Source organism: Peribacillus sp. 05N428, from assembly GCF_056397085.1.
Window position 1 is genome coordinate 115,343 of sequence record NZ_JBFTMS010000004.1, and the last position, 57,671, is coordinate 173,013.

At 40.9% G+C, this 57,671-nt stretch carries 61 protein-coding genes (1 of these 61 cut by a window edge); 45 read left to right on the forward strand and 16 right to left on the reverse strand.

Translation table 11 applies throughout. The features are described 5' to 3' along the window. A protein-coding gene (locus tag AC1DIV_RS05530) for a peptidoglycan D,D-transpeptidase FtsI family protein (protein ID WP_477575932.1) crosses the window boundary here: on the forward strand, positions 1-877 show its 3' portion. Its footprint begins 875 nt before the window's first position; the window shows 877 of its 1,752 coding nt (coding positions 876-1,752); its start codon lies beyond the left edge, outside the window; the stop codon is at positions 875-877. Between the two features lie 88 nt (positions 878-965). Beyond that, on the forward strand, positions 966-1,673 hold the full coding sequence (locus AC1DIV_RS05535; protein ID WP_340876950.1) for a YrrS family protein: 708 nt from the start codon (positions 966-968) through the stop codon (positions 1,671-1,673). Between the two features lie 71 nt (positions 1,674-1,744). Here the strand turns inward: AC1DIV_RS05535 and AC1DIV_RS05540 are convergent, their stop codons facing one another. Continuing rightward, positions 1,745-1,957, reverse strand: a complete 213-nt coding sequence (locus AC1DIV_RS05540; RefSeq protein WP_323598439.1) for a DUF2536 family protein — start codon at positions 1,955-1,957, stop codon at positions 1,745-1,747. A 154-nt stretch (positions 1,958-2,111) separates the two neighbouring features. Between AC1DIV_RS05540 and AC1DIV_RS05545 the strand changes: the two genes are divergently transcribed. The 6 genes from AC1DIV_RS05545 (at position 2,112) to AC1DIV_RS05570 (ending at position 6,626) form a co-directional block, all read left to right on the forward strand. Beyond that, on the forward strand, positions 2,112-2,750 hold the full coding sequence (locus tag AC1DIV_RS05545) for a class I SAM-dependent DNA methyltransferase (RefSeq protein ID WP_048682774.1): 639 nt from the start codon (positions 2,112-2,114) through the stop codon (positions 2,748-2,750). A gap of 16 nt (positions 2,751-2,766) precedes the next feature. Continuing rightward, positions 2,767-3,462 (forward strand): 5'-methylthioadenosine/S-adenosylhomocysteine nucleosidase, encoded by a 696-nt coding sequence (mtnN, locus tag AC1DIV_RS05550; RefSeq protein WP_048682777.1) that lies wholly within the window; start codon positions 2,767-2,769, stop codon positions 3,460-3,462. 94 nt (positions 3,463-3,556) lie between these two features. Further along, the gene (locus tag AC1DIV_RS05555) at positions 3,557-4,480 is read left to right on the forward strand and encodes a PLP-dependent cysteine synthase family protein (protein WP_477575934.1); all 924 of its coding nucleotides are present in this window, start codon (positions 3,557-3,559) and stop codon (positions 4,478-4,480) included. Between the two features lies 1 nt (position 4,481). Next, positions 4,482-5,618, forward strand: coding sequence for a bifunctional cystathionine gamma-lyase/homocysteine desulfhydrase (locus tag AC1DIV_RS05560; protein ID WP_034308604.1), 1,137 nt, complete (start codon positions 4,482-4,484; stop codon positions 5,616-5,618). Between the two features lie 113 nt (positions 5,619-5,731). Further along, positions 5,732-5,998 (forward strand): YrhC family protein, encoded by a 267-nt coding sequence (locus AC1DIV_RS05565; RefSeq protein WP_034308601.1) that lies wholly within the window; start codon positions 5,732-5,734, stop codon positions 5,996-5,998. A gap of 487 nt (positions 5,999-6,485) precedes the next feature. After that, entirely contained in the window at positions 6,486-6,626 is a 141-nt protein-coding gene (locus AC1DIV_RS05570; protein ID WP_072273247.1) for a YrzI family small protein, read from the forward strand. Positions 6,627-6,910: 284 nt separating this feature from the next. Here the strand turns inward: AC1DIV_RS05570 and AC1DIV_RS05575 are convergent, their stop codons facing one another. After that, the gene (locus AC1DIV_RS05575; protein ID WP_048682791.1) at positions 6,911-7,099 is read right to left on the reverse strand and encodes a hypothetical protein; all 189 of its coding nucleotides are present in this window, start codon (positions 7,097-7,099) and stop codon (positions 6,911-6,913) included. Between the two features lie 191 nt (positions 7,100-7,290). Here AC1DIV_RS05575 and sigK point away from each other — a divergent pair, with 191 nt between their 5' ends. Then, positions 7,291-8,013: an RNA polymerase sporulation sigma factor SigK gene (gene sigK, locus AC1DIV_RS05580; protein WP_048682796.1), complete on the forward strand. Its 723-nt coding sequence runs from the start codon at positions 7,291-7,293 to the stop codon at positions 8,011-8,013. A 652-nt stretch (positions 8,014-8,665) separates the two neighbouring features. Beyond that, positions 8,666-10,456, forward strand: a complete 1,791-nt coding sequence (locus tag AC1DIV_RS05585) for a M3 family oligoendopeptidase (protein WP_477575935.1) — start codon at positions 8,666-8,668, stop codon at positions 10,454-10,456. 64 nt (positions 10,457-10,520) lie between these two features. Here the strand turns inward: AC1DIV_RS05585 and pssA are convergent, their stop codons facing one another. After that, on the reverse strand, positions 10,521-11,060 hold the full coding sequence (gene pssA / locus AC1DIV_RS05590; RefSeq protein ID WP_340876947.1) for a CDP-diacylglycerol--serine O-phosphatidyltransferase: 540 nt from the start codon (positions 11,058-11,060) through the stop codon (positions 10,521-10,523). A 145-nt stretch (positions 11,061-11,205) separates the two neighbouring features. On the opposite strand from pssA, the gene AC1DIV_RS05595 reads away from it, so the two are divergent. Further along, positions 11,206-11,991, forward strand: coding sequence for a phosphatidylserine decarboxylase (locus AC1DIV_RS05595; RefSeq protein ID WP_048682810.1), 786 nt, complete (start codon positions 11,206-11,208; stop codon positions 11,989-11,991). Positions 11,992-12,043: 52 nt separating this feature from the next. On the opposite strand, the gene AC1DIV_RS05600 is transcribed toward AC1DIV_RS05595, so the two are convergent. After that, complete coding sequence (locus AC1DIV_RS05600) at positions 12,044-12,184, reverse strand: sporulation histidine kinase inhibitor Sda (protein WP_285856448.1); 141 nt, start codon at positions 12,182-12,184, stop codon at positions 12,044-12,046. A gap of 466 nt (positions 12,185-12,650) precedes the next feature. Between AC1DIV_RS05600 and AC1DIV_RS05605 the strand changes: the two genes are divergently transcribed. Genes AC1DIV_RS05605 through AC1DIV_RS05640 form a run of 8 tightly spaced genes read left to right on the forward strand, consistent with a single transcriptional unit; the run spans position 12,651 to position 17,664 of the window. Then, complete coding sequence (locus AC1DIV_RS05605; protein ID WP_034308582.1) at positions 12,651-13,172, forward strand: YqeG family HAD IIIA-type phosphatase; 522 nt, start codon at positions 12,651-12,653, stop codon at positions 13,170-13,172. Then, positions 13,169-14,278, forward strand: coding sequence for a ribosome biogenesis GTPase YqeH (gene yqeH / locus AC1DIV_RS05610; protein WP_222619913.1), 1,110 nt, complete (start codon positions 13,169-13,171; stop codon positions 14,276-14,278). Before AC1DIV_RS05605 ends, yqeH begins: the two co-directional genes overlap by 4 nt. Before the next feature lie 20 nt (positions 14,279-14,298). Further along, complete coding sequence (gene aroE, locus AC1DIV_RS05615; protein WP_063590586.1) at positions 14,299-15,141, forward strand: shikimate dehydrogenase; 843 nt, start codon at positions 14,299-14,301, stop codon at positions 15,139-15,141. Further along, positions 15,135-15,425, forward strand: a complete 291-nt coding sequence (gene yhbY / locus AC1DIV_RS05620) for a ribosome assembly RNA-binding protein YhbY (protein WP_034308574.1) — start codon at positions 15,135-15,137, stop codon at positions 15,423-15,425. The genes aroE and yhbY overlap by 7 nt, the downstream gene beginning before the upstream one ends. Positions 15,426-15,436: 11 nt before the next feature. Beyond that, on the forward strand, positions 15,437-16,006 hold the full coding sequence (locus AC1DIV_RS05625) for a nicotinate-nucleotide adenylyltransferase (protein ID WP_048682820.1): 570 nt from the start codon (positions 15,437-15,439) through the stop codon (positions 16,004-16,006). Next, a complete protein-coding gene (yqeK, locus tag AC1DIV_RS05630) occupies positions 15,996-16,568 on the forward strand; it encodes a bis(5'-nucleosyl)-tetraphosphatase (symmetrical) YqeK (RefSeq protein WP_054400178.1) in 573 nt (190 codons plus the stop codon). Before AC1DIV_RS05625 ends, yqeK begins: the two co-directional genes overlap by 11 nt. Then, positions 16,568-16,924, forward strand: a complete 357-nt coding sequence (gene rsfS / locus AC1DIV_RS05635; RefSeq protein ID WP_034308569.1) for a ribosome silencing factor — start codon at positions 16,568-16,570, stop codon at positions 16,922-16,924. Before yqeK ends, rsfS begins: the two co-directional genes overlap by 1 nt. Beyond that, positions 16,921-17,664 carry a class I SAM-dependent DNA methyltransferase gene (locus AC1DIV_RS05640; protein ID WP_477575936.1) on the forward strand — a complete coding sequence of 248 codons (744 nt, stop codon included), beginning with the start codon at positions 16,921-16,923 and terminating at the stop codon, positions 17,662-17,664. Before rsfS ends, AC1DIV_RS05640 begins: the two co-directional genes overlap by 4 nt. Before the next feature lie 97 nt (positions 17,665-17,761). Here the strand turns inward: AC1DIV_RS05640 and comER are convergent, their stop codons facing one another. Beyond that, positions 17,762-18,592, reverse strand: coding sequence for a late competence protein ComER (gene comER / locus AC1DIV_RS05645; protein ID WP_323598444.1), 831 nt, complete (start codon positions 18,590-18,592; stop codon positions 17,762-17,764). 110 nt (positions 18,593-18,702) lie between these two features. Between comER and AC1DIV_RS05650 the strand changes: the two genes are divergently transcribed. The 3 genes from AC1DIV_RS05650 (at position 18,703) to AC1DIV_RS05660 (ending at position 22,292) form a co-directional block, all read left to right on the forward strand. Next, a complete protein-coding gene (locus tag AC1DIV_RS05650; RefSeq protein ID WP_340876945.1) occupies positions 18,703-19,338 on the forward strand; it encodes a helix-hairpin-helix domain-containing protein in 636 nt (211 codons plus the stop codon). Between the two features lie 68 nt (positions 19,339-19,406). Continuing rightward, positions 19,407-19,967, forward strand: a complete 561-nt coding sequence (locus AC1DIV_RS05655) for a ComE operon protein 2 (protein WP_340876944.1) — start codon at positions 19,407-19,409, stop codon at positions 19,965-19,967. A gap of 18 nt (positions 19,968-19,985) precedes the next feature. Further along, on the forward strand, positions 19,986-22,292 hold the full coding sequence (locus AC1DIV_RS05660) for a DNA internalization-related competence protein ComEC/Rec2 (protein ID WP_477575938.1): 2,307 nt from the start codon (positions 19,986-19,988) through the stop codon (positions 22,290-22,292). 75 nt (positions 22,293-22,367) lie between these two features. On the opposite strand, the gene AC1DIV_RS05665 is transcribed toward AC1DIV_RS05660, so the two are convergent. Then, positions 22,368-22,502 carry a YqzM family protein gene (locus AC1DIV_RS05665; protein ID WP_034308559.1) on the reverse strand — a complete coding sequence of 45 codons (135 nt, stop codon included), beginning with the start codon at positions 22,500-22,502 and terminating at the stop codon, positions 22,368-22,370. Positions 22,503-22,841: 339 nt separating this feature from the next. Between AC1DIV_RS05665 and holA the strand changes: the two genes are divergently transcribed. Then, entirely contained in the window at positions 22,842-23,855 is a 1,014-nt protein-coding gene (holA, locus tag AC1DIV_RS05670; protein ID WP_034308556.1) for a DNA polymerase III subunit delta, read from the forward strand. 90 nt (positions 23,856-23,945) lie between these two features. Here the strand turns inward: holA and rpsT are convergent, their stop codons facing one another. Beyond that, a complete protein-coding gene (gene rpsT / locus AC1DIV_RS05675; protein WP_034308554.1) occupies positions 23,946-24,212 on the reverse strand; it encodes a 30S ribosomal protein S20 in 267 nt (88 codons plus the stop codon). 274 nt (positions 24,213-24,486) lie between these two features. Here rpsT and gpr point away from each other — a divergent pair, with 274 nt between their 5' ends. The 13 genes from gpr to deoC all read left to right on the forward strand — a co-directional run bounded on the left by gpr (position 24,487) and on the right by deoC (position 39,652). Beyond that, positions 24,487-25,605 (forward strand): GPR endopeptidase, encoded by a 1,119-nt coding sequence (gpr, locus tag AC1DIV_RS05680; RefSeq protein WP_477575940.1) that lies wholly within the window; start codon positions 24,487-24,489, stop codon positions 25,603-25,605. A gap of 86 nt (positions 25,606-25,691) precedes the next feature. Then, on the forward strand, positions 25,692-26,891 hold the full coding sequence (gene spoIIP / locus AC1DIV_RS05685; protein ID WP_477575942.1) for a stage II sporulation protein P: 1,200 nt from the start codon (positions 25,692-25,694) through the stop codon (positions 26,889-26,891). Positions 26,892-26,912: 21 nt separating this feature from the next. After that, a complete protein-coding gene (locus AC1DIV_RS05690) occupies positions 26,913-27,236 on the forward strand; it encodes a YqxA family protein (RefSeq protein ID WP_340876939.1) in 324 nt (107 codons plus the stop codon). 175 nt (positions 27,237-27,411) lie between these two features. Continuing rightward, complete coding sequence (gene lepA, locus AC1DIV_RS05695; protein ID WP_034308543.1) at positions 27,412-29,247, forward strand: translation elongation factor 4; 1,836 nt, start codon at positions 27,412-27,414, stop codon at positions 29,245-29,247. Between the two features lie 89 nt (positions 29,248-29,336). Continuing rightward, entirely contained in the window at positions 29,337-30,488 is a 1,152-nt protein-coding gene (hemW, locus tag AC1DIV_RS05700) for a radical SAM family heme chaperone HemW (RefSeq protein ID WP_477575944.1), read from the forward strand. A gap of 124 nt (positions 30,489-30,612) precedes the next feature. Continuing rightward, on the forward strand, positions 30,613-31,641 hold the full coding sequence (hrcA, locus tag AC1DIV_RS05705) for a heat-inducible transcriptional repressor HrcA (protein WP_048682856.1): 1,029 nt from the start codon (positions 30,613-30,615) through the stop codon (positions 31,639-31,641). Positions 31,642-31,740: 99 nt separating this feature from the next. Next, positions 31,741-32,334 (forward strand): nucleotide exchange factor GrpE, encoded by a 594-nt coding sequence (grpE, locus tag AC1DIV_RS05710; protein ID WP_230136063.1) that lies wholly within the window; start codon positions 31,741-31,743, stop codon positions 32,332-32,334. Positions 32,335-32,371: 37 nt separating this feature from the next. Next, a complete protein-coding gene (gene dnaK, locus AC1DIV_RS05715; protein ID WP_034308533.1) occupies positions 32,372-34,204 on the forward strand; it encodes a molecular chaperone DnaK in 1,833 nt (610 codons plus the stop codon). 287 nt (positions 34,205-34,491) lie between these two features. After that, the gene (gene dnaJ, locus AC1DIV_RS05720; RefSeq protein WP_323598452.1) at positions 34,492-35,607 is read left to right on the forward strand and encodes a molecular chaperone DnaJ; all 1,116 of its coding nucleotides are present in this window, start codon (positions 34,492-34,494) and stop codon (positions 35,605-35,607) included. Positions 35,608-35,644: 37 nt separating this feature from the next. Continuing rightward, complete coding sequence (gene prmA, locus AC1DIV_RS05725) at positions 35,645-36,586, forward strand: 50S ribosomal protein L11 methyltransferase (RefSeq protein WP_034308530.1); 942 nt, start codon at positions 35,645-35,647, stop codon at positions 36,584-36,586. A gap of 138 nt (positions 36,587-36,724) precedes the next feature. Beyond that, positions 36,725-37,477 carry a 16S rRNA (uracil(1498)-N(3))-methyltransferase gene (locus AC1DIV_RS05730; RefSeq protein ID WP_034308528.1) on the forward strand — a complete coding sequence of 251 codons (753 nt, stop codon included), beginning with the start codon at positions 36,725-36,727 and terminating at the stop codon, positions 37,475-37,477. Between the two features lie 6 nt (positions 37,478-37,483). Then, positions 37,484-38,821, forward strand: a complete 1,338-nt coding sequence (mtaB, locus tag AC1DIV_RS05735) for a tRNA (N(6)-L-threonylcarbamoyladenosine(37)-C(2))-methylthiotransferase MtaB (RefSeq protein ID WP_340876937.1) — start codon at positions 37,484-37,486, stop codon at positions 38,819-38,821. A gap of 159 nt (positions 38,822-38,980) precedes the next feature. Continuing rightward, positions 38,981-39,652: a deoxyribose-phosphate aldolase gene (deoC, locus tag AC1DIV_RS05740; protein WP_048682875.1), complete on the forward strand. Its 672-nt coding sequence runs from the start codon at positions 38,981-38,983 to the stop codon at positions 39,650-39,652. Between the two features lie 544 nt (positions 39,653-40,196). On the opposite strand, the gene AC1DIV_RS05745 is transcribed toward deoC, so the two are convergent. Next, positions 40,197-41,129 (reverse strand): Na/Pi symporter, encoded by a 933-nt coding sequence (locus tag AC1DIV_RS05745; RefSeq protein WP_340876936.1) that lies wholly within the window; start codon positions 41,127-41,129, stop codon positions 40,197-40,199. 236 nt (positions 41,130-41,365) lie between these two features. On the opposite strand from AC1DIV_RS05745, the gene rpsU reads away from it, so the two are divergent. The 5 genes from rpsU (at position 41,366) to AC1DIV_RS05770 (ending at position 45,173) form a co-directional block, all read left to right on the forward strand. Further along, complete coding sequence (gene rpsU, locus AC1DIV_RS05750) at positions 41,366-41,539, forward strand: 30S ribosomal protein S21 (protein WP_028391853.1); 174 nt, start codon at positions 41,366-41,368, stop codon at positions 41,537-41,539. 14 nt (positions 41,540-41,553) lie between these two features. Then, positions 41,554-41,997 carry a GatB/YqeY domain-containing protein gene (locus AC1DIV_RS05755; RefSeq protein ID WP_034308521.1) on the forward strand — a complete coding sequence of 148 codons (444 nt, stop codon included), beginning with the start codon at positions 41,554-41,556 and terminating at the stop codon, positions 41,995-41,997. Positions 41,998-42,296: 299 nt separating this feature from the next. Further along, positions 42,297-43,616 carry an NfeD family protein gene (locus AC1DIV_RS05760; protein ID WP_445670169.1) on the forward strand — a complete coding sequence of 440 codons (1,320 nt, stop codon included), beginning with the start codon at positions 42,297-42,299 and terminating at the stop codon, positions 43,614-43,616. Positions 43,617-43,672: 56 nt separating this feature from the next. Then, on the forward strand, positions 43,673-44,656 hold the full coding sequence (floA, locus tag AC1DIV_RS05765) for a flotillin-like protein FloA (RefSeq protein ID WP_370023731.1): 984 nt from the start codon (positions 43,673-43,675) through the stop codon (positions 44,654-44,656). A gap of 22 nt (positions 44,657-44,678) precedes the next feature. Beyond that, a complete protein-coding gene (locus tag AC1DIV_RS05770) occupies positions 44,679-45,173 on the forward strand; it encodes a hypothetical protein (RefSeq protein ID WP_323598456.1) in 495 nt (164 codons plus the stop codon). Between the two features lie 157 nt (positions 45,174-45,330). On the opposite strand, the gene AC1DIV_RS05775 is transcribed toward AC1DIV_RS05770, so the two are convergent. The 5 genes from AC1DIV_RS05775 to AC1DIV_RS05795 form a co-directional block, all read right to left on the reverse strand. Then, complete coding sequence (locus tag AC1DIV_RS05775) at positions 45,331-45,504, reverse strand: hypothetical protein (RefSeq protein ID WP_331261875.1); 174 nt, start codon at positions 45,502-45,504, stop codon at positions 45,331-45,333. Positions 45,505-45,836: 332 nt separating this feature from the next. Continuing rightward, positions 45,837-46,304: a hypothetical protein gene (locus AC1DIV_RS05780; protein WP_477575946.1), complete on the reverse strand. Its 468-nt coding sequence runs from the start codon at positions 46,302-46,304 to the stop codon at positions 45,837-45,839. Continuing rightward, positions 46,301-46,813, reverse strand: coding sequence for a terminase small subunit (locus tag AC1DIV_RS05785; RefSeq protein ID WP_477575948.1), 513 nt, complete (start codon positions 46,811-46,813; stop codon positions 46,301-46,303). The genes AC1DIV_RS05780 and AC1DIV_RS05785 overlap by 4 nt, the downstream gene beginning before the upstream one ends. 61 nt (positions 46,814-46,874) lie before the next feature. Next, positions 46,875-47,570 carry a hypothetical protein gene (locus tag AC1DIV_RS05790; protein ID WP_477575950.1) on the reverse strand — a complete coding sequence of 232 codons (696 nt, stop codon included), beginning with the start codon at positions 47,568-47,570 and terminating at the stop codon, positions 46,875-46,877. Between the two features lie 26 nt (positions 47,571-47,596). Further along, positions 47,597-47,785 carry a hypothetical protein gene (locus tag AC1DIV_RS05795; protein ID WP_477575952.1) on the reverse strand — a complete coding sequence of 63 codons (189 nt, stop codon included), beginning with the start codon at positions 47,783-47,785 and terminating at the stop codon, positions 47,597-47,599. A gap of 1,387 nt (positions 47,786-49,172) precedes the next feature. Between AC1DIV_RS05795 and AC1DIV_RS05800 the strand changes: the two genes are divergently transcribed. Beyond that, entirely contained in the window at positions 49,173-49,865 is a 693-nt protein-coding gene (locus AC1DIV_RS05800) for an RNA polymerase sigma factor sigma-70 region 4 domain-containing protein (protein WP_370015838.1), read from the forward strand. A gap of 87 nt (positions 49,866-49,952) precedes the next feature. Here AC1DIV_RS05800 and AC1DIV_RS05805 read toward each other — a convergent pair whose 3' ends face one another. From AC1DIV_RS05805 to AC1DIV_RS05815, 3 genes are all read right to left on the reverse strand, one after another. After that, a complete protein-coding gene (locus AC1DIV_RS05805) occupies positions 49,953-51,671 on the reverse strand; it encodes a P-loop NTPase fold protein (RefSeq protein WP_477575954.1) in 1,719 nt (572 codons plus the stop codon). Positions 51,672-51,693: 22 nt separating this feature from the next. Further along, positions 51,694-52,530: a hypothetical protein gene (locus AC1DIV_RS05810; protein WP_370015835.1), complete on the reverse strand. Its 837-nt coding sequence runs from the start codon at positions 52,528-52,530 to the stop codon at positions 51,694-51,696. Positions 52,531-53,467: 937 nt separating this feature from the next. Then, a complete protein-coding gene (locus AC1DIV_RS05815) occupies positions 53,468-55,057 on the reverse strand; it encodes a recombinase family protein (RefSeq protein ID WP_370015834.1) in 1,590 nt (529 codons plus the stop codon). 107 nt (positions 55,058-55,164) lie between these two features. Here AC1DIV_RS05815 and yqfC point away from each other — a divergent pair, with 107 nt between their 5' ends. Genes yqfC through AC1DIV_RS05830 form a run of 3 tightly spaced genes read left to right on the forward strand, consistent with a single transcriptional unit; the run spans position 55,165 to position 57,618 of the window. Next, positions 55,165-55,449, forward strand: a complete 285-nt coding sequence (gene yqfC, locus AC1DIV_RS05820) for a sporulation protein YqfC (protein WP_034308511.1) — start codon at positions 55,165-55,167, stop codon at positions 55,447-55,449. A 15-nt stretch (positions 55,450-55,464) separates the two neighbouring features. Beyond that, positions 55,465-56,652, forward strand: coding sequence for a sporulation protein YqfD (yqfD, locus tag AC1DIV_RS05825; RefSeq protein WP_340876934.1), 1,188 nt, complete (start codon positions 55,465-55,467; stop codon positions 56,650-56,652). Positions 56,653-56,655: 3 nt separating this feature from the next. Next, entirely contained in the window at positions 56,656-57,618 is a 963-nt protein-coding gene (locus AC1DIV_RS05830) for a PhoH family protein (RefSeq protein ID WP_034308506.1), read from the forward strand. Positions 57,619-57,671: the final 53 nt, after the last annotated feature.

The following is a 57,671-nucleotide window of genomic DNA, read 5'->3' on the forward strand; positions in this document are numbered from 1 at the left end:
CGTCAATATGATGCTGACTCAAAAAACGCCGGGTTCCGTCTTTAAAACGGTCACGGCAGCAGCGGCCATCGATTATGAAGCGGCCAGCCCCACCCGGACATTTAATTGTAATTTGACGATAGACGGCAAAACGGATAAACAGAGGGAACTGGGCGTACTTAATTTTGAAAATAGCTTTGCCCAAAGCTGTAATAGGACGTTTGCCGAATTGTCACAGGAAATAGCCGAGAAGGATCCGGACTTTTTGGACAAATATGCAAAAATGTTAGGGCTGGTTGGTGAAACGGGCTGGCAAGGGGACGTATATCACACGGAAGTCACTCAGCTGCATCATGAGCAAACAGGAAAGGTCTGGCATGATGACGATTTAAAAAAAGATCCCAAAATGGTTGCCAAAACGGCAATTGGCCAGCAGGATGTCCAAACGACGCCGCTCGCGATCGCGAATATGATGGCAACGATTGCCCGCGGCGGCAAGAAGGAACAGGTCAAAGCCGTTTCCAAGGTCGAATTTAACAATAGTACGACCGTAGTCGATTTTCCCAATCAAAGTATTGGCGGGGAGACGCTGTCTCCATATACGACGATGAAGATGCAGCATCTTCTTAGGAAGGTCGTGACGGAAGAGAAAGGGACGGGCGCTTCTTTGAGAGATTTGCCTGTGGAAGTCGCCGGCAAGTCCGGGACAGCTCAGACCAATATCGAAAAAGGAGAGCTCAATAAATGGTTTGCAGGCTACTTTCCATATAAAGATCCCAAATATGCTCTTGTTACCGTAAGTTTTGAAACGAAGGAAAACAGTTCCAGCATGACGCCTCTTTTTTCAGATATTGTAAAAGTCCTGTACTCGAAGGACCAGGACAATAGCGAGAATTGACGAAAAGTGTAGGAAACCCTTCCCTTCTATCTCTGGCTAAATCATGTTAAAATGAGGCAGTAAGAAATGGTAAGGGGAGGAATGGACCTTGGGCTCACGTTTCAATCAGAGAGATCAAAAAAGAAAAGTAAATAAAATATATAATATTGCAATCACCATCGTTTCCATCTTAATCGTCATTGTCGCAGTCTCGATTTTCTTAAGTGATGATGGCACCGATTCAAAAAAAGCCACGACTGAACCAAAGCAAGTCGCCGAGACAGAAAAAGGGAAAGTAGTGGACAAACCTTCTGGCAAAGAGGAAGAAACGGATTCAGAGAAGGAAGACGCAGTAGGTGATAGTGAAGCAAAAGAAGAAGATGCCGAAAAAGAAGATAGTAAAGCAACAGAGGAAGATGCAGAAGAGAAGGCTGAAGATGATGCAAATCCAGAAAAAGCAGGAGATGCCGAACTTGTGGAAGTGGAAGGCAGCGGCGATGGCAATGTTGCGTCTACATATACAAGTGAGAGTTGGAAACCAGTAGGAACGGAGCAATCCGGGGAGCACACTACCAGCTTCGAAAAGGGCTCGGTCGATTGGAATGAAATGAGTAAAGCGATAGCAAGCGGAGCTGGAATCGATGAAGGCAACATGAAGCTATGGTGGCTGCAAAACGGCGGTTCGTCGACCACGGCAATCGGTACGGTTTCTGAAGGAGACAACCCTAAAACCTTCCGGGTTTATATTGAATGGGTGGACGGATCAGGTTGGAAACCTGTAAAAGTCGAAGAGCTGAAGACAAACGATAAAAGGTAATGTTCAGAAAAAATGTATAAATGAAAAAACCCCCGAAAGGAATTCCGCTTTTCGGGGGTTTTTCATGGTGATCATTTTTTAGCTTTAAAGTGGACGACTGCACTATAAAAACGTCTGCCTTCTTCACTTACATACATTTGGTGGGACACGGATTCCACCTGGAGCATGATCGCTTTATTGATTTCAATTTGTGATTGGATTTTTTCTTCAAGATTTTTGATGCTTTCTGCCTCGAAAAATTCTATTTTATCTTCGAATAAGTTTAAGTCTAGTTGAAAACCCATGACTGTTCCCCTCCAACATTCAGATACTGTTAGTTTACCACCATTTTGTCCGAATCTGAACCTAATGAATTTGCCTAAAAACAAGAACTGTTTCTCTGTTTATTTCATATTATGCTTATAGGTTTTATTATCTTATTATAAAAGGTGATTAAAAATGGGCAGAGAATTTATCGATTTATTTGAAGAATGGTCGAAATCGTATGATGATACGGTTGGTGGACACGATATTGAGTATCAAGAGGTTTTTAAACATTATGATGGCATATTGGACAGCGTCACAGATCGGGCTTTTGGTCATGTGCTGGAGTTCGGAGTGGGTACCGGGAATTTGACGGAAAGACTTTTGAAGAAGGGCCTAAAGGTATCGGGAATAGAACCTTCACCTGCGATGAGGGAAATAGCGGTAAGCAAGCTGAGCGGAAAAACGGAAATTGTAGATGGCGATTTTATTGATTTTCCGAAGCCGGACCAGGTTGATTCGATCGTGAGTACGTACGCGTTTCATCATTTAACCGATGAAGAAAAAGAAAAAGCGATAGCCAACTATGGAAAGTTACTGAATACTGGTGGTAAAATAGTGTTTGCTGATACAATGTATCAATCAAAGGAAGCGCATGAACGAGCGATTCAAGATGCAAGGCAGGCGGGCTTTCATAATTTGGCGAACGATTTGCAAACGGAATATTATACTACTATTCCTTTTTTGGAAAAAGTGCTTGAAGCAAATGGATATAAAGTGAACTTCGAGCGCTGCAATCAATTCGTCTGGATCATGGAGGCGGAAAAATTATAGGAAGAGGTTTTTACTAATGAAGGTAGCCATAATCGGAGCAATGGAAGAAGAAGTTACGATTTTACGTGATAAATTGGAAGGGTTGGAGCAGGTGACCATTGCCGGTTCCGAGTTCAATACAGGCACACTGAATGGTATCGAGGTCATTTTACTTAAATCGGGTATCGGTAAAGTGAATGCGGCAATGTCCACTGCAATCCTGTTAGAAAAATTCAAACCGGATGCAGTCATCAATACTGGCTCTGCCGGCGGTTATCATCCAGAACTGAATGTAGGGGATGTGGTCATATCCACGGAAGTACGGCACCATGATGTCGATGTGACGATTTTTGGATATGAATACGGTCAAGTCCCTCAGCTGCCTGCAGCTTTCACACCGGATGAAAAGCTTTTTGCAATCGCAGAAGAAGCAGCAAAAGAAATCGAGGATATACAAGTGGCGAAAGGATTGATCGTGACGGGGGATTCTTTCATGAATGATCCTGACAGGGTTGAATTCGTCAGAGGGAAATTCTCTGATTTATACGCGGTGGAAATGGAAGCGGCAGCCATTGCACAGGTAGCCTTCCAATTCAAAACACCGTTTGTCATCATTCGTTCCCTTTCGGATATCGCAGGTAAGGAGTCCAATATTTCCTTTGATAAATTCCTGGAAACTGCGGCTCTTCATTCAGCGGCACTGATTTTGAAAATGGTTGAAAAAATGAAATGAATGGTAAGTGATCAGCGGAAGCTTTTCTGCTGATCATTCTTTATTGCATAATCCTCATTAAATTGGTAGGATAACTATGAAAGGATGTCCGAATATGAAAGTCTTTAAAAACATTCATGAGTTGATAGGGGAAACGCCGATGATGGAAATCACCCATTTCCCGCTACCGGATGAAGTCCGTATCTTTGCCAAACTGGAATACTTCAATCCGGGAGGCAGTGTGAAGGATCGGCTTGGCCAAGAACTGTTAGCCAAAGCGCTTCAGACAGGGAAGGTGAAAAAGGGCGGGACGATCATCGAACCGACTGCCGGGAATACCGGGATTGGCTTGGCGTTGGCTGCGATAAACAGTGGAGTGGACGTGATATTTTGCGTTCCGGAGAAATTCAGTACCGAGAAACAGGAATTGATGCGTGCCCTTGGAGCGAATGTGATCCAAACCCCGACAGAGGAAGGGATGACAGGAGCAATCGCCAAGGCTAAGGCGCTGCTGGCTGAAATACCGGGATCATATTGTCCCCAGCAGTTCGCCAACCCATCCAATCCTGATGCCTATTATAAAACGCTGGGACCTGAAATATGGGAACAGATGGAAGGCGATGTGGATGTGTTTGTTGCCGGAGCCGGAACGGGCGGGACATTCATGGGAACATCGCGATATTTGAAAGAAAAGAACGCTACTGTCAAAACGGTCATTGTCGAACCGGAAGGATCGATTTTAAACGGCGGAAAAGCCGGACCCCATAAAACAGAGGGGATCGGGATGGAATTCTTACCTGCCTATATGGATGAAACGTATTTTGACCAAATCCATACGATAAGCGATCATGACGCTTTCGATATGGTAAAGGAATTGGCGATTAAAGAAGGCCTTCTTGTCGGCAGTTCTTCAGGTGCGGCATTTGCAGCGGCCATGAAAGAAGCGGCCAAGGCTTCCCCGGGGGCGAATATCGTCGTCATATTTCCGGATTCAAGTGAACGTTACTTAAGTAAAAAAATTTATCAGGGAGGAATGTAAAATGAGAAAAAAAACACAATTGATCCATGGCGGCATTTTTGGTGATGAACAAACAGGGGCGGTTTCGGTGCCGATTTATCAAGTGAGCACCTATAAACAGGATGGTCCGGGAAATCATCGGGGCTATGAATATTCCCGTACAGGCAACCCGACCCGCCATGCCCTCGAAGAATTGATCAAGGATCTCGAGGAAGGAAAAAGAGGTTTCGCCTTCGGATCAGGAATGGCAGCGATGACTGCGGTTATGATGCTGTTCAGTCATGGTGATCATGTATTGATGACAGATGATGTTTATGGAGGTTCTTTCCGGGTCATCACTAAAGTGCTTAACCGCTTCGGGGTGGAAGCTACTTTCATCAATACGAGTGACATACACTCGATCGAAAAAGAGATAAAGGACAATACGAAAGCACTGTTCATTGAAACTCCGACGAATCCATTATTGAAAATCACCGATTTGGAAGAAGTATCAAAAATAGCTAAAGAAAACGGCATCCTCACCATTGTGGATAATACCTTCAGTACGCCATACTGGCAAAATCCGCTTTCACTTGGAGCCGATATCGTGCTTCATAGCGCAACGAAGTATCTAGGGGGACACAGCGATGTTGTAGCGGGTCTTGTCGTGGTGAATGATGAAAAGATTGGCAATGACCTTCATTTCATCCAAAACTCCACAGGAGGCGTGCTAGGGCCCCAGGATTCATGGTTGCTGATGCGAGGCATTAAAACGCTGGGAATCAGGATGGAAGAACATGAAAAAAATACATCTCAAATCGTTCGTTTCCTATCCGGGCATGAAGGCGTTTCGAAAATCTATTACCCAGGTCTTGAAAACCACCCAAATCATGATATTGCCAAAAAACAATCGCGTGGATTCGGCGGTATGGTTTCATTTGATGTCGGGAGTGCGGAAAAGGCCGAGTCCGTTTTGAACAAAGTGAGATACTTTACACTTGCGGAAAGTCTGGGGGCAGTGGAGAGCTTGATTTCCATTCCGGCTTTGATGACACACGCTTCCATTCCGGCTGAGCGTCGTGCAGAACTTGGGATAACGGATGGGTTGATTCGTATTTCAGTAGGTCTGGAAGATGTTGAAGACTTATTGGAAGACTTGGAACAAGCGCTGCAAGGATAATCGTTTAGGGACCGCTTCATTGCTGACTGCCATTATTTACACCCTGTCATTTGGAATAAATATGGTAGAATGAGATATCGATATCTTATTAGCTTGAAAGAAGGTGGAATGGCATGAAAAACCGCAAAAAACAAACGGCGGCAATGCTGCGTTCGAAAATGGTCGATTTTAAACAATTTGCGATCACTTTGTTATGTGTGGGTTCGTTCTTCTATATAGGAACCATCCTTCCCACTGGCGACAAAGCGATGATTGACACATATGTCTATATGGGAGCGACAATCATGTTCCTGGGCATATCCATAGTATTTTTCTCATTATCAAAAAAATATAAGAAGATCTTGGCCGAAATGGATGACCAGGACACTTTACAACAATAGAAGCAAACCTGATTCTTTAAAGGAATCAGGTTTTTTTATTTTTCAAGTGTTGTATCCCATTAAGGGGCAGATTTAACATACAAATTACCTCCTTTAGGTAATAATAGCTCATGAAAATGGGTAGAAAGATTGAAATTTTCAAATAAATAGGCAAAAGCCGTTTACAAATATCGAATTTGTGGATATACTTACCAAGTAATAAAAAATATTCCAAAGGAGGTCGAAGAAAATGACATTGTATCTACATGGAGTCGTCGCAATCAGCCGGTCCGTTTCAAATGACAATCACATAACATTCGACCTGTGCCAAGCGGAATATTTCTAAAGCAATTTGGCTTTATTAATCATTCAGACATAGCGGCCGCAGGGAGAAGTGTTTTATCCTGCGGTCTTTTTATATTCTCTAAAAAAGCCCGCAGGAGGACGTAACTTTCTGCGGCCTTTTTATGCCTTTTTGTTGGGCCGCTCCCTTAAAGGAGGTGATATTATGACACTGAATATGCTTTTTTTCACAATCACGATTAAAATGAAAAAAATGACTGCCGAGGAATGTTTGCAACAGGAGAGAATCCACAAGATTCGAGAAGAACATCTAGATAAAGCGATGAAGCATCGTCCTTTTTTCTAAAAACATATGAGGTAGGTATTCCGTTTATAAAAAAATTAAAGAAAGGTGGAGGTTAATATGTTGAACTTGTTTTACGTAAAAGGAGAGAAGCGTTGCTATTGGCAGGAGAAGGATACCGGCTAACGGATTTGCAGGTGCATGGCCAGCATTGTCATGGTTTGTATGTATTGAAGAGATGTTGATCAAGATGGTCATGACGCTGATCAACTCGAAACGGCAACGTTAGATATAAATAGGTAAAATGGGAAAACTCGGCCCTCGGGCCGAGTTTTTCTTTGCCTGAATCAGCAGCACGGACCTGATCCTCCATAACCAAATCCACATCCCGGCAACCACCAAAACCCGAAAATGAGCAATAAAATCAGGAGGACAATGAACAGGCCATAACCAAAGCCGTAACCGGACCCTGCATAACAAGGCGCAGGAGCCGGATAACCATAGCTGCATCCGTATGGTCCGTAGTTATATCCCATCGAAAAAACCCCCTTTCCCTAAAAAATTCCCTATCATTATATGAACATTTGCCTTCGTTCGTTTGTGAATTTCATCCAGGCTGGTTTGAACATTTAACACTTTCGTGATTTCTTTTGGTGGGACAGACACGAACAAGCCCACCGTTGCATAGGTATGAATAGGGAAACCAAAGAAACGGGGGATGAAGCCAATGCCCGGAATACTTACAGTTGTCGGTTATATTATCAAAGAATTTTACTTATTTGTTTCCTATGTGAAAAATAATGCTTTTCCCCAGCCCTTGTCATCTCAGGATGAAAAGAGATATCTGAAGCTTATGAGTGAAGGGGACGGTGATGCCCGCAACATCCTGATTGAACATAATCTCAGGCTTGTTGCCCATATCGTCAAGAAATTCGAGAATACGGGCGAGGATACAGAGGATTTGATTTCGATTGGGACTATTGGTTTGATAAAGGCCATTGAGAGTTATTCGGATGGTAAGGGTACGAAGCTTGCCACATATGCGGCGCGATGCATTGAGAATGAGATCTTGATGCATTTACGTGCGACAAAGAAAACGAAGAAAGATATTTCCCTGCATGATCCGATCGGTCAGGATAAAGAAGGTAATGAAATCAGTTTAATCGATGTACTGAAATCGGAATCGGAAGATGTCATCGATACGATTCAGCTCAATATGGAAATTGAAAAAGTGAAAAAGTATATTGATATTTTGGATGAACGCGAAAAGGAAGTCATTGTAGGCAGGTTTGGACTGGATTTGAAAAAGGAGAAAACCCAGAGGGAAATCGCTAAAGAGCTTGGCATTTCCCGCAGTTATGTATCAAGGATCGAAAAACGTGCTTTGATGAAGATGTTCCATGAATTTTACAGGGCAGAAAAAGAGAAGGAAAAGAAAGCTAAAGGATAGGAATGGTAAACAAAGAGAGTGCGGGGAAATTCCCCACACTCTTTTTTTAATATTTATTTCTGATCAAATCCGTAAATGCATGATAAATCTCGATTCCCTGAAAAAGGAACAGACGTGAAGCGGTTAAAGAAAAGACCCCTATCATAATTAGTCGAAACCACATATGAATCACTCCTCCATTTTATTTTTTATAAAATGTCAGAGCGAGAGGCTACGTAATTCGCCTGATAAAAAACGGGACTGAGATATCGTCGTCGAAGATTCGAGTGAAAATAAAGAAAGCCCAAAATGGAAAATTCGAAAATGAGTATTACGATAAGTGACTGCCATGAACTAAAGGACGGCACGAAAGGCTGTTTCTTGTCGGCCTTATCCCAATGGTGAACATCGGTATGTTCTTCAATGGTTAGCTGCTGTGCATGATGGTGGAACTGTACGGGCAGTGTCCAAAGGAGCAGGATGATGGCAGACATGTGAATAAAGAATTTCATATGAATCAACCACCCCTTTCCCAAGAATATATTCATCATAACATGCTTTTAATCTGGGATATAGAAAAATGTTCTGAAAGATACTGAAAATTCCTTTTAGTTAGAAAAATATTGAATGAACCTCTATAATGGGGTTAGTGATAAAAAGGGGGCAATTTAGTATGGGATATTCTTTGACGTGGGATTTGGATATCTTTTTTAAAGGAGGAAGCTCTTCCATTGAGTTCCTGACTTTTTTAGATGAAATCAACGAAGAGGTAAAAGATTTAGACCGGCTTGTAAGCAATATCAATCCAGAAGGAAATGATGAAAGCAGTTTAATCCAGGCATTTGATCTTTATAAAAATACAAATATGAAATCTTCCCAGGCAAGTGCTTTCATTGGATGCCTGGAAGCTCAAAATGCGCAGGATAAAAAGGCTGGTCAGCTGCGGATCAAACAAATGAAGATAGTCGCTTCACTAAAAATGGTGTTAAGCAAGCTGGATGAAAAGTTGATACAGCAAGATGATGCATTTTTTGAAAAAATCCTCGAAAAAGAACCATTGAATGAATTGAAATTCGTATTGAATGAACGTCGGGAAAAGGCAAAGGAAAAGCTTTCCGTGAAGGAAGAAGCATTAATCACCCAATTGGCCATGGACGGTTTCGAAGGTTGGAGCCAAATGTATGATACGATCGTCGGTTCAATGACCATCCCTTATAAGGGTGAAAAGCTTTCTGTAGGCCAAGCGGCGAATAAATTTTCCGATCCTGATGAAAGGGCCCGGAAAGAATTATTTACTGCGTGGGAACAGGCTTGGGAGGAAAAAAGTGACCTGTTCGCCCGGACTTTGAACCACTTGGCTGGCTTCCGTCTCAGTGTGAATGAAAAAAGGGGCTGGGATGATATTTTGAAAGAGCCTCTAGAAATAGGAAGGATGAAAAAAGAAACCCTCGAAAGCATGTGGAATGTAATTGCCGATCATAAAGAGCCGCTTGTGAGGTTTTTAAAAAGGAAAGCGGAGTTACTGGATTTGGATAAATTAAGTTGGGCGGATTTGGATGCACCGCTAGCTGTTACGGCTGAATCCAAAGTAATGGATTATCAAGAAGGTGCAGACTTCATCATCCAGCAATTCGCTAAGTTCGGCTCTCAATTAGCGAACTTCACCAAAAAAGCTTTTGAAGACAGCTGGATTGAAGCTGAGGACAGACCAGGTAAGAGACCAGGCGGTTTTTGCACCGGCTTTCCATTAAATAAGCAGTCAAGAATTTTCATGACGTATTCGGGCACACCGTCCAATGTATCGACATTGGCTCATGAATTGGGTCATGCATTCCATTCTTATGCGATGAGGGATATCCATCCATTGAATCGGTCTTATGCAATGAATGTGGCGGAAACCGCCTCCACTTTTGCTGAAATGATCGTAGCGGATGCAGCTGTTAAGGAAGCAGCCAGTGAGGAAGAAAAGCTGGTGCTTTTAGAAGATAAAATTCAGCGTTCCGTGGCATTATTGATGAATATCCATGCCCGCTACTTATTCGAAACTAGGTTTTATGACGAGAGGAAGCAAGGATATGTCAGTGCCGAACGGTTGAATGAACTGATGGTCGATGCACAAAAAGAAGCTTATGGCGATGCTTTAAGTGATTATAATCCAACGTTCTGGGCTTCAAAGCTCCATTTTTATATTACAGGTGTACCATTTTATAATTTTCCGTACACATTCGGTTACTTATTCTCATTAGGCATATACGCGAATGCCCTGAAAGAACCTGCAGGTTTCGAAGAAAAATATATCGCTCTATTAAAGGATACCGGTTCCATGAAGGTCGAGGATTTGGCGGAGAAACATTTAGGCGTCGATTTAAAGACCCGGGATTTTTGGGAAGAAGCGGTCAATGCCTGTATGGAGGATGTAGAAGAATTCATGCGTTTGACCGACCCATTAGTCCGAAAAGCATAAGATGGGTTTAGGCTGGAATAGGAACAAAAAAGCGGATGTCCGGTCTAGGACATCCGCTTTCTTATTAAACTTTCCTCAGTTTAAATGGACTGACCATAAGTAATGATAATATAATCATGAGGGATAAGAAAAAGACCGGATGGAAATACGGGATGGCTAGATAACTTAAAGTAGCGATGCAGCCCGCAACCGTAATGGGCACTCCTGTAAAATATCCATTGCTTTCACTTATATTGAAGCGGGCGAGACGAAACGCGCCACAGCCAATATAGAAAACCGTGAAGAGTGTGCCAGGTGCTCCGAATTCTATCAATATTCCTTGGTATAATAATAGAGCCGGTGCGACGCCAAAGGATATGATGTCACACATGGAATCAAGTTGCTTACCCAATTCCGATTCAATGTTGAATTTCCGTGCAACCATACCGTCAAAGCGATCTGCAAGGGCAGCCAGGAAGATTAAAAGCAAGCTTAAATTCAATTGGCCGTTCATCACGGCAATTATCGCAAATCCACCAAGGGATAAATTAATTAAGGTAAGTATATTTGCTGTTTGTGCTTTCACTTTTTTAATGGTTTGATCTAGGGCGTGTAATAAAAACATCTTTTCACTCCTTTCAAATGAAACAAATTAAAACAAAATATAGTAAACATAAGTATTTATTATATAATAATATTTTATTTAATACAATTTATGCAAGGGAATTTTAGAATAATTTTACAATTTTACAATTTGGAGTGGTTATATTTTGTTTCAGTCTTTGTATCGCGTTCTTATTGAACTTACGAATGGTCAGTATTCATCAGGTTTATTAAAACACTTTAGCCAATCTCGTTGGAGCAGGCCCTTAATATTACTTTATGTAAAAACATTCAACCTTAATCAACAGGAATTTGGTAAGGAGTTAAAAGCATATACCAATTTGCACGAGCTATTTACAAGGCAGTTAAAGGCTGACGCGAGGCCAATTACGGCAGTTCCGTCTGCGGTAGCTTGTCCCGTGGACGGTGTACTTGAGGACTCAGGGGAGATACGCGCTGATAAAAAGATCGTCGTTAAGGGAAAGGTATATTCAATGGAGGAAATGCTCGGGGATGAGCTTTTATTGGAAAAGTACTTAGGCGGCAAATATCTCGTGTTATACTTAAGCCCGAGTCATTACCATAGGATCCATGCGCCAATCAAGGGTTCCGTGGTCAAACGATGGACGCTTGGAAGGAAATCATACCCCGTTAATAAATGGGGGATGAAATATGGAAAAGAGCCTTTATCAAAAAATTACCGGACAATAACTGAACTTCAAAATGAGGCGGGAAATCTGGCAATGGTGAAAGTCGGGGCCATGTTCATAAATTCGATCGTCATTACTGATGATTCGGATGAATTGGAAAAAGGGCAGGAGTTTTCTTATTTCAGCTTTGGGTCCACAGTTGTGCTTCTTTTTGAAAAAGGAAGCTTTGAACTTGAAGGAAACATATCCATTCCCGCAGATGTCCGTGTAGGTGAAACAATCGGATTCATGAGAGCCGTCTAACTTCAAATGAAAATAAGAGGCTGACATTTGATGTCAGCCTATGTATTACATATTAAAATATGGCTCGGATTTTATGTGTTAGGGACCTTCGATGAATTTCCGTTTCTATGAGGCGGATGAAATCGGTACTCAACTTTAAATTCTGTGCTTTAAAATAGGATTCAAGCAACAGGTCATCAGATAGTTTTTGCATCAGAACGCCACTTATGGGCTGCTCACCTCCTGTAGGGATTGCGGGGAATAATTTGGTGTTTACTTGCATATATTGATAAGTCTTCCTTGATGTACCCCTACTGTATCAGAAATAAACGTGGAGAACAATCGTTCTGTTATCCACAGTAAAAAGTGGATAACCTGTGGTTAAGTTGTTTACAAGGTGAACGAAATGGTGCCCATCAGTATGGAAAATGTTAGTAAAGTTATCCACAGGTTGAATAAATGAAATTTTTGTCGAAATCTTTTATGAATAATTAGTTCTTTGGTTCTGGTCTGCCTGCAAATTTCCCATTATTTAATGAAAAATGCCTTTCCATATCAGAAAACATACATTATGATGTTTCTTTACCGTCAGCCATTCTTTCCTAATTTTTTTTGAAAGTGGGCTGAAAATTCGATATGATGGAAACGGTAAATTTTAATGAAAATATAGAGGTGCCAATATGCTTAAATTATTTTTGCCGAGTGAACATGTTAAAAGCATTTTTAATATAGATCCTCAAGAATTGAAAAAAAGAGGGATTAAGGGCGTCATTACCGATTTGGATAATACACTCGTTGAATGGGACAGGCCGACTGCCACCCCCGATTTAATCAAATGGTTCGACAATATGCGGGATCATGGGATTTTAGTTACGATTGTGTCCAATAATAATGAAAATCGGGTTCGGGCTTTTTCCGATCCGCTTCACATTCCGTTTATCTTCCAGGCCAGAAAACCGATGGCAAGGGCTTTCCATAAAGCCCGTAAGACAATGGGGTTGAAATTAGAAGAAACGGTGGTAATCGGCGATCAGTTATTGACGGATGTATTGGGAGGGAACAGAGGCGGGTTTCATACGATCTTAGTGGTCCCTGTCGCACAGACCGACGAATTCAGAACAAGGATCAATCGTTATTTTGAAAGAAAGATCATGGCGTTTTTTAAACGAAAAGGAATGATAGAATGGGAGGATCACAATTGAACAATCATCAAGAATTAGTGTGCATCGGCTGCGGTGTGAAGGTCCAGACTGAAGATCCGAAGGAGTTGGGCTTTGCCCCTAAATCGGCTCTGGAAAAAGAGAGCATCGTTTGTCAGCGCTGCTTTAAATTGAAACATTATAACGAAGTTCAGGATGTATCCTTAACAGACGATGACTTCTTGAAAATCTTGAATAAAGTAGGCGAAACCGACTCTTTAATCGTCAAAATCGTCGATATTTTTGATTTCAATGGAAGCTGGCTGCCTGGCCTTCATCGATTTGTAGGAAGAAATGATGTTCTTCTGATCGGAAATAAGGTCGATCTATTGCCTAAATCGGTAAAACCGAACAAGTTGATCAATTGGATGAAGCAATCGTCCAAGGAATTGGGTCTTAACCCGATCGATGTCCTGCTTGTCAGTGCGGAAAAGGGAAAGCACATACTTGAAGCTGCTGATGCGATCGAGCGGTACCGCAGAGGAAAAGATGTCTATGTGGTGGGCTGTACGAATGTAGGGAAATCGACTTTCATCAACCGTCTTATAAAAGAAGTGAGCGGTGAAAGTGATATCATCACGACTTCCCACTTCCCTGGGACTACCTTGGATATGATTGAAATTCCTTTGGATGATGAACAGGCATTGATCGATACACCTGGAATCATTAATCATCATCAAATGGCTCACTATGTGGACAAACGGGACTTCAAGGTGATTATGCCGAAAAAGGAAATCAAGCCGAGAGTGTACCAACTGAATGAAGGGCAGACGCTATTTTTCGGAGGGTTGGCCAGGTTGGACTATGTCTCAGGCGGAAGGCGTTCATTGACTTGCTACCTTTCGAACGAATTGAATATTCACCGTACGAAACTGGAAAATGCCGATGAATTGTATAAAAACCATGCCGGGGAATTACTGACTCCCCCACGGCCGGAACAAATCGAGGAGTTTCCGAAGCTGATTCCACATGAATTTTCCTTGAAAGATGGTAAAATGGATATTGTGTTTTCTGGTCTTGGCTGGGTGACGGTCAATGAGCCAGGGGCGAAAATCGTTGCACATGTTCCAAAGGGCGTCAATGTGATCGTTCGCAAATCATTAATCTAAAAATAGGGGTCGTCTAGTCTATGAAAAAGATATATGGGGTAATGGGAGATCCAATTGCACATTCGATGTCACCGGACATTCATAATGATGCATTTGAAAAAGAAAATATAGAAGCGGTTTATCACCATTTTCATGTGACGAAAGAAGGTTTGAACGATGCCGTGAAAGGCATGAAAGCCCTTGGTATAGAAGGGTTTAACATCACGATCCCTCATAAGACTTCAATCATCCCTTTCCTTGATGAAGTGGATGAACTGGCCCTGGCAATCGGGGCTGTAAATACGGTTGTTAACAAAAATGGTCGGTTTATAGGGTATAATACAGACGGAAAAGGATTTTTTAAATCTTTATGCGATGAAATATCAGGTGACATCAAGGCTAAAAAAACGTTAGTGATCGGAGCGGGCGGTGCTGCGCGTGCGATTTATTTTACCCTCGTGAAAGAAGGGGTAAAGCAAGTTGATATTGCAAACCGGACAAAGGAAAGAGCGGCCCAGCTTGTTTCTGATTGCCCTTATGATAAAGTATCGAAGGCACTCTCGATTATCGAAGCGGAAGAAAGCTTATCACAATATGATTTAATCATCCAAACGACTTCTTCTGGAATGAGTCCTGAACTGGATCATTCGCCGTTAAAGGTCGACCAGCTTAAAACCGGTGCAATTGTCAGTGATATCATCTATAACCCTCTGCAAACCAAGCTGCTGCGTGAAGCTGGGGAAAAAGGGGCGGAAACGCAAAATGGTCTGGGAATGTTCATCAACCAGGCTGCGCTTGCATTTGAGATATGGACAGGCATTATGCCGGATACAGCAAGAATGACAGATATTGTCTTGAACAAACTAGGAGGTAACACATGTTAACAGGAAAACAAAAAAGATTTTTACGATCAAAGGCCCATCACCTCAATCCAATTTTTCAAGTTGGTAAAGGCGGAGTCAATGATAATCTCATCAAGCAAATTGGTGAGGCGCTTGAAGTACGTGAATTGATCAAGGTCAGCATCCTGCAAAACTGTGAAGAGGACCGCAATGATGTGGGGCTTACTTTATCAAAAGGTGCACGGGCGGAATTGGTTCAGATTATCGGCAACACAATTGTGCTGTATAAAGAATCAAAAGAAAACAAACAACTTAAATTACCTTAAGGAACCTATCTATGAAAAAAATTGGAATTCTTGGCGGTACATTCAATCCTCCGCATATCGGGCATTTAATTATAGCCAACGAAGTGTTGGATGCCCTTGAGCTAGATGAAATCAGGTTCATGCCAAATCACGTTCCTCCACATAAGGAAAAATCGGAGGAAGTAACCGATATGGACAGGCTGGCCATGTTGGAAAACGCGATAGCCGGAAACCCATCTTTTTATATTGAGGGTATTGAAATAGAAAGAAAAGGCACATCTTATACGTATGACACGATAAAATTGCTTAAAGAACTTGAGCCAGCCAATGAGTTCTATTTCATAATTGGCGCAGATATGATTGAGTACTTACCGAATTGGCATCGTATCGACGAGCTGGTGCATATGGTCAATTTCGTCGGGGTGAAGCGCCCTGGATATAATGAGAATACCGTATACCCGATCACGATGGTGAAAGTCCCGCAGATGTTCATTTCGTCTTCCATGATACGAAGGAAGTTAAGAACAGGGAAAACCGTGAAATATTTAATAGCAGATCCAGTGGTGAAGTATATTAAAGGGAATGGTTTATATGAATCGTGAGAAAGCATTGGCGCTGGTCAAAGAACAAATCACCGAGCGCAGGTACATTCATACCTTGGGTGTGGTCGAGTCAGCGATTGAACTTGCTGAACGGTATGGGGCCGACGTCAAAAAAGCGGAACTTGCAGCCATTTTCCATGATTATGCAAAATTTCGTCCTAAAGAAGAAATGGAGCAAATAATAATCGCTGAAAAAATGGACCCGGCGTTACTTGAATACAATATGGAGCTGTGGCACGCTCCTGTCGGGGCTTATCTGGTGAATAAGGAAGCAGGCATTCAGGACGCTGAAATCTTGGATGCGATTGCCTATCACACGTCTGGCAGGGTTGGCATGAGCCTTTTGGATAAAGTCGTATACCTTGCTGATTATATCGAGCCGGGACGTTCTTTTCCCGGTGTCGACGAAGTCAGGCAGACAGCAAAGCAAAATTTGGATCATGCTGTCATCCAGGCTTTAAGGAATACAGTTGTTTTTTTAATGAAAAGAAATCAGGCAATTTACCCTGACACATTTAAGACATATAATGATTTGATCATGAATTTGAAGGAGAAGATGTAATGACTGAACGTGAACTTCTTGTAATTGCAGCAAAAGCGGCGGATGATAAAAGAGCGGAGGATATCGTGGCATTGAACATGCAAGGTATTTCCCTTGTAGCGGATTACTTTTTGATCTGTCACGGTAATTCTGAAAAACAAGTACAAGCAATAGCTCGTGAAATGAAGAGCAAAGCTGATGAATCAGGAATCAATGTAAAGCGTCTTGAAGGTTTTGACGAGGCAAAATGGGTGCTTGTGGATCTTGGCGATGTAGTGGCCCACATTTTCCATAAAGATGAAAGAAACTACTATAACCTTGAACGTCTATGGGGCGATGCACCTTTTGAAGATCTAGAGAGTGAACTGACTTCATGACTTACAAACGCTTTGCCTATGTATACGATGAATTGATGAAGGACGCACCTTATGAAAAATGGCTGATGATCCTTACGGCGAAGCTGGAACAGTATGGAATTGGTGGAAAGAAAGTTCTGGATTTAGCGTGTGGAACCGGGGAAATGACAGTAGAATTGGCGCAGCACGGATTCGAAGTCACCGGCGTGGATTTATCTGATGAAATGCTTCTTGTTGCTAATGAAAAAGCGGTTAAGCTTGGATTATCGATTCCGCTTTTCCAGCAGAATATGGCAGAACTCGAAGGGCTTGGCCAATTTGATTGTGTCACGATTTTTTGTGATTCGCTGAACTACCTTCGCGACGAAGAGGATATAGTCAAGACGTTCAGCCGGGTTCATGAGCATTTGAAGGATGGCGGATTATTCATGTTTGATATCCATTCCCTTTATAAAATGGAAGAAATCTTTCGTGATCATACGTTTGCTGTCAATGGTGAAGAAGTATCCTATATATGGGATTGCTTCCCGGGTGAAGAACCTTACAGCGTGGAACATGATTTAAGTTTTTTCGTAAGGGATGACGAAAGCGGCCTTTATGACCGTTTTGATGAGTTGCATTATCAACGGACCTATCCGGTTGAACAATATAAAAAGTGGTTGGAGCAAGCAGGTTTCACGGTTTCTGAAATTCTGGCGGATCTAGAAGAAGCACCGCTCGTAACGGAAACCGAAAGAATCTTGTTTGTAGCCAGTAAATGATAAAGAGGTCAAGATCCCCGTTCGTACAAGTACGAGTGGAGGTCTGACCTCTTCTTTTTTTTACTTTAAGAAGGAATTGAGATCTTGATTACGAATATTAATAAGGATGGCCGAACTGTTTTTCAACTTCGTGAAGATCCTCTGCAAACTTTTCATGTGTCGCTTGAAAAAGATGGTGGAACATTTCCCCGGTTTCAGCTTCTAAAACCTTGATCCCCTCACCTGTTATTCCACCTTTTACACAAACCTTTTCCTGTAAGGTCGGCAATGTATAAACCCCTTTACCGAGCAATTCCCCTAAGCCAACCAGCATATTCTCAGTCAAAGTCGTAGCCGTTTCTTTATCTATCTTCGTCGTTTGGCAAGCCGCGTCAATGAAAGCTTGAGCTAAATAGCTGAAGAAGGCAGGGCCGCAGCTGACAATATCGGAAGCTACCCGGGTGATATCATTCTCAATGATGACCGGTGCCGATATGGCGGAGGCCAAATCGAATAAAGCTGACACTTTCTCCTTACTGCAGCTCTCGCTGAAACTCAGTAACGATACGCCTGAACCCACACGGTTCGTTATGCTCGGGATAAAACGGGCACAGGGTGCATTCACTGCCGATTCGAGCTGGGAGACGGAAAGCGGGCTTGTGATGGAAATAACCAGCTGATCCCTTTTTATATGCTGTTTGATGCCTTGTAATAGGCTGTTAATTTGCAATGGTTTTACACAGAGAAAGATAAAGTCCGCTTGTTCGACGATTTCGGCTGCGCTTTCCGCAACCTTGATACCCTGGTGTTTCTCTTTCAGCACCAATGCTTTGGAAAGTGTGCGATTTGTAATGATTAGATCTGCCGGATTCAATATTTTTGCCTCCAGCCATGCCTCGATTAAAATGGTACCCATATTTCCGGTTCCGATAACACCGATTTTCTTCAATTCCGATCAACTCCTCTCACTTAAAGCGATTGATTCTCCTAAAAACACTATGTATTTTTAATCTGTCCTATGACAATGTATCGTGCGAAATCCAATAAGGAGGTAAAGAAATGGAAGGGATTTTAAAAAGGAAAATGACGATGATTACCGTTGCCGTGGCATTTGTGGCAGGGGGCATTTACTTTTTTTCTCAACAAGGGGAGGATCCGGCTGATACGGAAGATATATTTTCCGTTACTGCAAAAGAAGCTGAAATGGAACAAAGTGTAAATGAATCGGCTGCCGAACCTGAGATCATTAAAGTGGACGTTAAAGGAGCGGTCAAGTCCCCAGGCATATTTACAGCACAGGCAGGTGACCGGGTGATTGATTTGATTTCGTCTGCGGGCAGTTTTACGGAAAAGGCTGACAAGGATAGAATTAATTTTGCCCAAATCATCGAAGATCAAATGGTCATTTATGTTCCGGAAATAGGTGAAGAAGACAAAGGGAACTTGGAGAATATACAAGCCGGTACGTCTGGTGATGGCGTCACTAAGGGTACGTCAGGAGGACTGGTGAACTTGAATGCTGCTACACAGGAAGATTTGCAAACCTTGACGGGAATTGGACCATCCAAAGCGAATGCGATCCTGGAATACAGGGAGACGGTAGGGAAATTCAAGGAGGTCGATGAATTGAAGCAGGTTACGGGAATCGGCGATAAAACGTTTGAAAGGTTGCGGGATTCCATTTCAGTGAAATGAATGCTACACAAATGGATAGGAAGAGGGTAAAATTGAAGAAAATCATTCTAGTGGTAAGGGGATACAACATGAACAGAATTAGTTGGGATCAATATTTCATGGCACAAAGCCATTTATTAGCTTTAAGAAGCACATGTACACGCCTCACTGTAGGGGCGACCATCGTCAGGGACAACCGAATCATTGCCGGGGGATATAATGGGTCCATTGCGGGAGGGACGCATTGTATTGATGACGGCTGTTATGTAATTGATAATCATTGTGTCAGAACGATACATGCAGAAATGAATGCACTTTTACAATGTGCGAAATTTGGGGTGCCGACTGATAAGGCGGAAATATATGTGACGCATTTTCCGTGTCTTCAGTGCTGTAAATCACTCATCCAAGCTGGCATAAAGGCCGTTTATTATGCCGAGGATTACAAAAATCATCCATATGCCCTCGAATTATTCAAACAGGCGGGTGTCAAGACCGAGAAGGTTGAAGCAAAAGGGGCCATCGATGTTAATGGAAAACAAAAAAAGGACTTTGTATTCTCATTGCTAGCTCAACTTGAACAAAACGGTCTGGGAAAAGAAGAATTATTGGAACTGGAAAAGCAGGCCAATCAGATATTCGAAAATTAAATAGGACGGGGGGCAGGCATGGCCAGACATCTTATCTTACTGGCCGTTTCAGCCACATTTGGTGTTACGGCCCATTCTCTTTTAAATGTAAGGCTGCTGATCATTACCCTTATTTTTCTCTGTTTCCTTTATTTTTCGGTGGGCTTAAGTGTGAAGGCCCTTAGTTTTCATTTGGTGATCATGGGGATATTTTTAGGGGCCGCCTCCTTCTCCGATCACCGAAACAAAACTGCCTATCATGGAACGGAAAGCCAATTTATCATCACATTTACCGACCAACCGAATATAGATGGAAATTCATTAAAAGGATTCATTGGCAGTGAGAAAGGCGAACGGCTAGTGCTTCGTTATAAAATCACGACCGAATTGGAACAGGAGAAGCTGAGTCAGTTTCTGAGAATCGGTTTATCTTGTCCGGCTGAAGGGACATTGCAAATTCCCGAGAAAAACAGGAATGAAAACAGTTTCAATTACCAGCGTTATCTTTTCCGCCAAGGCACCCATTGGATATTCAAAGCGGATTCCATTTCATTTCAAGAATGCAAAGAAGGTGGAAACTCGATTCTGCTTTCGATTCGTAATTTGCGCCTGAAGGGGATTGCATATATTAGAGAACACTTTCCTGAAGAGTCGAGCGGTTTTGTCACAGCGCTCATATTCGGTGACCAGAGATATATAGATGAAGGGGACCTTACTAATTATCAGCGGTTGGGGTTGGTTCATTTACTGGCGATTTCCGGCCTTCATGTCAGTTTTTTAACGGGGGTGTTATTTTACATCGGCATCAGGGTTGGGATTACACGGGAAAGAATGATGTTGGCCATCTTACTCTTCCTTCCGGTTTACATGTTACTTTCAGGTGCCAGTCCATCCGTGGTGAGATCCTGTTCAATGGCTATGCTTTTCTTTCTACTCCTGCTATTCAAGAAGCGGATTTCGGCGGGTGCCGCAATTGGATCGACTTATTTGGCACTTTTGTTTTTTCGGCCTAATATGCTCTATGATATAGGTTTTCAGCTTTCATTCGCGGTCACATTCTCCATTATCATGTCTTCAAGCATCTTCTTGCAATACCCGAAGAAATCGATGCAGCTGTTCATCCTCAGTTCCATCTGCCAACTGGCAGCCCTTCCGATTTTGCTTTTTCATTTTTTTGAAGTATCTTTACTTGGCGTGTTTCTGAACGTATTGTATGTTCCGCTTTATTCCATCATATTGCTGCCATTTTCACTGATTTCCCTCCTCATTCATTTATTACTGCCTTCCTTTGGTCAACCTCTCATATCATTATTGAATTTCACCTTCGTACTCTGCAATAAAGCCGCAGATGCAGCATCGGAATTGCCGCTCGCCTCCATTCCGTTTGGAAAGCCGCCTTTCCTCATGATGTTCCTACTTGTTATTTCCCTTATAGGGTTATGCCTGACTTGGGAAGTATCCTTTGAAAAAAGTAAAATCTGGTGCGGAATGATAATCGTCCTTTTACTTTTGCAATTTAACTTACAAAGGTTCTCACCTTTTGGTGAAGTGCAAATCATCGACGTTGGACAAGGTGACTCCATTTTAATTATCCTGCCTTTCAATCGCGGTAATTATTTGATTGATACGGGCGGGCATATTACATTTCCAATCGATACGTGGGCGATAAAGCGAAAGAAGTTCAACACGGCGGATGATATCATTATTCCATTATTGAAAAGTAAAGGAATCCACCAATTGGACAAACTGATTTTAACCCATTCGGATGCAGATCATATGGGAAGTGCAAAAGAATTAATAGATAATTTTAAAGTTGCGGAGATCATCATTGGAGGCTGGAGTGAAGAGCAATACAGGGATATGGATCTTGTAACCGTGGCGAGAGAGAAAAAAGTGAAAATGACCGTCCTGAAAAGGGGGGACCAATGGGTGGCGGGCGGAGCGCGGTTTGCTGTGCTAAGTCCATTTGAGCAAGAAGAAAATAAGAATGATTCATCCATCGTTCTATTCACGGAGCTTGGGGGAGTGTCATGGTTATTGACCGGCGATATGGGAGAAGAAGGGGAAAGGGAACTTTTGAGAACATTTCCGCAGTTGCAGGCGGATATCTTGAAGGTCGGTCACCATGGCAGTAAAACTTCTTCTTCCGCGCCCTTCCTTGAACAGCTGCAGCCGAAAGCGGCGCTTATTTCAGTTGGAAAAGATAACCGCTACGGTCACCCTCATGGAGACGTAATTGGGAATTTGGAGGGGAATGGCATAAAGGTGTTCAGGACGGACGAGGATGGTTCTATTATTTACAAGTATTACAAAAGCAGTGGAACCTTTCGGAAGACTCTCCCATAGTATATAGAAAATCAAAAAGAAAGAGACTGCAGCAGCAGCCCCATCAGGAAAAATAAGTGCATGTAATGAATGAAATCAGGATCCGACAGCTTTAATGACGACAGCTATGGTGAACATGGCAGCGAAAAATACAAAAGAACCGATGAATCCTATAGCGGAATCAGCGACGTCATCTGTCTTTGATTGAACATTCTTTTCGAATTCGTTCATTATTTACCCCTCCTATTTCTGCTAATAGTATAAAACATTACCAAAAAAAAATCTACAGGCTTCATTCCTTCATTTCCTTTACTGACAAGAGTTGTCACAAATAGTTTGGGATTTTGAGGTCAAAATAAAAGTACAAACAAAGCAAGCGAAAACGAAAAGCTCATTTGTTCTACATGAATACTCTACCCGCTTTCAAGGGAGATTACCCGGGCCTTTCTTGAAAGTGTTCATATAGATCCGGAATTAGCCCTTTTAAGGGCTAGTTCCCTTTATAGCTTGTCAAATGGTCCATCCACCTATACCATTAGAGAAGAATACATAGTAAAGAGGCGGATTCTATTGGTATTAGACGTTTGGAAAAGTATAAAAAAAGGGCAATTCGCGCCAGTATACTTGTTATATGGGACGGAAGCCTATCTAATTAATGAAACGAAGCAGCTATTGATCGAGAATGTCCTTCACGAAGATGAGATGGATTTTAACTTTTCTCAATTTGATTTAGAAGAGACGCCTGTTGAAACTGCGCTTGAAGATGTCGAAACCCTCCCGTTTATCGGAGAAAGGCGCCTTGTCTTCATGCAAAACCCATTTTTTTTGACAGCTGAAAAAACGAAGTCAAGAGTTGAGCATAATGTGAAAAGACTGGAAGCGTACTTGGCTGACCCAGTTCCATATTCTATTGTCGTATTGACCGCACCTTATGAGAAACTGGATGAACGGAAGAAAATCACCAAGGAACTGAAGCGTAAGGCGGTTCTCGTTGAAGCGAAGAAGCTTGGTGATCATGAGTTAAAGGGGTGGGTGAAGGAGAGGGTCGAAGCTTCTTCAGTCCGAATAGATGAGCAGGCTACAGAGCTTTTACTTGAACTTGCAGGAACGAATCTGATGATGCTGACGAATGAACTGGATAAAATGGTGCTTTATACGGAAGCTGAGAAGCACATTACAGTCGAGGTAGTGGAAAAGCTGGTCGCTAAATCCCTTGAACAGAATATCTTCACACTTGTTGATCATGTGTTACAGAGGAAAATGGAGAGTGCCATGACGATACTGCACGATCTTCTCAGGCAGAATGAAGAGCCGATCAAGATCTTGAGTGTCATGGCAGGTCAGGTCAGGCTCATGTATCAAGTGAAGGAGCTTTCACGTCAGGGCTATAGCCAGCAAAAAATTGCGGGTCAACTGAAGGTGCACCCTTACAGGGTAAAGCTGGCACTTGAAAAGACGGGGAAATTCCAGGAACGTGAGTTGTTGAGCATCATGAACGACTTAGCGGAAGCGGATTATAAAATGAAGACCGGCCAAGCAGATAAGGCAATCACGCTTGAGCTGCTGCTTTTAAAAATTAGATGATAAAAAAGGTGGCAGATATCCTGTCACCTTTTTTATGCAAAAAACGGCACAAAAAAAAACGATCCGATTGGATCGTTTAATTTTTTGTCATTATGCGTTAAGAGCGTTAAGTCTTTTCGCTAAACGAGATTTTTTACGGGCTGCCGCATTTTTATGGATTAATCCTTTAGATGCAGCTTTGTCTAATTTCACAGCAGCTGTTAAAAGAGCTTCTTTAGCAGCTTCAACGTTTTCACCAGCTAATGCAACTTCAGCGTTTTTCACTGTAGTACGCATAGTTGATCTAACAGTAATGTTATGAACGCGTTTTTTGTCGTTGATTTTTACACGTTTAATAGCAGATTTAATGTTTGGCATTCCGTTCACCTCCTACAAAGAAATCGAGATTATATGAACTCGACTTTTCAAATCCATATCAAATAGCACAAGTGATATTCTATCAGACTGCTCATAAATATGCAATACTTCAGATTGAGAATCGAAAAGGAATTATAATTTCGGGAAAAAATTCATCTCGTCATCATTCATTGTACCAAAAAAATGAATAATAAAAAAGCAAAAACGACAGAATGTTTAAGAGAGACTATTGAAAATACTAGATTAGATACAATTCAAACATCAGGAGGCCGTTATGGAAAATAATTTGGACCTTAGTGAATACGGAATTCGAACAGATTTGGCGATTGAAGCAAAGGAGATTGCCCTTGAACATAAAGGTGTAGTAGAGGAAGTGGATGTTTCCCGCATCGAAGGGGTCATTATTAAGGAAAAAGAAGTGGATGATCTGAAGGTATCCTTAGTTGAGGTCACGGCTGAGGGAGAAAAAGAAATCGGTAAGAAACAGGGCAGTTATTTGACCATCGAAGTGCAGGGAATCCGCCAGCAGGACACGGATACGCAGCAACGGGTGGAAAAGGTGTTCGCCAACGAACTGGCTTACTTCTTGAAACGGAATAAAATCACAAAAGAAAGCAGTTGTTTGGTTGTCGGTCTTGGTAATTGGAATGTTACCCCCGATGCCTTGGGGCCTGCAGTCGTTGAGAACCTTGTGGTCACAAGACATTTGTTCGAATTGCAGCCAGAGTCCGTCAAGGAAGGCTATCGGCCGGTCAGTGCGATTTCCCCTGGGGTGATGGGGATTACCGGAATCGAGACAAGTGACATCATAAAAGGCGTCATCGAAAAAAGTAATCCTGATTTCCTTATCGTCGTTGACGCATTGGCTGCCCGTTCGATCGAACGGGTGAATTCTACGATTCAAATTACGGATACAGGCATCCATCCAGGGTCTGGTGTGGGAAATAAACGAAAAGAATTAAGCAAGGATACACTGGGAGTTCCTGTTATAGCAATTGGAATACCTACTGTCGTGGATGCCGTATCCATTGCCAGCGATACGATAGATTATATTTTGAAGCACTTTGGCAAGGAACTGAATGAAGGGGATAGGCCATCACGCTCGTTGGCACCAGCTGGATTCAGTTTTGGGAAGCGCACAAAGCTGACCGAAGAGGATATGCCAGGTGAAAAGGAGCGCCAAACCTTCTTGGGAATGATAGGTGTCCTCCCTGATGAAGAGAAACGGAAATTGATTTATGAGGTACTGTCACCGCTTGGTCAAAATTTGATGGTTACACCGAAAGAAGTCGATGTTTTCATTGAGGATATGGCCAATTTGATAGCCAATGGTTTAAATGCAGCCTTGCATCATTCAATAAATCAAGATAATGCCGGCTATTACACCCGTTAATTCACTTTCAGTGCCCAAAAATGGTGTTCTACCCTTTCTAGCAAAGTCATAGGTATTAATAGACAAGCTATAGAGAGGGTGGAAGGATGAAAAGAAGAAATTCCCCAGGAATCATAACAGCCATTCACGGATCAACAATAATAAAAACTTTTCTAGGTATTCTCGCCTTGCTTCTTTTTGTTTTTTCAGTCAGTGGGGTCATGACTTCCCTAAGACCGGAGTATCGGATATCTTCTAACTCCGTACATACTGTAGCCAATCAATTCTCGGGAAAAATGCTGTTTTCGATGCTGGCCAACGAAAATCATTATCTTTTTAATGCCCTGCCGGAAGGTAAGCAGGAATCGATCATCACGAATCAATTGATAAAAGTCTCGACCAACATTTCACTTGAGGACCCGCGAAGTTTACTGGGAAGGGAGCTTCCTGGCTTTTCGATTTTTGATAATGAGATCCTCGTTGCTGGGGAAGGAACGAATTATACGAATATGCCGTATGAATCTTCACCGCCAGTGGATGTCCTGAATGAAGAAAGGGATGCATCCCTGCAAAACCTGGATGAGATTGAAGAACCGGATAAAGGAGTGACCAATCAGCCGAATCAAACGACCAATGGCCGGAAAGTGGTCGAGATATACCATAGTCATAACCGGGAGTCATATCTTCCATATTTAAAAGGGGTGACCGACCCCGACCTAGCCTACCATTCTAAAATCAATATTACGAAACTCGGGGAACGGATGGTTGAAGATTTGGCTGATAAGGGGATCGGCTCCTCGCTCGATAAAACGGATATCATGGGAAATCTGAATAATAAAGGATTGAATTATGCCAAATCGTATCAAGAATCACGGAAATCCGTCGAGACTGCATTGGCCAATAACAAAGATTTAGAATATCTGATTGATATCCACCGCGATTCAAAGCGGAAGAAACATACGACAATTACAATCAGAGGTAAAGAGTATGCCAAGATCGCCTTCGTGATCGGGGGGAATAACCCGAACTATGAAAAAAATGCCGCACTTGCCAATAAAATTCATAAAGCTCTGGAAAAAAAATATCCCGGAATTTCACGAGGGGTTATGAAACAGGGCGGAGCGGGTCAAAATGGAGTATATAATCAGGATTTATCAGGCAATTCCATGCTAATTGAAGTTGGCGGTGTTGATAATACTTTCGAGGAAATGTACATGACCGTTGATGCCTTTACCGAGGTTTTCAGTGAATTTTACTGGGATGCCAAAGCAGTGGATAATCCGACCGGGGATTCGGAAGCGAGGTAATTTGAAAGGAGTTCTCTTATCATGGTTCGATTTTGGTTGAAATGTACAGGGATTGTGCTCGTATTGTTTTTAGGTGTTTTAATCGGGATGCAGCAAGCCAACGACGGGATGAAAAAAATGAAGGGGTATGAAGATCCCTCTTTGAATAGTGCATTCATCATTAACCAATCGGACCAAGGGGAGATGGAAGCTGATATCCTTGGCGAAAAAGTGACGAGTCATGATTTGGAGACGAAAAAAGAAAAGCTTGAAGAAATGAAAGCTTTCAACTTTTTCTCATCGATTGGCAAATCGCTTGGAGAGACCATATCAGGTGCCTTTCAGGCCCTTATTGATATGATTTAGGTAGGGAATAAGTTGATTGTGCCCTGCAAAAGGCTGCATCCGAATCCGGGATGCAGCCTTTTTTTATACTTTGTCCTGCAATGATGCTTCTTTTGTAACTATTCTGTTGAATCTTGCATTTTCTATTGATATAATAAAAAATAGTGTATTGTGTCGACTAGTGGGAGTGAACGTCATGAATAGAGAAGAAAAATTAAAAAGACAATCAAAAATTCGTAACTTTTCCATCATCGCTCATATCGATCATGGTAAATCTACATTGGCGGATCGTATCATTGAAAAAACGAACGCCATGACTCAGCGTGAAATGAAGAGTCAGCTGTTGGATTCCATGGATTTAGAGCGTGAGCGTGGAATTACGATTAAATTGAATGCGATTCAATTGAAATATAACGCGAAAGATGGAGAAGAATACATCTTCCATCTTATTGATACACCGGGACATGTCGATTTTACGTATGAAGTGTCACGAAGCCTTGCAGCTTGTGAAGGCGCTGTCCTTGTTGTCGATGCGGCACAGGGAATTGAGGCCCAAACGCTTGCAAATGTGTATTTAGCTTTGGACAACAACCTTGAAATCATTCCGGTCATCAATAAAATTGATTTGCCGAGTGCAGATCCGGAACGGGTGCGCGGAGAAATCGAGGAAGTGATCGGATTGGATGCTTCCGATGCAGTTTTGGCTTCGGCTAAAGCGGGAATCGGAATCGAGGAGATTTTGGAACAGGTAGTTGAATTGGTTCCAGCTCCGCAAGGTGATCCGGATGCTCCTTTCAAGGCGCTTATTTTCGATTCACTGTTTGATGCGTACCGCGGTGTAGTTGCCTATATCCGTGTTGTTGAGGGTTCCATTAAAGTGGGCGACAAAATCAAAATGATGTCCACTGGCAAGGAATTCGATGTTACCGAATTGGGTGTTTTCAACCCTAAAACACAGCTTTTGGATGAACTGAACGTCGGTGATGTAGGTTTCCTTACGGCATCCATTAAAAACGTTGGTGATACGACTGTCGGTGATACGATCACGAGTGCCGTGAATAGTGCGACAGAACCATTGCCGGGTTACAGGAAGATGAATCCGATGGTATATTGCGGTTTATACCCAATTGACGCATCGAAATTCAATGATTTACGGGATGCATTGGAGAAATTGGAATTGAACGATTCAGCGCTGCAGTTCGAAGCGGAATCATCGCAAGCATTGGGCTTCGGTTTCCGTTGCGGATTCCTTGGGCTCCTTCATATGGAAATCATCCAGGAACGGATTGAACGTGAATTCAAAATCGATCTGATCACCACTGCACCGAGTGTTATTTATGATGTGGTGCAAACGGACGGAACGGTCCTGAAAGTGGATAACCCGTCCAATATGCCTGATGCTCAAAAGATCGAACGTGTCGAGGAGCCATATGTCAAAGCGACGATGATGGCACCGACGGAGTTTGTCGGGGCGATCATGGAAATCTGTCAAAATAAACGCGGTAACTTCATTGATATGGAATATATCGATGAGACTCGTGTGAGCATTCATTATGAAATTCCATTATCGGAAATCGTGTATGATTTCTTCGATCAATTGAAATCCAATACAAGAGGCTATGCTTCATTCGATTATGAGCTGATCGGCTACCAACCGTCCAAGCTTGTGAAGATGGATATCTTACTGAATGCTGAAACTGTCGATGCTTTAAGTTTCATCGTTCATAAGGACTTTGCTTATGAACGCGGTAAAGTCATTGTTGAAAAATTGAAGAAATTGATTCCAAGGCAACAATTCGAAGTGCCGATCCAAGCGGCGATCGGGCAAAAAATCATCGCACGTTCTTCGATTAGTGCAATGCGCAAAAACGTATTGGCTAAATGTTACGGCGGCGATATTTCCCGTAAACGTAAGTTGCTCGAAAAACAGAAAGAAGGTAAAAAGCGGATGAAACAAGTAGGTTCCGTTGAAGTTCCGCAAGAAGCTTTCATGGCTGTTTTGAAAATGGATGATACGACACCAAAAAAATAAATAAAATAAACGATAGTTAGAAAAAAGAGGGTAGAGGAGATCTAGCCTCTTTTTCTATCGACTCATTCGATTAAAAGGTTGTGAACACAATGATCAAAAGCGCCTACCTCCATATACCATTTTGTGAACATATTTGTCACTATTGTGATTTCAATAAAGTATTTTTGCAGGGACAGCCGGTCGACGAATATTTACAGATGATGAAAAGGGAAATGGTGATGCAGCTTTCCAAATACCCGACTGCAGGTTTGGATACGGTTTTCGTCGGTGGAGGGACACCGACCTCACTGGATGAAAAGCAGCTTGCATTCTTATGTGAAGCAATCAATGAAACCCTGCCCTTTGATTCTAAGAAGGCTGAATATACATTTGAAGCCAATCCCGGGGATCTTTCAAGGGGAAAACTCAAGATACTTTATGATTCAGGGGTCAATAGACTTAGCTTTGGAGTGCAAAGCTTCAATGATGAATTATTAAAACGAATTGGCCGGACTCACCGGGCTTCAGAAGTATATGAAACGATCCATTTGGCTCAAGAAGTTGGCTTTACGAATATAAGCATCGATTTGATTTATGGATTGCCGGGCCAAACGATGGAAGATTTCAAGGATACGCTCGATAAAGCGATCGCCCTTCAATTGCCGCACTACTCAAGCTACTCATTGATCGTTGAGCCGAAGACGGTTTTTTATAATCAGATGCGAAGAGGTAAATTAAACCTGCCGCCGCAGGAGCTCGAGGCTTCGATGTATGAGAGGCTGATGGAAGAGATGGAGAAGCATGGTCTGCATCAATATGAAATCAGTAATTTTGCCCGGGCTGGGTTTGAAAGCAGGCACAACCTGACATATTGGGATAATGTGGAGTATTATGGGATTGGTGCTGGTGCACATGGCTATACTGGAGGTAAAAGGGTGGCCAATCATGGGCCTGTGAAGAAATATATCACTCCATTGCTTTCGAACGAGCTGCCTGTGTTGGAAGAACACCCAGTACCGCTTCATGAACGGATGGAAGAGGAGATGTTTTTGGGTCTCCGGAAAACGCAAGGAGTTTCATTGGAAATCTTCAAGAATAAATTTTTTGTAGAAATGACGGAGATTTTCAGGAAACCGCTCGAAGAAGGATCGGCAAAGGGTTTGCTTAAGGTGGAAGGTGGGTTCGTGCGCTTGACTGAGCGGGGCAAACTGCTAGGAAATGAAGTGTTCCAAACATTTTTAGGCGTTATTGATTCCGACTGAAGGAAATCCATGTTATTTTAACGATGAATTAGCGGTTTTCATTGTTGACATCATAAGCTGCATTTGATAATTTATTAGTATATTAGCACTCGATGAGACAGAGTGCTAACAGAGGTGATCATACATGCTAACTGATCGTCAATTATTGATTCTACAAGTGATAATCGAGGATTTCATCCATTCTGCCCAGCCAGTCGGGTCACGAAGCTTGTCGAAGAAAGATGAAATCACGTTCAGCTCTGCCACAATTCGCAACGAAATGTCTGACCTTGAAGAAATGGGATTTTTAGAAAAAACCCATACTTCTTCCGGTAGGATCCCTTCTGAAAAAGGGTATAGATATTATGTGGATCATTTACTTTCTCCTCAAGCTCCGAAAAAGAATGAAGTGAAGATTTTAAAATCCGTTTTTGTAGAACGAATTTATGAATTGGAAAAGATCGTTCAGAAGTCAGCGAAAATACTTTCGGAACTGACGAATTATACGGCGATTGTACTCGGACCAAAAGTGAATGAGCATAAGCTGAAAAAAATCCAGATCATTCCCTTAAGTCCTGAAACGGCAATAGCCATCATTATTACGGATACAGGTCATGTGGAAAATCGAATGATTTCCTTACCGCCTTCTTTTGATATAAACGAAATTGAAAAGATGGTGAACATATTGAATTCCCGTTTGGTCGATGTTCCGCTAGTTGATCTAAAGGATAAGATCTATAAGGAAGTTGCCGTTCTATTGAGCCGCCACATTCATAACTATGGATCGATGGTCTCGGTCCTTGCGGAGACCCTGACGGACACAAAGCCCGAAAAAATATTTTTCGGCGGGAAAACGAATATGCTGAGGCAGCCGGAGTTCCATGATATTGCGAAAGTAAGCACGCTTTTATCGATGATTGAGCAGGAACAGGGATTTTATGAACTAATTACTCAAAATCCATCAGGCATCCACGTCAAGATCGGCCGTGAAAATCAAAACACAGTGCTCGATGACTGCAGTTTGATTACGGCAACCTACTCAATCGGGCAGGAGCAAGTTGGCACATTGGCCATATTGGGTCCAACGAGAATGGAATATTCGCGAGTGATCAGTTTGCTTTCGTTTTTCTCGAAAGATTTAACGGCCCTGATGACCAAACTGTATCAAAAATAGTAGCAAAGGTAATATTGTTAAGGTGGCGGAGGAGTATATTCCGCGGCCTGGCATATTACTTTAGCATAAATTGTATAACCCTTTTAGGGAGGTGAGATTGTGACAGAAAATAAAAACGAAGAACAAACATTGGAAAATGAAACAATCGAGGAAAGCGCTGCAGAAGCAGTTTTCGCTGAAGAAGAAATTCCAGCAGCGGAAGAAAACGATGGTCCGGTTGAAAAAGATGAACTTCAATTGGCTCATGAAAAAATTGCCGAACTTGAGGCGAAAATCGAAGAAATGGATAACCGTTATCTTCGTCTGCAGGCCGATTTTGATAATTCAAGACGCCGTGCCAAGCTTGATATGGAGGCGGCTCAAAAATATAGAGTTCAAAGTATTGCTAGTGATTTAGTGGAGGCTCTTGATAATTTTGAAAGAGCAACAAAAATCGAAGCGGAAAATGAACAGACGAAATCCTTGCTTTCCGGCATGGAAATGGTCTATAAAGCAATTACTGGTGCATTGGCTAAAGAAGGCATCGAACCGATCAGTTCGGTTGGCGAAGAGTTCGATCCGCGTTTGCATCAAGCGGTCATGCAAGTTCAAGATGAAAACTTCGGTTCGAACATCGTCGTCGAGGAATTCCAAAAAGGATACCTTCTTAAAGACCGTGTGATTCGACCTGCAATGGTAAAAGTGAACGAATAGGATTTTTACATATAAATAATTGGGAGGTAGTGAAACTATGAGCAAGATTATTGGTATTGACTTAGGTACAACAAACTCTTGTGTATCTGTACTTGAAGGCGGGGAACCAAAAGTAATCCCGAATCCGGAAGGAAACCGTACAACACCATCCGTAGTGGCATTCAAAAATGGAGAAAGGCAAGTAGGGGAAGTGGCAAAACGCCAAGCGATTACAAACCCTAACACGATCATTTCCATTAAACGCCATATGGGTACCAACCATAAAGAAGTAATTGAAGGAAAAGAATACTCACCTCAAGAAGTTTCTGCAATCATCCTTCAATACTTGAAATCATACGCTGAAGAATATCTTGGCGAAAAAGTCACAAAAGCGGTTATCACTGTACCTGCTTACTTCAATGATGCAGAACGTCAAGCAACTAAGGATGCTGGTCAAATTGCCGGCCTTGAAGTGGAACGTATCATCAACGAACCGACAGCTGCAGCACTTGCATACGGTTTGGATAAAACGGAAGAAGATCAAACGATCCTTGTATTCGACCTTGGCGGCGGTACATTTGACGTGTCGATCATGGAACTTGGAGACGGCGTTTTCGAAGTTAAGTCCACAGCTGGCGACAACCGTCTAGGTGGGGATGATTTCGACCAAGTCATCATCGATTACCTTGTTGAAGCATTCAAGAAAGAAAACGGAATCGATCTTTCAAAAGATAAAATGGCGGTTCAACGTTTGAAAGATGCAGCTGAAAAAGCGAAAAAAGATCTTTCCGGCGTAACGTCAACTCAAATTTCTTTACCATTCATCACTGCTGGAGAAGCTGGACCGCTTCACTTGGATGTAACGATGACTAGAGCTAAATTCGATGAGCTTTCCACAGGTCTTGTGGAACGTACTATGGGACCGACTCGTCAAGCATTGAAAGATGCTGGTCTTTCAGCATCTGAAATCGACAAAGTAATCCTGGTTGGTGGATCTACACGTATTCCTGCTGTCGTTGAAGCGATCAAAAAGGAAATCGGTCAAGAACCAAGCAAAGGTGTAAACCCTGATGAAGTGGTTGCTATGGGTGCTGCAATTCAAGGTGGCGTATTGACAGGTGATGTTAAAGACGTTGTCCTTCTTGATGTAACTCCACTTTCACTTGGAATTGAAACGATGGGCGGAGTATTCACGAAACTGATTGACCGTAATACTACGATTCCGACAAGTAAATCACAAGTATTCTCGACAGCGGCTGATAATCAAACGGCAGTTGATATCCATGTCCTTCAAGGTGAGCGTCCAATGTCAGCGGATAACAAAACTCTTGGTCGTTTCCAATTGAGTGACATTCCACCGGCACCGCGTGGAGTTCCGCAAGTTGAAGTGACATTCGATATCGATAAAAATGGTATCGTGAACGTTCGTGCGAAAGATCTTGGTACGAACAAAGAACAAGCAATCACCATCAAATCATCTTCAGGTCTTTCTGATGAAGAGATCGAACGCATGGTACGTGAAGCGGAAGAAAATGCCGATAGCGATAAACAACGTAAAGAAGAAGTTGAACTTCGTAACGAAGCAGATCAATTAGTTTTCCAAACGGAAAAAACGCTTAAAGATCTAGAAGGTAAAGTGGACGAAGCGGAAGTGACAAAAGCGAATGAAGCGAAGGATGAACTGAAAGCTGCAATCGAGAAAAATGAGCTTGAAGAAATCCGCGTGAAAAAAGATGCACTTAACGAAATCGTTCAAGCTTTGACAATGAAGCTTTATGAAGAAGCGGCAAAAGCTCAGCAAGCTGGCGAAGCGGGTGCTGGCGAGTCTGCTCAAGACGATAATGTCGTTGATGCTGAATACACTGAAGTAAACGAAGAAGAGAAAAAATAAAAAGTGCCCCAATCGGGACACTGATATATCGGGCAGTATTCTGCTCCATTGTAAAAAAGTCAAAGTCAGGTTATCTTGACTTTGGCTTTTTTTACAGTGAATGGAAACATTGTTGCAATCACTGATGGGGAATCGTGGGATTTTAGAGAAAAATGTGTGCAAATTGGGGCTGGCAATGCCATTTGCAAAAATGTGTTAAAGCCGTTTGTACTTTTCTAGTTGATTATTATCTTCGTTCAGTGATAATATTACCTTTATGTGAATCGAATCGGGAGTGGATTTTAGATATGAGTAAACGCGATTATTATGAGGTGTTAGGCCTTTCGAAAAGTGCTTCGAAGGATGAAATCAAAAAAGCGTATCGAAAGCTCTCCAAACAATATCACCCTGATATTAATAAAGCGGACGATGCTGCGGATAAATTCAAGGAAATCAAGGAAGCTTACGAAGTATTGAGTGACGAACAGAAAAAAGCCCATTATGACCAATTCGGACATACAGATCCCAATCAAGGCTTTGGCGGTCAGGACTTTGGCGGTTTCGGCGGTTTTGAAGATATTTTCAGTAGCTTCTTTGGTGGCGGCGGACGCAGGAGAGATCCTAATGCACCGCGTCAAGGAGCGGATTTACAGTATACGATGACGCTTTCGTTTGAAGAGGCTGCATTCGGAAAAGATACTGAGATCGAAATTCCGCGTGAAGAGGATTGCGGTACATGTAAAGGATCCGGTGCCAAACCAGGTACAAAGGTGGAAAACTGTTCACATTGTCATGGAACCGGTCAATTGAATGTTGAACAAAACACAGCGTTCGGAAGGATTGTGAACCGGAGAGCATGTCACCATTGTCAAGGAACAGGAAAAATCATTCCTAATAAATGTTCAACATGCGGCGGCGACGGAAAAGTCCAAAAACGTAAAAAAATCCAAGTCAAGGTGCCAGCAGGAATTGATGATGGCCAGCAGTTGCGTGTAACAGGCCAAGGCGAGCCTGGAATCAATGGCGGTCCCGCAGGAGACCTGTATGTTGTCTTCCATGTGCGCAGCCATGAATTCTTTGAACGGGATGGCGATGATATTTATTGTGAAATGCCGGTTACTTTTGCCCAGGCAGCATTAGGCGATGAAATAGAAGTTCCGACGCTGCATGGAAAAGTGAAGCTGAAGATTCCAGCAGGTACACAAACTAGCACTCGTTTCCGTTTAAAGGGCAAAGGAGTTCCGAATGTCAGAGGATATGGCCAAGGAGATCAGCATGTGGTCGTATTGGTTGTCACGCCTAAGAAATTAACGGAAAAACAAAAGGACTTGCTTCGTGAGTTCAGTGATATCAGCGGACAAGGTATAGATGAACAAGATGATGGCTTTTTCTCAAAAGTGAAGCGTGCTTTTAAAGATAGGTGAATAAAAGTAAAAAGAACAAATTGAGAGTTGGTAGATTATGAAGTGGTCTGAATTTGCAATCCAAACAACGAATGAAGCGGTTGAACCTGTTTCGAATATTCTTCATGAGGCAGGTGCGAGCGGTGTTGTCATTGAGGATCCTCTAGAATTAGTCAAGGAACGTGAAAATGTTTTTGGCGAAATCTACCACTTAAACCCCGATGATTATCCGGATGAAGGTGTAGTCATTAAGGCTTATCTGCCCGTTAACAGCTTCCTTGGCGATACCATTGATGCTATTAAGGAATCAATCAATAATCTCCTTCTTTTCGATATTGACCTTGGGAAAAATGTTGTTTCAATTAGTGAAGTGAATGAAGAAGAGTGGGCGACGGCTTGGAAAAAATATTATAACCCCGTCAAGATATCCGAACGTTTTACCATCGTGCCAACGTGGGAAGACTATACTCCGGTAAGCAGTGACGAATTGATCATTGAACTTGATCCAGGCATGGCCTTCGGAACGGGAACACACCCGACGACGGTCATGTGCATCCAAGCGCTGGAACGAACAGTAACGCCTGGGGATTTAGTCGTTGATGTAGGAACTGGTTCTGGTGTTCTAAGCATTGCAGCTGCATTATTGGATGCAAAACGAATCCAGTCACTTGATTTGGATGAAGTGGCAGTACAGTCAGCCAAGCAAAACGTTGAAATAAATAACGTGCAGGATAAAGTGTCCGTGTCACAAGGCAACTTACTGGATGGTGTAAATGAACAAGCGGATATCGTCGTGGCTAATATTCTTGCCGAAGTGATCATGCGTTTTACGGATGATGTAGCGAAAGTCGTTAAACCTGGCGGATATTTCATCGCTTCCGGAATCATTCAAACTAAGAAACAAGATGTGAAGGAAGCGATTATAGCATCTGGTTTCACCGTTGAGGAAACGATCTTGATGGAAGATTGGGTGGCAATAATCGCAAAAAGAAATGCTTAATTGGAAAAGTTACTCTGATTATCGGTTTTTTTGATAGTCAGAGTACCTTTTTTTAGCTTGAATCTTTGCACGGCTTGCATTCTGGATTCCTGACTGTTAGCCTGTGAGTTATTTAGACTAGACGAAGTAGGTGGCAGTGTGCAACGGTATTTTCTTAACGAAGCAGATATCAATGGAAACATGGTGACGATATCAGGTGATGATTTTCACCATATCGCCAGAGTGATGAGAATGGGACCAGGTGAGCGGATCATCACGGTGAAAGGTAATGGCATGACAGCTATCGCGGAAATTTCGGAAATTACTGATGATGCTGTAATAGGTACGGTAACCGAATGGAAGAATGAAGAAAAGGAACTTCCTGTAAGGGTAGTGATTGCGAGCGGTCTGCCTAAAGGGGATAAATTGGAATATATCGTTCAAAAGGGCACTGAACTGGGTGCCGTTGAATTTATCCCTTTTATTGCTGCTCGTTCGGTGGTAAAATGGGACCACAAAAAGGTAGGCAAGAAATTGGAGAGGCTCCAGAAGATTTCAAAAGAGGCGGCTGAGCAATCTCACCGCACGGTTATCCCTGCCATCAAGGAACCGATGACGGCAGATCAGCTAGCTGGGTATGCTTCCGGTTTCGATCATAAATTAATCGCTTTTGAAGAAGAGGCAAAACGGGGGGAAACTTCTGTACTCGCTTCTGTCTTGAAAGATATTACTGCTGGGCAATCCATCCTATTCGTTTTTGGGCCTGAAGGTGGTTTAGCAGATAAGGAAATTGAAAAACTGACTGATGCCGGTTTTATGGCTTGCGGTCTTGGACCAAGAATATTAAGAACTGAAACAGCACCTTTATATGCACTTTCCGCTGTTTCTTATCATGTAGAACTTTTGAGGTGATGAAAAATGGCAACGGTCGCTTTCCATACATTAGGCTGTAAAGTGAATCATTATGAAACAGAGGCTATATGGCAATTATTCAAAACTGGGGGATATGATCGTGTTGAGTTTGAAAATACATCAGATGTATATGTCATCAACACATGCACGGTGACAAACACTGGCGATAAGAAAAGCCGTCAGGTCATCCGTCGTGCCATTCGTAAGAATCCGAATGCCGTCATAGCGGTAACGGGATGTTACGCACAGACATCGCCGGCAGAAATCATGGCCATACCAGGTGTGGATATTGTTGTAGGAACACAAGACAGGGTTAAACTGCTTGATTACATTGAGCAATTCAAGGTTGAGCGTGAACCAATCAATGCCGTAGGAAATATCATGAAAAACCGTGTCTACGAAGAGTTGGATGTACCTGCTTTCACAGACCGTACACGCGCTTCACTGAAGATTCAGGAAGGCTGCAATAATTTCTGCACTTTCTGCATCATTCCTTGGGCACGTGGCTTGATGCGTTCCCGCGATCCAAAGGAAGTCGTTCACCAGGCTGAACAGCTTGTCGAGTCAGGCTATAAAGAGCTAGTCCTTACCGGAATTCATACGGGCGGCTACGGAGATGATTTGAAAGACTATAATTTGGCGATGCTGCTGCGGGACTTGGAAAAAGTCGATGGGCTGAAGCGTATCCGTATTTCATCCATTGAAGCCAGCCAAATTACAGATGAGATCATTGAAGTACTGACGAATTCGAAAAAAGTGGTACGTCATTTGCATATACCAATCCAATCGGGTTCCGATACCGTTCTAAAACGGATGAGACGTAAATATACGATGGATTTCTTCGGTGATCGAATCGAAAAGCTGAAAATTGCACTTCCGGGTCTTGCTGTTACCTCTGATGTCATCGTAGGTTTCCCGGGTGAAACTGAAGAAGAATTCATGGAGACATATAACTTTATAGAAAAATATAAATTCTCCGAACTTCATGTTTTCCCTTATTCAAAACGGACAGGGACTCCGGCTGCCCGTATGGGAGATCAAGTGGATGAAGATATCAAAAATGAACGAGTCCACCGCCTTATTACGTTGTCGGATCAGTTGGCAAAAGAGTATGCCTCCCGATTCGAGGGGGAAGTTCTGGAAGTCATTCCTGAAACGAAGTTGGAAAATGGACTTTATGAGGGCTACTCCGATAATTACATGAAAGTCGTCTTCCCGGCATCGGAAGAAATGGTCGGTGAAATCGTCAAAGTTAAAATCACAAAATCTGGCTATCCATTTAGTGAAGGTCAGTTCGTGACGGTCGTGAAGGATTTTCCGTTGCAACAAGCATCCAATATCTAAGACAGCGGTTAATCGCTGTCTTTTTTTATTATCCTTTTTTAGATGTGTTTTCTTGGCACTTTCGGGTAAAGACTATATATATCGTCAAACTGGTTAAACTATGGTATCATGAGAGGTACGTACAACTAGGTATAGATTGTTTTTGAGGAGGATTTATTAATGTCACAAAATGTAGCAGGTTTAATTGACCACACGTTATTAAAAGCAGATGCAACCAAAGAGCAAATAAAGGTATTGTGCGAAGAAGCGAGAGAGTATAACTTTGCTTCCGTATGCGTAAACCCAACTTGGGTGAAATATGCAAGTGAACTTTTGGAAGGTTCAGAAGTGAAGGTTTGTACGGTTATCGGCTTCCCTCTAGGTGCAACCACACCGGAAACCAAAGCTTTTGAAACGAAAGATGCCATCGCCAATGGTGCTCACGAAGTCGATATGGTGATCAATATCGGCGCATTGAAGGACAAGGATGATGAGTTGGTAGAGCGGGATATTCGTGCTGTGGTAGCGGCATCCACTGGTAAGGCTCTTTCAAAAGTGATCATTGAAACTTCTTTATTGACCGATGAAGAAAAAGTCCGTGCATGTGAATTGGCCGTAAAAGCCGGAACGGATTATGTGAAAACATCAACTGGTTTTTCGACCGGCGGAGCGACAGTTGAAGATATCGCGCTTATGAGAAAAACGGTTGGCCCGAATATCGGTGTCAAAGCTTCAGGCGGGGTTCGCAACACGAGCGATGCCCAGAATGTGATTGAAGCTGGTGCAACAAGAATTGGAGCGAGTGCAGGTGTCTCCATCGTGAAGGGCTTAACAGCTGATTCCGATTATTGATTTTGTAAGGACCGTATAATTCCCTAAAATATAGCAGGCGGAGAAAAATGAATTATTTTTTCTCCGCCTGTTTTTTATTGATTCCAAAAATAATTCAACTGGCAATTTCCCTTGCCCGTATATTGGCTTATTTCTTCCATAAAAAAGAGGACCTGTATCATTTTTGGAACCCATACATTCAAAAATAAGTTTATTGTGGATTTAATAGATATTAGGAGGTATCAAACAGGGAGTAAACATGCTTATATTAAATTGGGTTTTCATTTTGAATGGTTAAATGCATGGTGGAATTTTACACTTCAATAACCGTTTTATTTATAATGGCAGTAACTGCTTTTTATCTAACATCATTCTCTAATGAAAGTTTGCTGATTTTGATAGTAGCTGTTGTATTATTGAGTGGTTTGAGCTTATTGAACCATAAAACTAATTATAAAAAGATTAGCTGAAATCGTTTACCGCCCTTAATATCTATGCGTTTAGGTTATGTCTATCTTATTTATGGCTGTCCCATAGTCTGTTGCCAATGACTTTTGGACAGCCCTTATTTTTTTAAGTGTGGCCGATGCACCAAAAGAATGAGGTTGGAGAATCGCCGTGCGAATGGCAAGACGGCCAAAGAAGTCAAGATATTGAAAATGACACTGGCATGCGCGAGCTGTGTCCCTTTGTTTTCGGTGAAATAGGCAGCCGTACTTTCCAGGATGTCCACAAAAGGAAGGAATGCTGCAACCCCGATGATGTTCAGCCAAATATGTGCATAAGCTGTGAAGGCAGCTTGTCTGCCAGAACCGATGCTGGCCATGTATCCGGTGATGCAAGTGCCGATATTCGATCCGAGCATGATGATGATTGCCGAGGACACGGATAACTCCCCATTCATCAAAAAACTCATGGCTATCCCGATGGTTGCAGAACTGGAGTGAATGAGTGCCGTCAATAATAACCCGGCAATCAGGGCATAACTCATATGGCCCTCTATGTACTGGATAAGGGTTTGTATGGATGGATAGGCTGCAACCGGAGTCGAAAGCGTTTTAAAACCGCTCATCGCTGCGAAGATGGCCGAGATTCCGATCAGGGACATTCCTAGGCTTCTCGGAAATGCTTTTGGCATGAAGCAAAGGAAAGCGCCGCTTACGACACCGGGAATGATCCAGCGATCCAAAGAGAAAGTCATGAACTCTGCTGTAAAGGTGGATCCGATATTCGTTCCAAGAATAATCCCGATTGTTTGCGGGAATGTTAAGCTTCCTGCGGAAACGAGGCCGACCGTCATGACCATGACCGCCGAGCTGCTCTGCAGGATCCCGGTAAAGATGGTTCCGGCCAAGAAGCCTTTCCATGGCTTATCCGTAACCTTTGAGAGAAATGTTTTTAATGCTGCACCGGACATATTGAACAGTCCGATTCGTAAAACTGACATACCTGCCAGAAATATCGCAATGAATAAAATGAATAAAAATAGCTCATGCATGACTGTCACCTCATAGTAAGCTTATGGCCCATTAACGGGGGACATGCTATAAATTGGTATTTCATGCAAGTTGAATCTTCGCTTAGTGAAAAATTATGATAATAACACGATTATATTCAAAATAAGTTTGATTTTATTGGTTGACCTGCTAAAGATGATATATTATAATTGTTTAGTACATGTATAACATGTTGACAACTTGAGTTAGTGTGTTGTTTTCGGAGGGAGGGAAAGAGATGTCTAAAACCGTCGTTCGTAAAAACGAATCGCTTGAAGATGCTCTTCGTCGTTTCAAACGTACTGTATCTAAAGCAGGATCGCTTCAGGAAGCTAGGAAGCGTGAATTTTATGAAAAACCAAGCGTAAAACGTAAGAAAAAGTCTGAAGCTGCAAGAAAACGTAAATTCTAAGAGAGGGTGGAAAGATGAGTCTTCTCGAGCGTTTAAATAATGATATGAAACAAGCGATGAAGAACAAGGAAAAGGACAAACTATCTGTTATTCGGATGCTGAAAGCTTCTATTCAAAACGAAGCCTTGAAGCAGAGACAAGATTTAACAGATGATGAAGAATTGACAGTGCTCTCTCGCGAATTAAAACAACGCAAAGACTCCCTCCAGGAGTTTGAAAACGCAGGTCGTTCAGATCTCGTGGATAAAGTCCGCACCGAACTAGTATACGTAGAGGCATATATGCCTCAGCAACTTTCAGAAGAAGACATTTCTAAAATCGTTAACGAAACGATTTTAGAAGTCAATGCAACATCCAAAGCAGATATGGGCCGAGTTATGGGAGCTTTAATGCCTAAAGTTAAAGGTAAAGCGGATGGTTCTCTAGTTAACAAATTAGTACAACAACATCTATCTTAAACTCTAAACTTAAAACTCGAAACCTAACCGCAGGCAAATTGCCTGTGGTTTTTGTGTATTTCATGAATTTTATGCGTATATTATTGAAACGAAGCCCAAGATAATTGTGGCACTTTTAATTTTATTTGCTTTTTTTGAAACCTTTTTCATATACATACGTAATAACTAAAGAACAGGGTAAAGGGTTGCTTCAATTGCTCCTTATTCGAATTTTAGTTGCGGGCTGAATTTACTGGTAAGTTCCTGGATAATGGGGCACTTACCGCGTTTAATACGGGAAAGGGGGCGTTCCGTTGAAAATTTGGCGTTATTTATCTGTACTCCTATTTGGATTGCTGTTCACCATGTCTTCCTTTGGTGGAGCGACGGTATCTGCAAACGAGAAGATCGTTTACCATGTACCCATTGAAGAAACGGTGGAAAAGGGACTCTCGGCCTTTTTGGAACGAGCACTGACCACTGCTGAAGCAGCAGATGCAGATCTTGTCGTTTTCGAGGTGAATACCCCTGGAGGTGCTGTGGATGCAGCAGGGGAAATTGCAAAGTTACTGGCGGATTCACCAATAAAGACAGTTGCCTATGTCAATAACAGGGCTTTATCTGCAGGGGCATACATTTCTTTAAGTGCGGATGAGATCTATATGGTTCCGAGTGCCACCATGGGATCTGCAGCTGTGATTGATTCAACAGGGAACGCTGCAAGTAAGAAAGCGCAATCTTATTGGTTGGCTGCCATGAAGACTGCTGCTGAACAAAATGGACGTGATCCCATATACGCCCAGGCGATGGCGGATGTTGACATCGATCTACCCGAATATGGAGCGGAAAAAGGGAAGTTGCTGACATTTACAGCCGAACAGGCAAAAAAGGCTGGGTATAGCGAAGGCACTGTCTCTGGAAAAGCGGAGCTGTATAGTATACTTGGGGTTGAAGATGCTGATATTCGGTCAATCGAAGAAAGCTTTCCTGAGAAGCTAGCCCGCTTTTTGACCAACCCGATCGTCGTTCCCATTTTATTAACGATAGCGGGAATCGGGATTGTGATGGAATTGTTTTCACCCGGCTTTGGAATTCCGGGCGTAATTGGAATCACCAGTCTTGTCTTATTCTTCTATGGTCATCTTGTCGCCGGTATCACCGGATACGAATCGTTAGCGCTGTTCATCATTGGGGTTATTCTCGTACTAATTGAATTTTTTATCCCAGGGGGGATTATCGGGCTGCTCGGGTTTACAGCGGTAGTGGGGAGTCTATTCCTCGCGACAGGTGATCCGGTCCATATGACGATCTCCTTGCTAATTGCGGTCACCGTATCCATTTTGGTATTCATCCTACTTGTAAAGGTGTTTGGAAAACAGATGAAATTTTTCAGGAAAATGATATTAACCGATGCAACAAATACGGAACAAGGATATGTCAGCAATCCGAATCGTTTGGATTTATTAGGTGTAGAAGGGAAGGCCCTTACAGATTTGAGGCCTTCAGGAACAGCTTTGGTCAAAGAAGAAAGAGTGGATGTCGTGACCGAAGGAAGCTTTATTTCCAAAGGTTCGACAATCATTATCGTTAAAGTTGAAGGATCAAGGGTAGTCGTCCGGGAAATTCCGGATTCAAATTAAAATTAAAGGATACAGGAAGGATGAATCATTAAGTGATAACTTCAGGAACGGTATTTATTGTACTGGCAGTGATTGCTGCTATCATCGTATTGGCAGTGTTTTTCACATTCGTACCAGTCATGTTATGGATTTCCGCTTTAGCGGCAGGAGTCAAAATCAGTATATTTACATTAGTTGGGATGAGGCTTCGCCGTGTTATACCAAGCAGGGTCGTCAATCCCCTTATCAAGGCCCATAAGGCTGGAATCAATGTTTCGACGAATCAATTGGAGAGCCATTACCTTGCAGGCGGTAATGTCGATCGAGTGGTGAATGCATTAATTGCTGCAGAACGCGCCAATATCACGTTACCTTTCGAACGGGGTGCAGCCATTGACCTTGCCGGTCGTGATGTACTGCAAGCCGTTCAAATGAGCGTTAACCCGAAAGTGATCGAAACTCCATTCATCTCAGGTGTAGCGATGAATGGTATTGAAGTGAAAGCGAAGGCAAGGATCACGGTCCGGGCCAATATTGAACGCCTGGTCGGTGGTGCCGGTGAAGAGACGATCATTGCCCGTGTAGGGGAAGGGATCGTATCGACGATCGGTGCTTCGCAAATGCATACGGATGTACTGGAACATCCCGATTTGATTTCAAGAACGGTTTTATCGAAAGGGTTGGATTCAGGGACGGCATTCGAAATTCTTTCCATTGATATTGCTGAAGTGGATATCGGTAAAAATATCGGGGCCATCTTACAGACGGACCAAGCCGAAGCCGATAAGAAAATAGCCCAGGCAAAGGCCGAAGAACGACGTGCGATGGCTGTTGCACTTGAACAGGAAATGGTTGCCCGTGTTCAGGAAATGAGAGCGAAGGTTGTTCAATCCGAAGCGGAAGTTCCGCTGGCCATGGCCGATGCACTGAAAAGCGGAAACCTTGGAGTGATGGATTATATGAATATCCAAAATATCACGGCCGATACGGATATGCGCGGTTCCATCAGTAAAATATCCGAAAATCCAAAAGATAACAACAATAACCATAATAATAATTAGGTCAGGGAAGGAAGGTCTTTAAATGGGAGATTTTATTGATTTCTTTCTCAAGAACCCATTCCTTATCATTGTCTTGATCGGTATTTTAACGTCCATGTTAGGAAAGAAAAAACAGCCTCAAAATCCTAACACCCCTCCGAAAAAGAAATGGCAGGAGGTCATGCAGGAGCTTCAAGGTGAAATGCAGCAAGGGAATCAGCAGCAAACGCCTGCACCTGCTCCTGTAAGGAAAGTCGAACAGCAGGCAGCACAGGCTGCAGAAGTGATCGATGAGACGACGAACGAAGCGAACAAAAGGATTGCGGAGCTTAGACGGCTGCAGCAGAAGTACGATCAAGAGCGTTTGTATCAAAAAGCGAAGGCAGATCAACTTACTTCAACGATTGCTGATAATAACAGTCCGGTCTATCGCAAAGGACCGTCTTTTGGCAAAAAGCAGCTGATTGATGGCATCATCATGTCAGAAGTGCTGGGACCGCCAAGGGCGAAGAGGAGTCTTCAGAGGTCCAGAAGGTGATTCGGAGCTCCGGGCTTTTTTAGACCTTCATTAAATGAGCATGAAAAAATAGGCTTTCATTCACTTATAATTTTGTGCTAGAACCCTCTTTCATTTCATACATTTGAAATTATTTAGAGGTGGTTATAAATAAACAAAAAGAAAGGTTGGGGAAGTTTTAATCCTCAGCCTTTTTTTCTTTCATATCTAAGTAGGCTAATCTAATAATACGTTCAGCCGTTTGGCTAGTGTTTAAATCAACGGATACTTCTTTACTGTAGAATACCCTAAGTTCCTCTAACATTCCCTTAACCTCTTCAGCAACCTTCAATGAAACACTTGATTTAGCCATTTTTGCAACCTCCTTTAGAATGAATATGTAAGAAGGGGATTTCTCCCCAATGCCTTTAAATAACTTATCAAGCTTATTATAAAGCTTTACTAAGTTCATTGTTTCTATAACATGATTTCTATACTCTATAAACATTTCACGTTCAGCTTCTGTTTTAGCACTATGCACAAGCTTATTAGCATTACTTCTTGAAGCTAATAAAGAACCTTGTATAAGGTGTCTCTCTTACAAGACTTAGAATACAACAGATTATATTAGATTACATTAGGTTATTACTGGTAAGTATTTTAGACAAAAAAAACCCCTAATCCAAATAAGGAAAAGGGGTTTTGTTATTCATTCCAGTTAATATCTAAGTCAACACTAATCCAATCTTCTGCAACATCTACACCGTATGGCTTAACATTTACGGTAGCTGTCCATAGGTCTGTTTCTTGCCAAGTATTATCCTTAAAGGCTTGTGTTACAATTTCAACATCAGTACCTGATACAACAAAGAATTCACTTTTAATTCTAAGTAGCTTCCCTTCTGGATAGCGTTTAGAAAGTTCTTTCCATGATGGGACTGTAGGTAAGCTTATCCTTGAATCAGAACTTAATTTAACCTTCCCTTGAAGCTTGTTAGTATTGAAATACCATTCAGCTATAGATTTGATACTGATACCGTTAAAGTCTCCAATAAACATATTATCATCAACGGCTTCATCTTCTGTAGGGTCATAATGATGTAAGTCAATTTCATGTACCATTGTTCCATCATCATCTTTATACTTGCTTATGAAATATCCTTCTTTATTCAATTTACATCACCCAAATCAATTTCTTCAAACTCTGCATCGATAGGGGGTGCAATCTTCTTAGTAGCCATATCTATTGTTGTAAGGTCGGTTACGCTAGGCTTAGGTCTATCATAATCAGAGGTGATATCAATACGCTGTACTAGCTGTCCAGTAGCTTTTAGATACAGTTCAACGGCTTGTTTCTTAGAAATAGTATTCGGAATTGTCTTTTCAATCTGACCTGATTTAAAGTTAATAACTTCTTCCATAATTGTACCTCTAGCTATCCCCGTTAGTATTTGCATTGCTTCATCAAATGTTAATATGGATTCTGCTATACCTGCTTCACCTAACAAATCTAAATAGGATTGAATATGTGGTTTCTTCAGCCATTTATTTAAGGTAGGTCTGCTAATATTAATCTGTCTAGCCGTTTCGGATGTGTTTCTCATATTGGCAACATAGGCATGACAAAACTTCATTTCTATATCACTTAATTTTAAATCTACTCTAGTGTGTTCTAACTTCATGATTTAATCATTCCTTTTCTGTTTTATAAATAAAAAGAAGGACTCCCGAAGGAATCCTATTTTACCCCTGTAATTCGCTGTTAATGGCTTCAATCTTACTTTCACATTCTCTTAAATCATTGTTCATAGTACCCGTTTCAAACGCTGTTTTATCTGCTTGATATGTTGTTAAACGGGCTGTATGGGCTTCTGTAGCGGTACGGTAATCATTTAGTACCTTAGACGAATCTTCCATTCCTAAACCCTCTAGGTTAGGCTTCTGTGGTGTATCAGCTAGAATAGCCCATTCATCAAACTTAATACCATCCGTAACCATCACATCAATATGAAAATCATTCATTTCAGGCTTGTAAACATCATGCTTTAAACGTGTATATAACTTCTTATTTTCTGTCATTAGTTGAGAACGTTCCGAATAGTCCAATTCTCCAAAACTTTTGATAGGTTCAACCTTTACAACGTTAGCTTGTTCATCGGTAGCAACTCTCATAAGAACACCGTTAACAGTTTTAATAGTGCTAACGTCCCTATGTTGTGGCTTACCTAGCATCATGTTAGCAATGGTTTCTTTAATGAATTTCTGTTGCTGTAGTACTGTTTCTTTTTCAGCTACTTTTTCATCAAACCACTTTTCAGCTTCCTTATTCATTCGTTTAAAGATTGAAGAATGTTTGTATGCATTGTTAGCTTGAAGTTGTTTTTGCATCTGTGCCACCTGTTGCTGTAATTGAATCATTTCATTAGATTGTTTTGTCATTTTAGTTATCTCCCTTTTCTTTTCTATTATTGAAATCTACTTGTTAATCCTTTGTCATATCTGCGAATAATTCCTCTAAGAATATTAATCTCTTTTTCCTTCTGGATAGCTTCCATCTGCATACGGTAAATCAACTTATTCTGTTCCAAGCATCTACCGATAAGTTGATTCTTAGATGATGCGTTTGCTTCATCTACTGTAATAATCTTCTCCACTAATAACACCATCCTTTATATTTTATTGTTCGTATAGATAATGGGACACCCTTCGAAAAGGATGCCCTGTAACCACACGAATTGTTCCGTATGGGAAAGGTACAAATACTAGACTTCGTTCCAAGGTATCCGTCTAGTGTACATTAAATCATTGTCCACCCACTGAACAACAATTAATCAAGGTGATTGTATAAGCTTTTATACTCTTCAAAACAATTGGAGTTTGCGTATCAAGGCAGAATCAATTACCAGCTAACAAACATAGAAGAAAACGGTTCATGCCATTCTCTATACTATATAGACCTTTTAACGAGGATATCCATCTCGTATTATCTACTTTAAAAAGTGCCCAATTGGGTAAACAATCAGGCAATCTAAAAATAGTGAATCGCCTATCGTTAGTTTGTCGAAATTGGGGTGCTAGAACCCTCTCCAAGACGATTCGATCTAGCGGTAGTAATGCCGAGAAATAAAGCAATCCAAACTACTACTAGGGTAGTAATTTTTTGACGGTCTTTTCCGAGACCAATAAAAGAACCCAATTGAAAGTATTTCTACCTTCATTGAAACCACTACAGGGAAACGGGAGTAAACCTGTAATGATTTCTAGAAAGGGGAAATGGAAGGGATAACTTAGAATGACAAGCACTTAACTAATGCTTGATAAGGAAGGTGGACTATTTCCTTCCCTACATAATATACATCTGTGAATCACCTTGATAATTTCCACTTTACCTAACATAAAATAATCTTTTTGTCAAATGTCTGAATTCGCTTCTAAAAGGTGTTAGAGGGGGAGGTAACACTAATTAATTACCCATAAGCTAATAGAATCGCTTAGAAGGGCAATTGTGGAGGAATTAGAGGTATATCCTACTTATTCTAAAGTTATGTATACCGTTGAACTTAATTATGTAATGTTTCTGTTAGAAGTGATTGACCTTTAACGGTCATTGTTTGTTATTTATGTATTTACTTAATTAGTAGTGAACGTAGTGAACAATCTTTCTATTAAAACATTCTTTTAAAAGATTACTAATAACCCCTTCCTTAAATGGTTTCCCCATCAACTTTTCCCCCTCACTCTTTATATCCGCTTTTCCCGTTGATAATTTCCACCCTCTTTTAAAAAAACTTTTCTCTTTTTTGTGTTTATTTCAATCGCTGCTGGAATGATGTCCCATTTCATCAACTTCGCTTTATTTTTCTTATATGTCCCATTTCATCAACTTCAATTGTTTAAAACTTTGTAAGGCAATTGTGCAAAAAACCGACTTCGATTTACTTACTAGGGAGAGGACGTTTTTTAGCAGTTGTGCAAATGGGCTGTTTGATTCGTTAGAAGTATTAGAGATACAAAAACAACACAAAAGGGAGAATGGACAACATGACAAGTATCAACACATTAATCAGAAGAAACAAGGAGTTCGCTAAATCAGCAGATTCAGGATTAGCAGAATGGGAAATTGTTCTGAAGGAGATTAAGCGAATAGTTAAAAAGGGTGAAGGATTTACCATAACGGTTGATGATGGCAACGGTGGTTTTGAATACTTCAAGCTTAATCTTGTTCGACTAGAGGATTATCTAACAAGGCATGGTTTGAAAGCTTTGGAAGATTACCGAAAAGGTGGCAGGGATTTTAACCAAGGTAAAACCGTTGACGAGAAACTACTAATATATATCCGTCACGCTTTGAACCAAGATTTCAAGAACTTCATAAGCATTAAAAAGAACCTACTGATTGAAGAGGGATATATTCAAAAAGACAGTAAGGGTAACCGCTATGACGTTATGAATTCTAAAGATAGTTCTTCTCAAAGTGCTGAAGAAGAAATGACGGGCAACATTCCTGAAGGTGCTACCGTTGAAATGAAATGGATTTTAGAGAACAAAGAGATATTCCGCAATGTATTAACACCTATTGAATGGGATGTAGTGTACTGGTTATTTTATAGAGACTTTGCACCATCAGAAATTGCAGATAAATTACTTCTTTGTAACAGAGATAGAGTAACGAAGATTAAGAACAGGGCTTTAAAGAAACTTAAAAAAGAACTTACACAATTAGGGGGAAAATGAAAAGAACCTGCAATTTTGCAAGTCCTTTTTAGAAGTCGCACAAACTTGTCAACATTGAAAGAAAAACGTGTTATTGATAGGCAATGGTTATCTTTCGAAAAGTGTTTTTAACCTATATTTAAGCAATCTATCTTCTTCAATTTCATCTAATTTAAATAGATATTCCTTAAAGTCATTACTGTAATTTTCTACACCCCACCGTGCTTCAATTGCACTAACTAATAATTTAATTTGAATACACCAGAACCAAAAATTTTCATTAATATTCCCTGAAGGGATAGGGAAAAAATATTGATGTTCATTTAAACTTCTTAATATATATGTTCTATTCGATTGATCATATATTGAATTTACTAAGTCAGTAAGTTCTCTTAAATACCTTACTTGATATGTCTTTTCAATGTAGCAATCTTTAATTTTTTGTATTAATTGCTTTTGATATTCCATTTTTATAGTATCATTTATAGCACGGGTTAATTCTCCAACTTTTTTACTCTCACTATGAAAGAATATATCAACTTCATTTTGATATTGACTTTTTTCTAATTCAATCCTATTAGAAACATTGCCTTTAATATTCTTTAATACACCCTCATTACTCATACCGAAATCAACAGACAATGCTTCACACCAAAAGAACGCAATAGATAAGTGATTTATTATATCGTCAACTTTTTCAGTTCCGTTTAAATTTAAAATATAAGCTTTGGTATGTTCAATCATTTTAAGTATTTCTTTTTCAGAGGAATAGAAATTTCCAGGCTTTTCTTCAAAACTATTTATCGAAGCTATTACTGATAGAATGTCATCCCTAGAATAAGTTCCGGTTACATACCAATTTTTAATATGATGAAAAACATTTTTACTCATTACATTATCCATATTTTTTTTAAGGATATACTCATACAAGTACGCTATTACTCCACTATCACTACCCTTATAAACGGCGTTTCTTAAATCAGCGTTTCTTAAATCACTATCTTTTTTTTCAGTATCTAATAATCTCATTTCATTTTTATGTTCAATATTAAAAAATACACTTGCAAAACACATTCGGTAAAGGTCATCTCTGGTAAACTTATCAGTAAAAATATCTTTACCGAGAATTTGAATCACTTCTTTAATAAACATGTAAGTTTTTTCAAATGTCCTTAAGTTTTTAAAATCAAAGTTCTTTGCTGTTTCCCCAATAACTTCCCATATTTGTTTACCCAAAATATCAACGGGTGCGTTATCAGCGTAATCATCAATTTTATATGTCCTATCAATTGATTTCTCTTTATAATCTATAAATGTGGTTTTATCTTTACCTTTTAGTTGGTCTGTAGCTGCTATAAGAACCGTTTTAATGTTTTCTATTTTAGAAAGACTATCTAGTAATCCTAATATTTCTGTTATTTTAAGATTATGATGTTTTCTCTCTAAATCATCAAATATAATAATATATGTTCCTTTACTACCTAACTCTTTATTCAAGCTTTTATGTAAATCTTCAATAAGTGGAACCGAGATAGTAAACCCCTGGTATCGAAAGGTAACATTTTTAAATTTTTCCCTTAAAACCCTGTAGCTTTTCTTATACATACCCAATGGTGCTTTTTCAATAATCTGAAAATATATTTCTTGAATTATACTGTCTATATCTTTTTTCCCAAATAATGATACATAACTTACATGTGATTGGTCTTTTTCAAATTCTGAAACATATCTTGTTTTTCCAATCCCCCAAGTACCGTCTATCAATACTCTTCTATATTTTGACCAATTAAAATGATTTAGAACAGTAACTATTTCATTTGCTTTCATTAAGTAACCTCACAATCCCAACTTAAACTGATGAATTATTAACATATACATTTGATACAGGTAACATGTTTGGTTCTCCATCATATCCTAAATATAAAAGCTGTTTTATTTTCATCCCCAACAAATTTTCATATCTAATTTCTATGATACTGTGTAATGGAGAAGGATTATATTCAAATGATAATATCAAATTAAGCTTATTTACATCTTCATTTACTCCTAATGAAAAGTCTGTGAAAATCTGCCAAGGTTCATTTTTAGTGATACCGTTATCAATATATGTAAAATTAGAATACTTAACTTTTTCATAAAAATCATCTATATTTCTTTTTGAGATTTCATCTAATTTTGAGATTCCATCAACACTGTCAAGTTGATACCAAAATAATTGAACGTTAACCGCAGGTCCCAAACCGATATTTAAAAAACTTAATTTTGCATCAGGGAAATACGTTTGCCTTTTTGACCATCCATTTTTTATTAATATACCAGTTTTGTTTCTTTCAACTCTCCTATAATAGGTTCTTAATTTCTCTCTTTCATTATTTTCATCAACAGAAGGGCTTACAGTAATAATTGGCTTATATTGATGTTGAATTAAATCGTTATTAATTTTATTAAGTCTATTATTTTGAATGTAAGCTACACCCCCTAATGCAAGAGTTCCGAGAAATGCCATAAATGTTACAGAGTAATCAATTAATTCACCTGCTGTCCACTTTGTTATAAACACAGTGGAAATTGTAGGTAGTTTATATAATATATGAACGATTAAAAGCGGTAAAAGATAAAAAGTTAATAATACTATTAAGACTGATTTTATTTTATTATTTTGTACCCATTCGTTAATCCCTTTCAAAACCTTACCTCCCGATAATTTTGTCAACACTATAAAGTATAACAAATAAGGTATTTTCTGTAACGTGATAAAATGGAACAAGTTATCGCCAAGTTTATTTTTAAGGGTGAAAAAAATTGACCTGCCAGTTTAGTTTTGATCTTTATTATAAGGATTAACACCACAAATAGAAGTAAGAAGATTCCAATTAACTTTAATTAGACCCGATTAGTTGTAACGTCCCTTATATGGCTTGCTAGGGGTGTTAAAACAGATTATGTGGAATTCCCTTATTAGAAAATAGGAAAAAATAAAATTTGGACTCGAATTGGAAAGAGGATTTATTATATGTATTGATACCCAAACCACCATTAACCCAAATTTTAAAGCACCCCTACCCGTCAACTTAGTTTAATTTCTTCTTATTAATTTCTTTTTATTTCAATTGATTTTAATTAAACATCAAACGGTCAATCATATTTATAATTTAATTACTAGTGTTAAGATATTACATTAAGTGTAATGATTAGTGTTAATGGTTATTGATACAGCTATCTATAAATCATTACATATCTATGATGTTGATACTAATGATTAAGTATAAGGTATTAGTAGTAGGTACTAATAATAAACATACTACTATAACCCTTAGTAACACCGTACTATACAGGGGTAGCAATAGGGTAGGGTAAGGGGGTATTCATAAGGTGGGGTAAATATCAATGGTAATTATAGGGGGGGGGTAAACGGGTATGGATTAATTAGAATTATTACAATGTAGCGTAGATTGATACCTATTTTCTAAGGTAATTCAGTCACCCTAATTCCCATAAAGGTTGCTATAATAGGCTTTCTATAGTCCCTTATCTATAATCCTACCGTTAACAATCTTATCTAATTTGTAGGCTTTTTTACACTTAGATTTACATATCTGTAAACATAAATAAAACCCCTAATCTTATTTAGGGGCAATAGTTACTTCTATTATATTGTAGTCAACTTCTGGATTACCCATTGCATCTGAACCTATAACCTTTTGATCAAACTTCTGGTAGTAAATCTTATCAAGTAGAACTTTAAGCATCCGGTTAGCTTCTATTGTATTAGCACGTGTTGATACTTCATCCGTTAAACTAGGGTTATCTTTAACCATTTCCTTAACCTTATGGATTAACTTCAGCTTCTCTGCATAGCCTTCGGCAACATCTTTAGTATCTAGGTTAACCAATTGCCTTTCTAAATCGCTTGTAGACCTCTTCAACAACATCAGTTCTTCTTCAGTAGCCGTTTTATCAGCTAAATATTCTTCTTTTGTAAAAACTTCATCAAGGTAAGCGGAACGTATCTTAGTTAGTTTCCTGTTTAGTTTGTCCTGTTGTTCCTGTAGTTGCTTCAATTGCTTTTGTAGTACTTCCTTAGAATCTTCCATAGGTGTTGCTAAAGCCTTTTCCCATTGTTCCGTAAAGTATCTTTCTGTGAATTCAAACTGATTATAGAACTCTTCTAATAGTCGGGATTCTGTTGCACCTTTATTACCACATGGGCAAGCTTTTAGATATACAACATCCTGCTGTTTAGAATCTTTCCTGAATCCCATCTTGCTACCACATCTATTGCAATACACTAAATCCTTCAATATAGATAGGCATTCACCTCTACTACGGTTACGCTTAACCAAACCTTCAGCACCACCCGATAAACGTCCAGCTACTGCTTCCTGTGCCTTCTCAAAGGTATCTGTATCAATTATTGCTTCATGTGCATTAACTGTAGAAATAACATCTACAACATTCTTCCGTTTATCCTTAATTTGCATCTGAACTTCACCTACATAAACCCTATTCTTCAGAATCGTATTGACCATACTAATACTAAAAGGTTTGCCTGTATGATATTTTCCCTTACTGGTTGTGTAACTTCTTGTAGTGTAGCCCGCTAACTTATCTATAATCGTAGGAATACCATTTCCTGCAATTGCATAAGTAAATATCATCCGTACTACATCAGCTTCAGTAGGGTTAATTTCAAGGTGTTTATAGTTAGGGCTAGTATTATCTTCATTTCTTTTATAACCAAAGGGGGCTACACCTTGTGCCCACTGACCTCTAGCTATATGTTCCCGTTTACCAGACCTTTGACGTTTAGTGATTAGCCTTAATTCTTGGCTAGATACAACGTTCTGAATATCAAATAACAACCTATCGTCACTATTTAAATCATACGTCTTTTCAGGCGTTATAACAGGTATATCAGCATCAGCAATAACTTTAGCTACCATTTGTGCATATAGTGTATCCCTACTGATACGGTCAATACTTACGACAAACACTGCATCTAATTTATCAGCTTCAACATCTGCTAACATTTCTAATAAGGCGGTACGGTTAGCAATATTAGAAGCACCTGATTTAACTTCTTCATATATTTGATAGGTATAGCCATGTTCCTTCATATACCGTTCGGCTATGGTTCTATGTGAAAGCAATGTATCAGCGTTTTCTGTACTCTCTCGACTAATCCTCAATAAGATTCCTACGTGCTTTATCATAATGTTCCCCCTTGAAGAATATTATTACCTAAAGGCTGTGTTATCACACTTTCATCAAGCTATCTATAAAATAATACATACATTGAGATGAAAGGGGGTTCTTTTTTATGGCACGCAATTGGGGAAAAAAAGTGAAACAGCTTATGACCAAAACAATGGACCTTCCGCAAGATGTCATGATGGACCTGCCGCGAATTACAATGATCGGACAATTACATATTTATATTGAAAACCATCGTGGCTTATTGGCTTTTACAGACAGCGAAGTACGATTGATGCTGAAAAATGGGCAGTTGCTGATAAAGGGAAATGCCTTTGTCATAAAGACGATTTTGCCGGAAGAAATCATGCTCGAAGGCAAAATTGACAAGGTTTATTTTATCAATGAATGATCCCGGGAGGTCTCCATGAAAAACCAATGGACAAACTATTATACAGGCTATGTAAAGGTGAAGGCTTATGGAAAAGGTGCAGAACGGTTAATTAATATGCTGACGAGAAGGGGGCTTCATATATGGGAAGTGAAGCGTGTCGGAAGTGAAGCCCTGATTTTCCATATGGATATCAGGGATATCCCCAAACTACGTCAGGTCATGCGTAAGAGTGATTGTAAAGTAAAGTTCATGCAGGGAAAGGGTTTCCCTTTCCTGATGAAGAGAGTCATGAAAAACAGCGGGTTTTTAGCGGGGATGATCGCTTTCCTGCTATGTATATTTGTACTTTCCAATATGGTATGGGGCATCGAGGTTCAAGATGCCAAACCGGCAACCGAGCATGCCATCCGGAAAGAATTGGACAAGATGGGCGTGAAGATCGGTAAAGTGCAATTCTTTGTTGATGATGTGGATACGATTCAGCGTAAGCTGTCGGACCGGATTGGTGCATTGACATGGGTGGGGGTCGAGCTAAAGGGAACGACATATCATTTTCGGGTTGTGGAAAAACGGCAGCCTAAAGAGGTCGAGAAAACATCTCCACAGAATTTGGTAGCATCAAAAAAAGCGATCATCGCTGATATGTTCGTTGAAAAAGGACAATCTATTGTTAATGTGAATGATTATGTAGGAAAAGGACAACTTCTTGTTTCGGGATTGATTGGTAAAGAGGATAAACAGGAAATTGTATCCGCAAAGGGAGTAATAAAAGGGAAAACGTGGTATAAAGCGAAAGTGGAAGTTCCGTTAAAAACCAAGTTTTCTGTTTTTAATGGAGATGAAACGAGCAAGCACTTTTTGAAAATGGGGGGCTTTTCCCTTCCGGTATGGGGCTTCAAGGATCCGGGATATGAAAAACAGGAAAAGGAAACGACAGTGAGGCCTTTTCACTTTCTTCAATGGGAACTGCCGATTTCTTATAAACAAGTGACCTTAAGGAGCAAGGAAGATATTGTACGAAGCTATACGGAGAAAGAAGCGGTGGAGGAAGGCAGGAAAATGGCTAAAGCGGAATTAAAAAAACATTTAAACGAGGAAGATGAAATCGTCGAAGAAAAAATTTTGCACGAAAGCATGGAGAATGGTAAAGTTAAATTGTCTATACATTACCAAGTTATTGAAGATATAGCGATTGGACAGCCAATCATTCAAGGAGACTAACGAATGGCAGATGATGTGAAAGTAATTAAGCTCGAAATCGAATCACCCAATGAAGCGATCGCGTTATTGGGCAATGGAGATTCAAATGTAAAAGTGCTCGAAGAGGAACTTGGCATTTCCGTCATAACCCGAGGTGAAGCGGTGAGTGTTGCCGGGGATATCGAGCGGGTAACGATGGGGGAAGAGATCCTTAAGGCATTATTGACTGTAGTCAGAAAAGGAATTGCAATAAGTTCCAGAGATGTGCTTTATGCAATTGAATTGGCAAGAAAAGGCACATTGGAGTATTTCGGTGAATTATATGATGAGGAAATCGCTAAAACGGCTAAGGGGAAATCCATTAAAGTCAAAACAATCGGGCAGAGATACTATATCCAGGCAATTAAGAAACAGGATCTTGTATTTGGAATTGGGCCTGCCGGAACCGGGAAGACCTATCTTGCTGTAGTGATGGCCATCAATGCTTTGAAAAATGGACATGTTAAACGGATCATCCTGACACGGCCTGCAGTCGAAGCAGGGGAGAGCCTTGGTTTTCTGCCTGGTGATCTGAAGGAAAAGGTAGATCCTTATCTAAGGCCGCTGTATGACGCTCTCCATGACCTCCTAGGGATGGAACAGACGCAAAGGATGATAGAGCGCGGAACGATCGAAATAGCTCCCCTGGCTTATATGAGGGGCCGTACGCTTGAAGATGCCTTTGTCATATTGGATGAAGCCCAGAATACGACGGAAGCCCAAATGAAGATGTTCTTGACCAGGCTTGGTTTCGGATCGAAAATGGTCATTACGGGAGACCGGACCCAGATTGACCTTCCAAAAGGCATGAAGTCAGGTCTTGTCCGGGTAGAAGAGATATTGAAGAATGTTAAAGGCCTTTCCTTTGTTTATTTTGAACAAAGTGATGTAGTAAGGCATCCGCTTGTCGCTAAAATCATTACTGCTTACGAGCAGGCGAAGTCATAAGAAAAAATCCGCCATTTCAATCGGCGGATTTTTCGCGATGTGTCTAAATGACG

Coding starts and splice junctions, on each gene's coding strand:
- AC1DIV_RS05815 (WP_370015834.1), bottom strand. CDS start 55,057: ATGATAAAGCACGTAGGAATCTTATTGAGGATTAGTCGAGAGAGTACA.
- AC1DIV_RS05545 (WP_048682774.1), top strand. CDS start 2,112: ATGGGCAGAGAATTTATCGATTTATTTGAAGAATGGTCGAAATCGTAT.
- AC1DIV_RS05555 (WP_477575934.1), top strand. CDS start 3,557: ATGAAAGTCTTTAAAAACATTCATGAGTTGATAGGGGAAACGCCGATG.
- mtaB (WP_340876937.1), top strand. CDS start 37,484: ATGGCAACGGTCGCTTTCCATACATTAGGCTGTAAAGTGAATCATTAT.
- aroE (WP_063590586.1), top strand. CDS start 14,299: ATGAAAAAGATATATGGGGTAATGGGAGATCCAATTGCACATTCGATG.
- AC1DIV_RS05800 (WP_370015838.1), top strand. CDS start 49,173: ATGACAAGTATCAACACATTAATCAGAAGAAACAAGGAGTTCGCTAAA.
- AC1DIV_RS05540 (WP_323598439.1), bottom strand. CDS start 1,957: ATGGGTTTTCAACTAGACTTAAACTTATTCGAAGATAAAATAGAATTT.
- AC1DIV_RS05785 (WP_477575948.1), bottom strand. CDS start 46,813: ATGAAGTTAGAACACACTAGAGTAGATTTAAAATTAAGTGATATAGAA.
- AC1DIV_RS05745 (WP_340876936.1), bottom strand. CDS start 41,129: ATGCATGAGCTATTTTTATTCATTTTATTCATTGCGATATTTCTGGCA.
- AC1DIV_RS05775 (WP_331261875.1), bottom strand. CDS start 45,504: ATGGCTAAATCAAGTGTTTCATTGAAGGTTGCTGAAGAGGTTAAGGGA.
- AC1DIV_RS05650 (WP_340876945.1), top strand. CDS start 18,703: ATGGAAGGGATTTTAAAAAGGAAAATGACGATGATTACCGTTGCCGTG.
- hrcA (WP_048682856.1), top strand. CDS start 30,613: ATGCTAACTGATCGTCAATTATTGATTCTACAAGTGATAATCGAGGAT.
- AC1DIV_RS05690 (WP_340876939.1), top strand. CDS start 26,913: ATGGTTCGATTTTGGTTGAAATGTACAGGGATTGTGCTCGTATTGTTT.
- lepA (WP_034308543.1), top strand. CDS start 27,412: ATGAATAGAGAAGAAAAATTAAAAAGACAATCAAAAATTCGTAACTTT.
- AC1DIV_RS05665 (WP_034308559.1), bottom strand. CDS start 22,502: ATGAACGAATTCGAAAAGAATGTTCAATCAAAGACAGATGACGTCGCT.
- AC1DIV_RS05770 (WP_323598456.1), top strand. CDS start 44,679: ATGGGAGATTTTATTGATTTCTTTCTCAAGAACCCATTCCTTATCATT.
- AC1DIV_RS05575 (WP_048682791.1), bottom strand. CDS start 7,099: ATGGGATATAACTACGGACCATACGGATGCAGCTATGGTTATCCGGCT.
- AC1DIV_RS05755 (WP_034308521.1), top strand. CDS start 41,554: ATGAGTCTTCTCGAGCGTTTAAATAATGATATGAAACAAGCGATGAAG.
- dnaJ (WP_323598452.1), top strand. CDS start 34,492: ATGAGTAAACGCGATTATTATGAGGTGTTAGGCCTTTCGAAAAGTGCT.
- rsfS (WP_034308569.1), top strand. CDS start 16,568: ATGACTGAACGTGAACTTCTTGTAATTGCAGCAAAAGCGGCGGATGAT.
- AC1DIV_RS05640 (WP_477575936.1), top strand. CDS start 16,921: ATGACTTACAAACGCTTTGCCTATGTATACGATGAATTGATGAAGGAC.
- mtnN (WP_048682777.1), top strand. CDS start 2,767: ATGAAGGTAGCCATAATCGGAGCAATGGAAGAAGAAGTTACGATTTTA.
- deoC (WP_048682875.1), top strand. CDS start 38,981: ATGTCACAAAATGTAGCAGGTTTAATTGACCACACGTTATTAAAAGCA.
- dnaK (WP_034308533.1), top strand. CDS start 32,372: ATGAGCAAGATTATTGGTATTGACTTAGGTACAACAAACTCTTGTGTA.
- AC1DIV_RS05560 (WP_034308604.1), top strand. CDS start 4,482: ATGAGAAAAAAAACACAATTGATCCATGGCGGCATTTTTGGTGATGAA.
- rpsU (WP_028391853.1), top strand. CDS start 41,366: ATGTCTAAAACCGTCGTTCGTAAAAACGAATCGCTTGAAGATGCTCTT.
- yqfD (WP_340876934.1), top strand. CDS start 55,465: ATGAAAAACCAATGGACAAACTATTATACAGGCTATGTAAAGGTGAAG.
- rpsT (WP_034308554.1), bottom strand. CDS start 24,212: ATGCCAAACATTAAATCTGCTATTAAACGTGTAAAAATCAACGACAAA.
- prmA (WP_034308530.1), top strand. CDS start 35,645: ATGAAGTGGTCTGAATTTGCAATCCAAACAACGAATGAAGCGGTTGAA.
- AC1DIV_RS05805 (WP_477575954.1), bottom strand. CDS start 51,671: ATGAAAGCAAATGAAATAGTTACTGTTCTAAATCATTTTAATTGGTCA.
- yqeK (WP_054400178.1), top strand. CDS start 15,996: ATGAATCGTGAGAAAGCATTGGCGCTGGTCAAAGAACAAATCACCGAG.
- AC1DIV_RS05660 (WP_477575938.1), top strand. CDS start 19,986: ATGGCCAGACATCTTATCTTACTGGCCGTTTCAGCCACATTTGGTGTT.
- pssA (WP_340876947.1), bottom strand. CDS start 11,060: ATGTTTTTATTACACGCCCTAGATCAAACCATTAAAAAAGTGAAAGCA.
- AC1DIV_RS05565 (WP_034308601.1), top strand. CDS start 5,732: ATGAAAAACCGCAAAAAACAAACGGCGGCAATGCTGCGTTCGAAAATG.
- AC1DIV_RS05625 (WP_048682820.1), top strand. CDS start 15,437: ATGAAAAAAATTGGAATTCTTGGCGGTACATTCAATCCTCCGCATATC.
- AC1DIV_RS05790 (WP_477575950.1), bottom strand. CDS start 47,570: ATGACAAAACAATCTAATGAAATGATTCAATTACAGCAACAGGTGGCA.
- AC1DIV_RS05605 (WP_034308582.1), top strand. CDS start 12,651: ATGCTTAAATTATTTTTGCCGAGTGAACATGTTAAAAGCATTTTTAAT.
- AC1DIV_RS05830 (WP_034308506.1), top strand. CDS start 56,656: ATGGCAGATGATGTGAAAGTAATTAAGCTCGAAATCGAATCACCCAAT.
- sigK (WP_048682796.1), top strand. CDS start 7,291: ATGCCCGGAATACTTACAGTTGTCGGTTATATTATCAAAGAATTTTAC.
- AC1DIV_RS05600 (WP_285856448.1), bottom strand. CDS start 12,184: ATGCAAAAACTATCTGATGACCTGTTGCTTGAATCCTATTTTAAAGCA.
- yqfC (WP_034308511.1), top strand. CDS start 55,165: ATGGCACGCAATTGGGGAAAAAAAGTGAAACAGCTTATGACCAAAACA.
- yhbY (WP_034308574.1), top strand. CDS start 15,135: ATGTTAACAGGAAAACAAAAAAGATTTTTACGATCAAAGGCCCATCAC.
- hemW (WP_477575944.1), top strand. CDS start 29,337: ATGATCAAAAGCGCCTACCTCCATATACCATTTTGTGAACATATTTGT.
- AC1DIV_RS05585 (WP_477575935.1), top strand. CDS start 8,666: ATGGGATATTCTTTGACGTGGGATTTGGATATCTTTTTTAAAGGAGGA.
- gpr (WP_477575940.1), top strand. CDS start 24,487: ATGGAAAATAATTTGGACCTTAGTGAATACGGAATTCGAACAGATTTG.
- spoIIP (WP_477575942.1), top strand. CDS start 25,692: ATGAAAAGAAGAAATTCCCCAGGAATCATAACAGCCATTCACGGATCA.
- AC1DIV_RS05655 (WP_340876944.1), top strand. CDS start 19,407: ATGAACAGAATTAGTTGGGATCAATATTTCATGGCACAAAGCCATTTA.
- AC1DIV_RS05570 (WP_072273247.1), top strand. CDS start 6,486: ATGACACTGAATATGCTTTTTTTCACAATCACGATTAAAATGAAAAAA.